This window comes from Cobetia sp. BMC6 (genome assembly GCF_029991385.1).
In the GTDB taxonomy this organism is placed as follows: Bacteria; Pseudomonadota; Gammaproteobacteria; order Pseudomonadales; family Halomonadaceae; genus Cobetia.
In genome coordinates this window covers 57,104-114,774 of the sequence record NZ_JAKUMF010000002.1, presented here as the reverse complement: position 1 = coordinate 114,774, position 57,671 = coordinate 57,104, and the positions used below count along the sequence as shown (strand labels likewise).

46 protein-coding genes and 6 tRNA genes (2 of these 52 running past the window's edge) are annotated in these 57,671 nt (G+C 63.4%); 31 read left to right on the top strand and 21 right to left on the bottom strand.

What is annotated here, in order from left to right; genetic code table 11:
• The 8 genes from lptA to mgtE form a co-directional block, all read left to right on the top strand.
• On the top strand, positions 1–190 hold the 3' portion of the coding sequence (lptA, locus tag MKZ40_RS04705; RefSeq protein ID WP_254626952.1) for a lipopolysaccharide transport periplasmic protein LptA. It extends 389 nt beyond the left edge of the window; 190 of the gene's 579 nt are visible here — the last part of the coding sequence; the start codon falls outside the window, past its left edge; its stop codon occupies positions 188–190.
• Between the two features lie 3 nt (positions 191–193).
• Positions 194–934, top strand: coding sequence for an LPS export ABC transporter ATP-binding protein (lptB, locus tag MKZ40_RS04700; protein ID WP_043332551.1), 741 nt, complete (start codon positions 194–196; stop codon positions 932–934).
• Between the two features lie 233 nt (positions 935–1,167).
• The gene (locus MKZ40_RS04695; protein ID WP_175088342.1) at positions 1,168–2,616 is read left to right on the top strand and encodes an RNA polymerase factor sigma-54; all 1,449 of its coding nucleotides are present in this window, start codon (positions 1,168–1,170) and stop codon (positions 2,614–2,616) included.
• A gap of 651 nt (positions 2,617–3,267) precedes the next feature.
• Positions 3,268–3,576: a ribosome-associated translation inhibitor RaiA gene (gene raiA, locus MKZ40_RS04690; protein ID WP_175088343.1), complete on the top strand. Its 309-nt coding sequence runs from the start codon at positions 3,268–3,270 to the stop codon at positions 3,574–3,576.
• A 9-nt stretch (positions 3,577–3,585) separates the two neighbouring features.
• A complete protein-coding gene (locus tag MKZ40_RS04685; protein ID WP_043332557.1) occupies positions 3,586–4,056 on the top strand; it encodes a PTS sugar transporter subunit IIA in 471 nt (156 codons plus the stop codon).
• A gap of 137 nt (positions 4,057–4,193) precedes the next feature.
• Complete coding sequence (gene rapZ / locus MKZ40_RS04680; RefSeq protein WP_175088344.1) at positions 4,194–5,117, top strand: RNase adapter RapZ; 924 nt, start codon at positions 4,194–4,196, stop codon at positions 5,115–5,117.
• Entirely contained in the window at positions 5,104–5,373 is a 270-nt protein-coding gene (locus tag MKZ40_RS04675; protein ID WP_175088345.1) for an HPr family phosphocarrier protein, read from the top strand. The genes rapZ and MKZ40_RS04675 overlap by 14 nt, the downstream gene beginning before the upstream one ends.
• Positions 5,374–5,786: 413 nt before the next feature.
• Positions 5,787–7,142: a magnesium transporter gene (gene mgtE, locus MKZ40_RS04670; RefSeq protein ID WP_175088346.1), complete on the top strand. Its 1,356-nt coding sequence runs from the start codon at positions 5,787–5,789 to the stop codon at positions 7,140–7,142.
• A gap of 101 nt (positions 7,143–7,243) precedes the next feature.
• Here mgtE and pmbA read toward each other — a convergent pair whose 3' ends face one another.
• Positions 7,244–8,614, bottom strand: coding sequence for a metalloprotease PmbA (gene pmbA, locus MKZ40_RS04665; protein ID WP_175088347.1), 1,371 nt, complete (start codon positions 8,612–8,614; stop codon positions 7,244–7,246).
• A gap of 76 nt (positions 8,615–8,690) precedes the next feature.
• Between pmbA and yjgA the strand changes: the two genes are divergently transcribed.
• A complete protein-coding gene (gene yjgA, locus MKZ40_RS04660) occupies positions 8,691–9,194 on the top strand; it encodes a ribosome biogenesis factor YjgA (RefSeq protein WP_175088348.1) in 504 nt (167 codons plus the stop codon).
• A gap of 88 nt (positions 9,195–9,282) precedes the next feature.
• Here yjgA and tldD read toward each other — a convergent pair whose 3' ends face one another.
• The 7 genes from tldD to MKZ40_RS04625 form a co-directional block, all read right to left on the bottom strand.
• Positions 9,283–10,743 carry a metalloprotease TldD gene (tldD, locus tag MKZ40_RS04655; protein ID WP_175088349.1) on the bottom strand — a complete coding sequence of 487 codons (1,461 nt, stop codon included), beginning with the start codon at positions 10,741–10,743 and terminating at the stop codon, positions 9,283–9,285.
• Positions 10,740–15,008 (bottom strand): AsmA-like C-terminal region-containing protein, encoded by a 4,269-nt coding sequence (locus MKZ40_RS04650; RefSeq protein ID WP_175088350.1) that lies wholly within the window; start codon positions 15,006–15,008, stop codon positions 10,740–10,742. The genes tldD and MKZ40_RS04650 overlap by 4 nt, the downstream gene beginning before the upstream one ends.
• Positions 15,009–15,088: 80 nt before the next feature.
• Entirely contained in the window at positions 15,089–16,552 is a 1,464-nt protein-coding gene (gene rng / locus MKZ40_RS04645; RefSeq protein WP_175088351.1) for a ribonuclease G, read from the bottom strand.
• 184 nt (positions 16,553–16,736) lie between these two features.
• A complete protein-coding gene (locus MKZ40_RS04640; protein WP_175088398.1) occupies positions 16,737–17,402 on the bottom strand; it encodes a Maf family protein in 666 nt (221 codons plus the stop codon).
• 216 nt (positions 17,403–17,618) lie between these two features.
• Positions 17,619–18,101 carry a rod shape-determining protein MreD gene (gene mreD / locus MKZ40_RS04635; protein WP_043332574.1) on the bottom strand — a complete coding sequence of 161 codons (483 nt, stop codon included), beginning with the start codon at positions 18,099–18,101 and terminating at the stop codon, positions 17,619–17,621.
• Positions 18,101–19,078 (bottom strand): rod shape-determining protein MreC, encoded by a 978-nt coding sequence (gene mreC / locus MKZ40_RS04630; RefSeq protein WP_282627822.1) that lies wholly within the window; start codon positions 19,076–19,078, stop codon positions 18,101–18,103. The genes mreD and mreC overlap by 1 nt, the downstream gene beginning before the upstream one ends.
• 64 nt (positions 19,079–19,142) lie before the next feature.
• A complete protein-coding gene (locus tag MKZ40_RS04625; protein WP_043332576.1) occupies positions 19,143–20,180 on the bottom strand; it encodes a rod shape-determining protein in 1,038 nt (345 codons plus the stop codon).
• 329 nt (positions 20,181–20,509) lie between these two features.
• On the opposite strand from MKZ40_RS04625, the gene gatC reads away from it, so the two are divergent.
• From gatC to gatB, 3 genes are all read left to right on the top strand, one after another.
• On the top strand, positions 20,510–20,797 hold the full coding sequence (gatC, locus tag MKZ40_RS04620; RefSeq protein ID WP_054555110.1) for an Asp-tRNA(Asn)/Glu-tRNA(Gln) amidotransferase subunit GatC: 288 nt from the start codon (positions 20,510–20,512) through the stop codon (positions 20,795–20,797).
• 130 nt (positions 20,798–20,927) lie between these two features.
• Positions 20,928–22,406 (top strand): Asp-tRNA(Asn)/Glu-tRNA(Gln) amidotransferase subunit GatA, encoded by a 1,479-nt coding sequence (gene gatA / locus MKZ40_RS04615; RefSeq protein WP_175088352.1) that lies wholly within the window; start codon positions 20,928–20,930, stop codon positions 22,404–22,406.
• Entirely contained in the window at positions 22,406–23,860 is a 1,455-nt protein-coding gene (gene gatB, locus MKZ40_RS04610; RefSeq protein WP_175088353.1) for an Asp-tRNA(Asn)/Glu-tRNA(Gln) amidotransferase subunit GatB, read from the top strand. Before gatA ends, gatB begins: the two co-directional genes overlap by 1 nt.
• A 93-nt stretch (positions 23,861–23,953) precedes the next feature.
• Here gatB and moeB read toward each other — a convergent pair whose 3' ends face one another.
• The 5 genes from moeB to hemA form a co-directional block, all read right to left on the bottom strand.
• Positions 23,954–24,712, bottom strand: coding sequence for a molybdopterin-synthase adenylyltransferase MoeB (moeB, locus tag MKZ40_RS04605; RefSeq protein ID WP_175088354.1), 759 nt, complete (start codon positions 24,710–24,712; stop codon positions 23,954–23,956).
• A gap of 72 nt (positions 24,713–24,784) precedes the next feature.
• Positions 24,785–25,285, bottom strand: coding sequence for an Lrp/AsnC ligand binding domain-containing protein (locus tag MKZ40_RS04600; protein WP_043335877.1), 501 nt, complete (start codon positions 25,283–25,285; stop codon positions 24,785–24,787).
• 280 nt (positions 25,286–25,565) lie between these two features.
• The gene (gene prmC, locus MKZ40_RS04595; protein ID WP_175088355.1) at positions 25,566–26,414 is read right to left on the bottom strand and encodes a peptide chain release factor N(5)-glutamine methyltransferase; all 849 of its coding nucleotides are present in this window, start codon (positions 26,412–26,414) and stop codon (positions 25,566–25,568) included.
• Between the two features lies 1 nt (position 26,415).
• A complete protein-coding gene (gene prfA / locus MKZ40_RS04590; RefSeq protein WP_175088356.1) occupies positions 26,416–27,501 on the bottom strand; it encodes a peptide chain release factor 1 in 1,086 nt (361 codons plus the stop codon).
• Positions 27,498–28,769 (bottom strand): glutamyl-tRNA reductase, encoded by a 1,272-nt coding sequence (hemA, locus tag MKZ40_RS04585; RefSeq protein ID WP_043335883.1) that lies wholly within the window; start codon positions 28,767–28,769, stop codon positions 27,498–27,500. The genes prfA and hemA overlap by 4 nt, the downstream gene beginning before the upstream one ends.
• A gap of 596 nt (positions 28,770–29,365) precedes the next feature.
• On the opposite strand from hemA, the gene MKZ40_RS04580 reads away from it, so the two are divergent.
• From MKZ40_RS04580 to ychF, 8 genes are all read left to right on the top strand, one after another.
• Positions 29,366–31,132 carry a tetratricopeptide repeat protein gene (locus MKZ40_RS04580; protein ID WP_175088357.1) on the top strand — a complete coding sequence of 589 codons (1,767 nt, stop codon included), beginning with the start codon at positions 29,366–29,368 and terminating at the stop codon, positions 31,130–31,132.
• A gap of 122 nt (positions 31,133–31,254) precedes the next feature.
• The gene (lolB, locus tag MKZ40_RS04575; RefSeq protein ID WP_175088358.1) at positions 31,255–31,899 is read left to right on the top strand and encodes a lipoprotein insertase outer membrane protein LolB; all 645 of its coding nucleotides are present in this window, start codon (positions 31,255–31,257) and stop codon (positions 31,897–31,899) included.
• Positions 31,900–31,949: 50 nt separating this feature from the next.
• Positions 31,950–32,822, top strand: a complete 873-nt coding sequence (gene ispE, locus MKZ40_RS04570; RefSeq protein WP_175088359.1) for a 4-(cytidine 5'-diphospho)-2-C-methyl-D-erythritol kinase — start codon at positions 31,950–31,952, stop codon at positions 32,820–32,822.
• Positions 32,823–32,851: 29 nt separating this feature from the next.
• Positions 32,852–32,926: transfer RNA gene (locus MKZ40_RS04565), tRNA-Gln, on the top strand.
• Positions 32,927–32,998: 72 nt separating this feature from the next.
• Complete coding sequence (locus tag MKZ40_RS04560; RefSeq protein WP_172978614.1) at positions 32,999–33,940, top strand: ribose-phosphate pyrophosphokinase; 942 nt, start codon at positions 32,999–33,001, stop codon at positions 33,938–33,940.
• 179 nt (positions 33,941–34,119) lie between these two features.
• Positions 34,120–34,752 (top strand): 50S ribosomal protein L25/general stress protein Ctc, encoded by a 633-nt coding sequence (locus MKZ40_RS04555; RefSeq protein WP_175088360.1) that lies wholly within the window; start codon positions 34,120–34,122, stop codon positions 34,750–34,752.
• A 32-nt stretch (positions 34,753–34,784) separates the two neighbouring features.
• Positions 34,785–35,369, top strand: a complete 585-nt coding sequence (gene pth, locus MKZ40_RS04550) for an aminoacyl-tRNA hydrolase (RefSeq protein WP_043335900.1) — start codon at positions 34,785–34,787, stop codon at positions 35,367–35,369.
• A 288-nt stretch (positions 35,370–35,657) separates the two neighbouring features.
• Positions 35,658–36,749 (top strand): redox-regulated ATPase YchF, encoded by a 1,092-nt coding sequence (gene ychF, locus MKZ40_RS04545; protein WP_175088361.1) that lies wholly within the window; start codon positions 35,658–35,660, stop codon positions 36,747–36,749.
• A gap of 148 nt (positions 36,750–36,897) precedes the next feature.
• On the opposite strand, the gene MKZ40_RS04540 is transcribed toward ychF, so the two are convergent.
• The gene (locus tag MKZ40_RS04540; protein WP_175088362.1) at positions 36,898–37,848 is read right to left on the bottom strand and encodes a LysR family transcriptional regulator; all 951 of its coding nucleotides are present in this window, start codon (positions 37,846–37,848) and stop codon (positions 36,898–36,900) included.
• Positions 37,849–38,044: 196 nt separating this feature from the next.
• Here MKZ40_RS04540 and MKZ40_RS04535 point away from each other — a divergent pair, with 196 nt between their 5' ends.
• Together MKZ40_RS04535 and MKZ40_RS04530 are read left to right on the top strand one after the other, a co-directional pair.
• Complete coding sequence (locus MKZ40_RS04535; protein WP_175088363.1) at positions 38,045–39,379, top strand: FAD-dependent oxidoreductase; 1,335 nt, start codon at positions 38,045–38,047, stop codon at positions 39,377–39,379.
• A gap of 81 nt (positions 39,380–39,460) precedes the next feature.
• Positions 39,461–39,537: transfer RNA gene (locus MKZ40_RS04530), tRNA-Met, on the top strand.
• Positions 39,538–39,742: 205 nt separating this feature from the next.
• Here MKZ40_RS04530 and MKZ40_RS04525 read toward each other — a convergent pair.
• Positions 39,743–41,071, bottom strand: coding sequence for a M18 family aminopeptidase (locus MKZ40_RS04525; RefSeq protein ID WP_175088364.1), 1,329 nt, complete (start codon positions 41,069–41,071; stop codon positions 39,743–39,745).
• Positions 41,072–41,362: 291 nt separating this feature from the next.
• On the opposite strand from MKZ40_RS04525, the gene MKZ40_RS04520 reads away from it, so the two are divergent.
• Entirely contained in the window at positions 41,363–43,471 is a 2,109-nt protein-coding gene (locus tag MKZ40_RS04520; RefSeq protein WP_175088365.1) for a carboxy terminal-processing peptidase, read from the top strand.
• A 451-nt stretch (positions 43,472–43,922) separates the two neighbouring features.
• Here MKZ40_RS04520 and MKZ40_RS04515 read toward each other — a convergent pair.
• From MKZ40_RS04515 to MKZ40_RS04495, 5 genes are all read right to left on the bottom strand, one after another.
• Positions 43,923–43,998: transfer RNA gene (locus MKZ40_RS04515), tRNA-Asn, on the bottom strand.
• A 96-nt stretch (positions 43,999–44,094) separates the two neighbouring features.
• Positions 44,095–44,170 (bottom strand) — tRNA-Asn (locus MKZ40_RS04510).
• A gap of 78 nt (positions 44,171–44,248) precedes the next feature.
• A tRNA-Asn gene (locus MKZ40_RS04505) sits at positions 44,249–44,324 on the bottom strand.
• 174 nt (positions 44,325–44,498) lie between these two features.
• A tRNA-Met gene (locus MKZ40_RS04500) sits at positions 44,499–44,575 on the bottom strand.
• An 86-nt stretch (positions 44,576–44,661) separates the two neighbouring features.
• Positions 44,662–45,558 carry a choline ABC transporter substrate-binding protein gene (locus MKZ40_RS04495; RefSeq protein ID WP_254627209.1) on the bottom strand — a complete coding sequence of 299 codons (897 nt, stop codon included), beginning with the start codon at positions 45,556–45,558 and terminating at the stop codon, positions 44,662–44,664.
• A 481-nt stretch (positions 45,559–46,039) separates the two neighbouring features.
• Between MKZ40_RS04495 and betI the strand changes: the two genes are divergently transcribed.
• The 4 genes from betI to MKZ40_RS04475 all read left to right on the top strand — a co-directional run bounded on the left by betI (position 46,040) and on the right by MKZ40_RS04475 (position 53,058).
• Complete coding sequence (betI, locus tag MKZ40_RS04490; RefSeq protein ID WP_175090571.1) at positions 46,040–46,696, top strand: transcriptional regulator BetI; 657 nt, start codon at positions 46,040–46,042, stop codon at positions 46,694–46,696.
• Positions 46,689–48,170 carry a betaine-aldehyde dehydrogenase gene (betB, locus tag MKZ40_RS04485; RefSeq protein WP_175090572.1) on the top strand — a complete coding sequence of 494 codons (1,482 nt, stop codon included), beginning with the start codon at positions 46,689–46,691 and terminating at the stop codon, positions 48,168–48,170. Before betI ends, betB begins: the two co-directional genes overlap by 8 nt.
• A gap of 347 nt (positions 48,171–48,517) precedes the next feature.
• Positions 48,518–50,233, top strand: coding sequence for a choline dehydrogenase (gene betA, locus MKZ40_RS04480; protein ID WP_175090573.1), 1,716 nt, complete (start codon positions 48,518–48,520; stop codon positions 50,231–50,233).
• A gap of 356 nt (positions 50,234–50,589) precedes the next feature.
• Entirely contained in the window at positions 50,590–53,058 is a 2,469-nt protein-coding gene (locus MKZ40_RS04475) for an acyl-CoA dehydrogenase (RefSeq protein ID WP_175090574.1), read from the top strand.
• Between the two features lie 132 nt (positions 53,059–53,190).
• Here the strand turns inward: MKZ40_RS04475 and MKZ40_RS04470 are convergent, their stop codons facing one another.
• Positions 53,191–53,778, bottom strand: a complete 588-nt coding sequence (locus MKZ40_RS04470) for a hypothetical protein (protein WP_175090575.1) — start codon at positions 53,776–53,778, stop codon at positions 53,191–53,193.
• A 390-nt stretch (positions 53,779–54,168) separates the two neighbouring features.
• Between MKZ40_RS04470 and ugpB the strand changes: the two genes are divergently transcribed.
• The 4 genes from ugpB to MKZ40_RS04450 all read left to right on the top strand — a co-directional run.
• A complete protein-coding gene (ugpB, locus tag MKZ40_RS04465; protein ID WP_175090576.1) occupies positions 54,169–55,539 on the top strand; it encodes a sn-glycerol-3-phosphate ABC transporter substrate-binding protein UgpB in 1,371 nt (456 codons plus the stop codon).
• A gap of 203 nt (positions 55,540–55,742) precedes the next feature.
• Positions 55,743–56,618, top strand: a complete 876-nt coding sequence (ugpA, locus tag MKZ40_RS04460) for a sn-glycerol-3-phosphate ABC transporter permease UgpA (RefSeq protein ID WP_175090577.1) — start codon at positions 55,743–55,745, stop codon at positions 56,616–56,618.
• Entirely contained in the window at positions 56,618–57,463 is an 846-nt protein-coding gene (gene ugpE, locus MKZ40_RS04455) for a sn-glycerol-3-phosphate ABC transporter permease UgpE (protein ID WP_175090578.1), read from the top strand. The genes ugpA and ugpE overlap by 1 nt, the downstream gene beginning before the upstream one ends.
• A 98-nt stretch (positions 57,464–57,561) precedes the next feature.
• A protein-coding gene (locus tag MKZ40_RS04450; protein ID WP_175090579.1) for a sn-glycerol-3-phosphate import ATP-binding protein UgpC crosses the window boundary here: on the top strand, positions 57,562–57,671 show its start. It continues 1,006 nt past the right edge of the window; the window shows 110 of its 1,116 coding nt (coding positions 1–110); it begins with the start codon at positions 57,562–57,564; the stop codon falls past the right edge of the window.

Here is a 57,671-nt window from a genome sequence, read left to right as displayed (position 1 = left end):
CCGCGTGGAGCTGGTCGGCAATGCGCGTCTCGAGAAAGGCGATGACACCTTCGAAGGCGGCTACGTGGAGTATTTCCTCGACAAGCGCCAGGTGAACGCCAACAACAGCAAGACGGCACAGCAGACCGAAGGCGGTCGCGTACACATGACTTTGACGCCGCGCGGCGCCAATGCCAGCAAGGAAAACTGAGTCATGACTGCTGCTACCCCGCGTACGCTGAGCGCTCGCCATCTGGCCAAGGCCTACAAGGGCCGCAAGGTGGTCAAGGACATCTCGCTTGAGATCCGCCAGGGTGACATCGTCGGCCTGCTGGGCCCCAACGGCGCCGGCAAGACGACCTCGTTCTACATGATCGTCGGGCTGGTGCGCGCCGATGCCGGCAACGTCTCCATCGACGACAAGGACCTTTCCGCTGCCGCCATGCATCAACGCGCACGCGCCGGCATCGGTTATCTGCCGCAGGAGGCGTCGATCTTCCGCAAGCTGTCGGTGGCCGACAACATCATGGCGATTCTGGAAACCCGCAAGGATCTGGATCGCAATGGCCGCAAGGCACGTCTTGAAGAGTTGCTCGAGGAATTCAGCATCACGCATATTCGTGCCAGTGCCGGCATGAGCCTGTCCGGCGGGGAGCGTCGTCGGGTCGAGATTGCCCGTGCACTGGCCACCGAGCCGGACTTCGTACTGCTCGATGAGCCCTTCGCCGGCGTCGACCCCATCTCGGTGGGCGAGATCAAGAGCATCGTGCGTCAACTGCGTGACCGTGGCATCGGCGTGCTGATCACCGACCACAACGTGCGCGAGACACTCGATATCTGTGACACCGCCTATATCGTCGGCGATGGTCAGATCATCGCTCACGGTGACGCGGACTCCATCCTGGCCAACCAGCAGGTACGCGACGTCTACCTGGGCCACGAGTTCACGCTCTAGGGCCAGCGGATGCGCTGAGCCCTCCCACGGCGAAAGCTTCATAAGCCGCTGCGTGATTTTATCGCGTAGCGGCTTTTTCATGTCTGACATCAGGCGCATGCATGACGTCCATACCACCTTGGTGTAAACATGGCATGCAAGTTGCTTGAATATTCACTGCAACCACTTGTCAGTGGCCCGAGTCACGGTATAGCGTAGTAAGCACGTTCCTTTGCCGTGAATTGACTGACTCCATGAAACCCACCCTGCAACTCCGCCTCGGCACCTCGCTGACCATGACGCCGCAGCTTCAGCAAGCGATCCAGCTGCTGCAGCTGTCGACGCTCGACCTGCGTCAGGAGATTCAGCAAGCCCTCGAGTCCAACCCCATGTTGGAGCTCGACGAGGACTACGAGTCGCTGGATGTCATAGAGACACAGGATACGAGCGAGATTTCCACTGCCGACTCCTCGAGCGAGATTCCCGAGGAATACCCCCTCGACAGTGACTGGTCGGACCTCTACCAGGACCACGCCGGTAGCCTGACCAGCTCCGGCAGTGGCAGCGGGAGCGAAGAAGGGCCGGACTTCGATCGCAATACCAGCGTCGAGAGCCTGCAGGACCACCTGCGCTGGCAGCTGGCGATGACCGACCTCGATGGCCGTGAACGCCAGATGGCGGAGAGCCTGATCGATGCCGTCGACGGTGCCGGTTACCTGAGCCTGTCACTCGATGAGCTGGTCGATGGTCTGCGCGGCCAGGGCCTGCCCGGCCTCAAGGCCTCCGAGCTCGAGCAGGTACTGCTGCGTCTGCAGCAGTTCGACCCGACCGGCGTCTTCGCCCGCGACCTGCGCGAGTGCCTGCTGCTGCAACTGGCGCTGCTGCCGGATGATCTGCCGCTGCTGGCGCAGGCGCGTCGCCTGGTACGTCAATTCCTCGAGGCACTGGGCAACGATGATCGCAAGCTGCTCAAGCGCCGACTGAGCCTTGACGATGACGAGCTGGATCACGTCATCCGCCTGGTGCGCGCGCTCGATCCGCGTCCGGCATCCGCCTGGGGCGAGCCCGCCAGCGATTACGTGATCCCTGATCTACTGGTGCGTCATACCCGCCACGGCTGGCAGGTCGAGCTCAACCCGGAAGCGCTGCCCAAGCTGCGCATCCAGCCGGAATACGCCGCACTGATCAAGCGTGCCGACAAGTCCGCCGACAACACCTTCCTCAAGGACAACCTGCAGGAAGCGCGCTGGCTGATGAAGAGCCTGTCATCACGCAATGACACCCTGCTCAAGGTCGGCCGCGAGATCATGGCGCGCCAGATCGACTTCCTCGAGCAAGGCGAGGAAGGCATGAAGCCACTGATTCTGGCCAACATCGCCGAAGTGGTCGAGATGCACGAATCGACCATCTCGCGGGTCACGACCCAGAAATACATCCACACCCCGCGCGGCGTCTTCGAGCTCAAGTTCTTCTTCTCGAGCCAGGTCGGTGGCAGCGGCAGTGGCGACGCCCACTCAAGCACCGCCATTCGTGCCCGCATCCGCAAGCTGATTGCGGAAGAGCCGGCTCGCAAGCCTCTCTCCGACTCACGCCTGGTCGACCTGCTCGCCAGCGATGGCATCGAGGTCGCACGCCGTACCGTGGCCAAGTATCGCGAAGCGATGGGCATCCCATCCTCCAGCGAGCGCAAGCGTCTGGCCTGATGTGTCATCTGCGGCTGCCATGCGCCTGGTCTCCCTCCTATCATGGCCGTTGCCGCCAACCTCAAACGCTGGTTTTCTCTCTCACCAGCCTCTGACATTACTGACACCGGCGCGCCTGTCGCGCGCCCTGTCATTCCGTCAACCGCTCGTCAATGGCCCATCATGGCGCGCAGGATGATGGCAAAAATCCATCATTCCGGCTGCATCATTTACCGTCAATCGCATGTTTTTAAAGTCACTTTTAGCCGTATTGCACCGGGATGTCACTCGGTGATCCTTCCGGCACGCTGCTTGCTCCACGCAACCCAAGCGCCTGAAAGGCGGCGTACATGCAGGGATTGGCGACGAAAACCCGTCTTCTTGCGCGCCTTTCATGCACCACCCTTCAAGCGTGACCTTGAAGTCCATTCCGTTACCCCTCACTGAGTTGAAGACAAGCACTGAGCCACGATGCAGCGCAGCGTTGATCTTTGCGCAAAGCTTGGGCATTGTCGGTACAGACGCTCACGACATCTGACGCCGCTGGCAAGGGCGCGAAAACATCGCCAGACGGTGGTCGTCAAGCCTGTTGCAGAGCGTCCGATCAGGGTTTGCTCGTAGTCAAAAAGGGTTACAATTGAATGGCAACCCGCTGGATAAAGGAGCGTGTCCATGCAAGTGAATATCACCGGGCATCATGTGGAACTTACCGATCCTCTCCGCGATTACGTCAACGAGAAGCTCGCTCGCCTCGAACGGCATTACGACAACATCACCAATGTTCAGGTGACACTGTCGATCGAGAAGGAGCGCCAGCAGGCTGCCTGCACCTTGCACGCAGCAGGCGCTGACCTCCACGCCCTGGCAGAAGACCCCAACATGTACGCTGCCATCGACGCGCTCGCCGACAAGCTGGATCGCCAGCTGGTCAAACACAAGGAAAAGTCCCAGGCTCGTGCTCAGGGCACCGGGACCCGTTGACCTTCAGCCATGACACTTGATCAGATCCTTCCCCCCGAGCGCACCCTTTACGGTGTCCCCGGGGGGAGCAAGAAGCGGGTGCTTGAATTCTTCAGCACCTTCATCGCACAGAACATTCCCAGCCTGGATAGCCAGGAAGTCTTCTCGCGCCTGATCGGGCGCGAGAGACTGGGGTCGACCGGCATCGGCCACGGTGTGGCCGTGCCCCATGCACGCAGCCCGCATTGCAAGACACCAATCGCTGCGTTTCTGAAGCTCGGTGAACCCATCGACTTCGATGCCATCGACGGAGAACCCATCGATCTGCTATTCGTGCTGCTGGTGCCTGAGGAAGCGGACGAGACCCATCTGACGCTGCTCGGGCAGGTCGCGGAATTGCTCAATTCCCCGACCAATCGCTCGGCCCTGCGCCAGGCAGACAGCCAGCGTGCACTCTTTGAGGCATTGACCCAAGCCATCGCCGAATTACCGGCGCGCTGAATCACAGGCCCGGACATCGTCCGGGCTTTCGTCTTGCTGGCCTCCCATCGGCCGACGTACAGCGCACTGATAGCGGGCAACCTTCTGCCCCACCCCTGCATTCTTTCGACGTTGACCTCGCCCTTGGAGAGCACTTCATGAAGATCGTGATCATCAGCGGCCGCTCCGGCTCCGGGAAATCCATCGCTCTCCAGGCGCTGGAAGACATTGGCTACTATGCCATCGACAATCTGCCCGGCATGCTGCTGGCGCCACTGGTCGATCAGCTCGAACAGGACAGCCCGGCACGCCGACGTATCGCGGTCTCCATCGATGCCCGCAACCTGCCGGAAGCCTTGACCCGCTTCCCCGAATTGCTCGACAACGTCCGCCAGAGTGGCATGGACGTGCAGGTCGTCTACCTGACCACCGATTCGCGAGTGCTGCTGGAACGCTACTCGGCGACCCGGCGTCGTCACCCTCTGACGCGCGACAACGACCACACCCTGGCCGAGGCCATCGAGATCGAGCAGAAGACGCTCGCCCCGATTCGCCAGAAGGCCGATCTGGTCATCGACTCGACCAACCTGAGCGTGCACGACCTGCGCTCGCGGATCACCGAGCAGGTCGCCCAGCACAGCTCTCGCCACCTGACGCTGACCTTTGAATCCTTCGGCTTCAAGCATGGCGTGCCGACCGACGCCGACATGGTGTTCGATGCCCGCTGCCTGCCCAACCCGTACTGGGACATCAATCTGCGCGGCGATACCGGTCGCGATGACAGCGTGGCCGAATTCCTGCAGCGCTACCCCACCGTCCAGGCGATGCATGACGATATCGCCGGCTGGCTGGAACGCTGGCTGCCCGCCTATCAGGACAGCAACCGCAGCTACCTGACGGTGTCCGTGGGCTGTACCGGCGGCCAGCATCGCAGCGTCTACCTGTGCGAGCAGCTGGCGAGCTACTTTGCCGAGCGCCTGCCTGAGGTGCGCCTGCGTCACCGCGAGCTGGGCATTCATACCGCGCTGAGCAACCCAGGTGAGACAAGTGATCAGCAGGAGCATCGCGATGCCCTCTCGTGAGCTGACGCTGACCAACCGCCGCGGGCTGCACGCCCGCGCAGCCACCAAGCTGGTCAATTGCTGTGCGCCCTATTGCGCAACGGTGATGGTCAGCCATGGCGAGCGACGCGCCAATGCAGCCAATGTCATGGCATTGCTGATGCTTGCCGCACCCTGCGGCACCACGCTGTTGATCGATGTCGAGGGCGAACAGGCCGATGAGGCGATGCTGGCCATCGAGGCGCTGTTCGAGGCGCGTTTCGAGGAAGACGAATAACCGCCACTGACAGCGCTGTACATTTGCGCCATGCATTAGCGCTGTACATCAGGGATGTGCATTGCGACACGTTCTTCTGGCGCTTGCCTCCCTGCCCCTTTCGCCCTTTGCGCACAGCCTTCCTTTCGGCCCGCTCCCTTTTCGGTCAGCCCCTCGCGCAGCTCCCCTGGGCAGCTCCATCACTGTTTACGCAGGGCGTCTCGCGCCTGTTCTTGCACCTGCCCTCACGCCTACCCTTATCCTTGGCCCTGCACCTATCCTTGCCTTGGCAGCCATGCAACGCTGCTTTTGCGCCAGTGACGGAACGTGGATTGTTCTTTTGATAAGAAACACTGTTTTCTTTTGTCGACGCGCCCCCCTACGCCAATGGTAGAATCAGCACTGTCCTTCATGTCGACAGGGGAAGCCGACAGATGAGCAAGACGTCTCGTAAACTCAAGCCAAGACTTGATCGCCTGTCACAGGCGCTGGAAAGCGGCGAGCTGGAACAGGCAAGACGCATGCTCAATCGCGGCCTCGCGCCGGTGGACGTGGCCCACCTGCTGGAATCCTCGCCCCCCAAGGAGCGTAATCTGCTCTGGGAGCTGGTCGATGCCGAGCTGCAGGGCGATGTCCTCCAATACCTTGGCGAAGACATCCAGACCGACTTCCTCAAGGATATGGACGCCGTCGACGTTCTCGCCGCCACCGAGAACCTGGAGCCGGATGATGTCGCCGACATCCTGCAGCGCCTGCCGAATACGGTGATTCTCGAAGTCCTCGACTCCATGGAGGCGCAGGAGCGCCTGCGCGTCGAAACGGTACTGTCCTTCCCGGAGGATACCGCCGGCGGCCTGATGAACACGGACACCATCACCATTCGTCCGGACATCACCCTGGACGTGGTGCTGCGCTACATTCGCCGCCACGAGCGCCTGCCCGACTCCACCGATACCCTGCTGGTCGTCTCACGACGCGATGAATTCATCGGTGCGCTGCCCATCAACCGCCTGCTGGTCTCGGACCCCGGCGTCACGGTGCGCGAAGTGATGGACACCGACAGCGTGGTGATCCCGGCCCTGATGCCGGAGAACGAAGTCGCTTCGCTGTTCGAGAAGCACGACCTGATCTCGGCGCCCGTGGTCGGCGGCGATGGCAACCTGCTGGGTCGCATCACCATCGATGACGTGGTCGACGTCATCCGTGGCGACGCCGAGCACCAGGTGATGTCGATGGCGGGGATGGATGAGGACGAAGACACCTTCTCTCCCGTGATACGGACCTCGTGGCGCCGCGCCGTCTGGCTCGGTATCAACCTGCTGACCGCCTTCATGGCCTCCGCCGTGATCGGCATGTTCGAAGGCACTATCGAGAAGATCACCGCGCTGGCCGTGCTGATGCCCATTGTCGCCAGCATGGGCGGCATCGCGGGCTCTCAGGCACTCACCGTCCTGATCCGTGGTATCGCGCTGGGGCACGTCAAGAGTGGCAATGTCAGCTGGCTACTCAAGCGCGAAGTCATCGTCGCGGGACTCAACGGCCTGTTATGGGCCGTGGTGGTGGCAGGCATCGCCATCGTATGGTTCGGGGATGTCCAGCTGGGGGCGATCATCGGCGCCGCGATCATGATCAACCTGTTGATCGCCGCCGTGACGGGCACACTGTTGCCGGTACTGCTCAAGAAGCTCAATATCGACCCTGCTCTTTCCGGCAGCGTGATATTGACCACCGTGACCGACGTGATCGGCTTCATGGCCTTCCTGGGGCTGGCGACCTGGCTCTATCTGTAACGCCCGACGCGGTTAGTGACTACACCAGAAACAACACGGCCGCCCCCTCGGGAGCGGCCGTGTTGTTTTTCGCCTGTCACACGAGACAGAAGCGTCAGTGATCAGCCTTCCAGCTCACCGTCTTCGCCTTCGGACATGCCCGCGACGGTCATGCCATCGATCAGCCAGCTACCGCTGTGGATGCTGCCACGCGTATCGACATCATCGCCTACCGCCAGCAGATTGGCCGCCATGTCGCGCAGATTGCCGGCAATGGTGAATTCCTCGACCGCATGCTGGATCTCCCCGTTCTCGACCCAGAAACCGGAGGCACCGCGTGAATAGTCACCCGTGACGCCGTTGACGCCCTGGCCCATCAACTCGGTCACCAGCACGCCGGTACCCATCTGCTTGAGCATCTCATCGAGCGAGGTCAGCGGCGCGGTGATGCGCACGTTGCGCGCGCCGCCGGCGTTGCCGGTGGTCTGCATGTTCAGGCGACGGGCACTGTAGGCGCTCAGCATGTAGCTCTGCACCTTGCCGTCGGCAAAGTAGACATTGTCACGCGTCGCGACGCCATCATTGTCGAAGGCGGCGCTGGACATGCCACCGACTTCCCGCGGCTTCTCGCCCAGCGTGAACCAGTCGGGGAACAGCGGCTGACCGAGGCTATCGCACAGGAAGCTGGACTCACGATACAGCGAGCCGCCGGCGATGGCAGACAGGTAGTGACCGATCAATCCAGCCGACATCTGCGGGTCGAACATCACCGGCATGCGACCCGTCGCCACCTTGCGCGCATTCAGACGCGCAAGCGTGCGGCGAGCGGCTTCACGCCCCACCGACTCGGGGGAACGCAGGTCTGCCGGATTGCGCACGCTGGTGTAGTCATAGTCACGCTGCATGCCCTGTGCATCCTTGGCGATCAGCATGCATGACATCGAGTGACGACTGCCGCACTGGCTGGCCAGGAACCCATGGCTGTTGCCATAGACCTGCACGCCTTCGCCACTGGAGAAGCTGGCGCCTTCGGACTGCGCGATGCCTTCCACTTCCAGCCCGGCACGCTCACAGGCCAGTGCCAGGTCGGTCGCTTCATCGACGCTGATCGCCCAGGGATGATGCGCCTTGAGATCAGGGAAGTCGGTGGCCATCAGCTCGGCCGGCGCCAGACCGGCAAAGCTGTCTTCGCCGGTATAGTGCGCGATGGAGACCGCCTTCTCGACCGCGGCACGAATCGAATCGCTGCCGGCATCGGAAGATGTCGCACTGCCCTTGCGGTTGCCGAGATAGACGGTCACGCCGATGCCCTGGTCACGCGACAGTTCGACCGTCTCGACTTCGCCGTCACGCACCGAGATGCTGACGCCCTGATCGACGCTGGCACCGACCTCACAGGCGTCGGCACCCAGGCTGCGGGCAAGCTCGAGAGCTTCGCTGACGCGACGCTCGAGCAGTTGTTGCTGAGCAACGGCATCAAAGGCCTGGCTCATGTTGTTCTCCTTCTGAGGAGACGGGGCGCTGGCAATGCTATACTGCCGCAAATTTCCCCGACTCGTTGGAATTGGCATGCGTAAAGAAAGACCTGAGGAGCTCGTCGAGCGTCCCAGCAAATCCCAGATGAAGCGTGAAATGATCGAACTTCAAGCGCTGGGCAAGAAGATCATCGACATGCCGGCCGGGCAGCGCGCCAAGTTCCCGCTCTCCGATGACATGCTGGCCGCCATCGATGAATGCGGCCGCATTCGCAGTCACGAGGGCCTGCGTCGTCACATGCAGTACGTCGGCAAGCTGATGCGCAAGGAAGACCTCGAGGCTATCAACGCCGTCTTCCAGAGCATGGAACAGCAGAGCATCCGTCGTGATGCCTCCTTCCAGCGCCTGGAGCGCTGGCGTGACCGCCTGATCGAGGATGACGAAGCCTTCGTGGTCTTCGTCGAGGACTACCCCGAGGTGGACCGCCAGGCACTGCGTCAGCTGATCCGCAACTCACGTGCCGAACGTGATGCCGGCAAGCAGCCCAACAGCGCCAAGAAGCTCTTCAAGCTGCTGCGTGCCGAACTCGATCTCTGATTCTGGCATTTCCCGCTTCATCGACGCCGCTGCGGCCCTGCCACGGCGGCGTCGTCATATCTGCTCCCTGTCGTTCAGCCTCATCGGCTCACGACTGGGTGCCTCCCACCGTCAATTCGTCGAGCTTCAGGGTCGGCTGGCCGACACCGACGGGCACGGACTGGCCGTCCTTGCCACACACGCCGACCCCGGTATCCAGCTCGAGATCGTTGCCGATCATCGAGACGCGCCCCATCGCTTCCGGGCCATTGCCGATCAGGGTCGCACCCTTGACCGGCGTGGTCACCTTGCCGTCCTCGATCAGGTAGGCCTCACTGGCCGAGAACACGAAGCGCCCGGAGGTGATATCCACCTGACCGCCGCCGAAGCTGACCGCGTAGAGGCCACGCTTGACGCTCTTGATGATCTCCTGCGGATCGCGATCGCCACCCAGCATGTAGGTATTGGTCATGCGCGGCATCGGCAGATGGGCGAAGGACTCGCGACGCGCGTTGCCCGTCGGCGCCATGCCCATCAGGCGAGCATTCAGCTTGTCCTGCATGTAGCCGGTGAGGATGCCGTCCTCGATCAGCGGCGTGTACTGCCCCGGGGTGCCTTCGTCATCGACGGACAGCGAGCCACGGCGATCGGCCAGGGTCGCGTCATCGACCACGGTGACGCCGCGTGCCGCGACCTGTTCGCCCATGCGGCCCGAAAAGGCAGAGCTGCCCTTGCGGTTGAAGTCACCCTCCAGACCATGACCGACCGCCTCGTGCAGCAGCACGCCCGGCCAGCCATTGCCCAGCACCACCGGCATCTGACCGGCCGGTGCATCGATGGCCTCGAGATTGACCAGCGCCTGACGCACGGCTTCACGCGCGTAACGCTCGGCGACATTTTCATCGCGCAGACGAGTCACCGGGAAACGGCCACCGCCACCGGCACTGCCACGCTCGCGACGGCCATTGCGCACCGCGATCACGCTGATGTTGAAACGCACCAGCGGACGCAGGTCCGCGGCGAGGGTGCCATCGCTGGCACGCACCATCACCACTTCGTAAAGCGCCGACAGCGAGGCCGACACCTGACTGATGGAGGGGTCGAGGCTGCGCGCGATGCGGTCCGCTTCCTTGAGCATCGCGACCTTGTCCTCGGCGCTCAGGCCATTCAACGGGTCGATGCCCGCATAGAAGGACGGAGCCTGGGTGATGATCGAGCTTGCGACCGTACCGCTGCTGCCGCTGCGCGAGATACCCGCCGCAGTACGGCCAGTGTCGGCAAGCGCGGCGGCATCGATCTGATTGGAGTATGCGAAGCCGGTCTTCTCCCCCGCCAGTGAGCGTACGCCCACACCACCATCGATGTTGTAGCTGGCGTCCTTGACGACGCCGTCTTCCAGCACCCAGCTCTCCTGCCAGATACGCTGGAAGTAGAGATCGGCATAGTCTGTGCCCGGGCCCATGGCATGTGCCAGGCCAGCATCCAGATCATCCAGGCTGAGCCCGCCCGGGGTCAGCAACAGGGCCGCGGCATCGTCGAGCACGCGACCGGAACTCGCATTTTGCGTCATTCGGCACTTTCCAGAGTAATGTTCGGGTCGCCCCAGGGGCCTGATACCCGATAGTGAATTTGCGTCACCTTGTCGATGAAGCGGCCGAAGATCTTGTCGGCCACGAACAGCGCCCCGCCCACGGCGGGTGCGCCTGCCAGCACGGCGGCCAGCGGAAGGTTCTGGCTGACCGGTACCGTGATGGCCATGCGTTGATCAAGGGTACCGCGAAGCAGATCGACCTGCCCGTTGAGTGTCACGGTGGTGGACGGCGCCTCGATACGCAAGGAGCCATCGCTTTCCAGCCGCCCATCGAAGAGCGTCGCTGCGCCGCGCACCTTGTCGAAGGCCGTCCCCTTGTCGGTGACGTCAGAGAAGTCCAGCGACAGGCGGCGCAGCAGGTTATCCACATTGACCAAGCCCAGCAGGCGGGCGGAGGTCGAGCCCAGATTCAGGAAGCGTCCGTCATCCAGCTTGATCTCGACGCGACCATTGGAGCGTGACAGGGCAAAGTCCTGCGGCGCACCGGGCCAGGCCAGCTTGACCTCGGCCCGGGCGCGGTCCGCCTCGATGCCGCGGGGCTGGGAGAGACGCTCGAGCAACCCGCCCAGGTCACTGCCATCGGCGGACAGGCGAGCGCGCGTCAGACTGTTGGCGCCGGCATCTTCCCAGGTGATGTTGCCCACTGCGGTGATCCTGCCCAGCGTGATGGAGAGCGGCAACACCACCAGCTGCTGGCTGTCGGCGGTCCAGTCGGCACTGATCGGCCCCAGCTGCTGATCGCGCCAGATGAGGTGTGCCAGACGCAGACTGCCCGCGGGCAGGTCGGCAAGCTCGGCGGGATACGGCGTCGGCTCGATGCCGACATCGATAGCCTCGGTAAAGTTGCCTGGCACACTGGCGGTCTGCGTCTCCTGCTCGGCATCCGCGGGCCACAGGGCGTCGAGATTCAGAGTGTCCAGGTCCAGAATCAGCGGTCGCGCGGCACCTGACTGCCACACCAGCTCACCACTGGCGAGCTGACCATCCAGCGTCGCGGCCAGCCCCAGCCCTTGCTGCTGCGAGCTCTGGCGCGGCGCGGCCTCCAGCGTCATCGGCCCCGTACACCGGGACTGGATCATCAGACAATCAGTGGCAACGCGCAGGCGTGACAAGGCACGCAGGGGATCGCTCTGCTCAGCGTCGCTGCCCTCTCCACTCGCGCTGCCCTCTCCACTCGCGCTACCTTCACCGGAGAGCGCTCCCGCCCACGGCTTCCAGAGCTCAGGGGCAAGGGTCGGTGTGCGCCAGGCGATGTCCCAGCCGGTCTGGGTGGGCCACTGCGGGTCGCTCGGCCAACGCTCCAGCCACAACTGCCCCGTCATCGGCACCGTGCTTCCATCATCACGCGTATTGCCGCCTTTCCAGCGTGCCCGGGTGCGATTGTCGAGTCGCACATCACCGCCACCCTCCGCGAGACCGATATCCACCGCCACTGGGGCTGCCTCCTCTCGCGTCTTGCCAAAGGGTGCCGGCAGATTGATGGCCACTCCCTTGAGGTCACTCGAGAGCGCCAGAGTGGCGCCGTCATCGGGCAGCATCAGGCGCGCCTGGTAGTTGAACTCGCCGCCCAGCGCACGCGGCGTCTCGCCGTCCTGCAAGGCGACCCGAGTGTTCTCGGCGGCATCGCCGATCAGGTGCTCGGGCGCGCCCAGCCAGCCCAGCACCGGTGCCAATGGCGCCTTGCCATCGAAGGTGATCGCGCCCTTGCTGTGTGAATCTGCCTGCCCGATGTTGAGCGCCGCCTTGACCGCACCGCCGAACAGCTTGCCGGAGAGGTTGCCGGTCAACTGCTCACGACGCCCCTCGGGGCGGGAAGGGTCATGCACGAACTCGAGCGGCCCGCGAATATCGTCAACCTCGATGCCCGGCCCCGGGAAGGCAAGCGTCGCCGCCTGGCGCTCGCCGACCTTGCCCGCCGCCGTGATGCGCGCCTGCTCGGCGTCCTCCAGGGGCACGCGAATATCCATGGACGCATCCACCGAGCCCTTGCCCTGCCATTCGGCGAGCAACGCAGCGGTATCCTCGAGCGGCGCATGCGAGAGCAGATCGAACAGCGCCTCGACGCTGCCGGTCACATCCCCCTGGATACTCAAGGTATTGTCCTGCATGTCGACATCGGCCTGACGCACCGACAGAGGTGCTGCACCGCCCAGCGCCGTGGCAGGCTGAGAGTGCGCCGCCGCGACCGTGGCACTCAGTGCATTGTCGTGCAGCGCGAGGTTGCCCTTCACGCCCTCCAGCGCAGGCCAGCCCTCGGCGTAACCGAGTCGCCCGTCCTCGATGGCCAGCTCAAGGTCCAGCGAATCGCCGGGACCATAGCCACCCTCGCCATTGTCGTCATCCCACACCTGGGTGAGATGCAGGCTACCCTCGGGGACCTGCCCCGCGACATCGCGCGTCAACCACTCGCTCAACGCCGGGTCCAGCACCTTCATCGGCAACCAGGAGGCCAGCGGAATGCTGCGGGCATTCACGTCGCGCATCTCGAGATCCAGCTGGAAGCGGTCATGATCCTGAGCGGGAATCTGCAGGCCGAAGCCGCCCGTCACATCGGCGCCGGCGCGCTGGATATGCAGGTCATGCCCCGTGACGCTGCTGCCACTGTCATCGACCTTGACCTCGACCACTCCGTCGGCGGCCTCGAGCTGCCAGCCGTCGCCGAAGACTTCGGGGAAGTGGAAGCGCATGCCCGGGTCGCCACGAAACGCGATCCGGCTCGCGATGCCGCCCTCCTCAAGACTCTGCGCGGTGACCCAGGCCGCCAGGGGGCCGAGTCCCGGGGCGCCCTGCCAGGGTTCCACCTCTGCTCCGGTCAGGCCCAGCGCCAGCGTCATGGTCAGCGGGGTATCGAGCCCGATCCCGGCCAGCGACAGGGAGAGACCGTTGGCCGTGCCACGCGGATCGAGAGACTCGAGCACATCCCCAAGCTCGCCGAGCGCCAGCACATTGCGCCAGCGCGCCACCTTTTCCAGATCGAAACTGCTGGTGACCAGCGACACGCTGCCATCGGCGAGATCCCCCGACAGCGATATACGCTCGGGCAGACTGGCAAGCGCCGTGGAGGCTTCTGGCGATGACGACGCTTGCAGCGTCTGGCCGTCACTGCCTGCCACCGGGGCGCCGGCCGCCGGGGCGTCATCGAGTGGCGTGGCGCCGACCGAGATCTGATTGAGCCAGGCCTGCCAGCGATCACTGCCCGCCAGATCACGCAACCACTGGCCACGTACATGAATGTCCTTGAGCGCCAGCTGGGCGCCATGGTGATCCAGCGTCAGACGATTGAGATCGAGACGCAGGCGAGCATCTTCCAGCCGTGCGTCACGCCAGCGCGCCCACAGCGTCGCGTTGCCATCGGCGTCGCGCAGCATCAGGCTGTCGCGTTCGCCCATCAGGCGACCGACACTCGCCAGCGCACCGGCGTCCAGCTCCACCTGCAGCTGGGCCGAGTAGTCGGCGAGGCCGTCGTCTCCCGGCAGCACTTCCAGTACGGCGCTGACTCCGGCCTGAGGCGATTCCCCAACCCGCAACTGGCCTTCCAGATGCGCGCGGTCTCCTTCTCCCGACAGCAACAGTTCGGCGGCATTCAGGTTGAGGGTATCGTTGCGACCATGCAGCACCAGACGCACATCCTCGAGCCGCACTCGTTGACGCGCCAGCAGCGCCAGCCCCTGCTCCGTCTGCGCAAGGCTCACCTGCCCTTCGGGTTCGAGCGCTTCGGGAGGACGCGGCGGCCCCGGCCAGCCCCAGCTGCCATCTTCACGCTGGTACAGGTGCACGATGACGCCGGTGGCGGTGGCGCGATCAAAGACAGGCGCCAGATGGCGCAGGGAGGAGAGCACATCGAGACGGGTTTCCAGATGGGACACGCTCAACAGTGGCGCCGCCTGCATCTCGTCGGGACGAAAGAGGTTCAGACCGGACAGCTTGATGGCCGGATCAAGGTGATCCATTCGGCCCTCAAGCGATGACATCCCAACATTGGAGTGGGTCTGGGTGGCAATGAAGTCACTGATGGACTCACTGCGCGAATCCAGCGTGGTCAACCACCAGCGCAGGCCCCCGATCAGGATGGCCAGCAACGCCAGCAGTACCGCGAGCGCCATCAGCAGCCCGCGCGCCCAGCGCCGCCCACGCGAGGGTGGCGCTGGCGCCGCAGCGGGCGAAGACGGGGTGTCGTCGACGCCCTCCTGCACCGCCTCTTGCGAGGTAGAACGTGCCGCCTCTGGTGAGGTAGAACGGGTCACTGATGGTTCTCCGAACAGGACAGACTCACGATGTGGATAACGCGACTCCCGGCTTCATCGCAGGCACGGTGGCTGACAGATCACATGAGCACAATATCGTACTGCTCCTGGGTGTAATGCGCCTCGACCTGGAAACGGATGGTCTTGCCGATGAAGCTCTCGAGGTCCGCCACGGCCGCGGATTCCTCGTCCAGCAGTCGATCGACCACATTCTGTGAGGCCAGCACCATGTAGGTATCCGGGCTGTAGGCTCGCTCTTCGCGCATGATCTCGCGGAAGATCTCGTAGCAGACCGTCTCCGGCGTCTTGAGGGTGCCGCGCCCCTGACAGGTCGGACAGGCCTCGCACAGTACCTGCTCCAGACTCTCTCGCGTGCGCTTGCGCGTCAGCTGCACCAGACCCAGCTCGGTCACACCGGTCATCTTGTTCTTGGCGTGATCACGCTCCAGCGACTTCTCGAGCACCCGCAGCACCTGGCGCTGGTGCTCGGTCTCTTCCATGTCGATGAAGTCGATGATGATGATGCCGCCGAGATTGCGCAGCCGCAGCTGGCGCGCGATGGCGGTCGCCGCCTCGAGATTGGTCTTGAAGATGGTCTCTTCGAGGTTGCGATGGCCAACGAAACCACCGGTGTTGACGTCGATGGTGGTCATCGCCTCGGTCTGGTCGATCACCAGATAGCCACCACTCTTGAGCTGCACCTTGCGACCCATCGCCTTGTGCAGCTCATCCTCGACACTGAACAGATCGAAGATCGGTCGCTCGCCGGGGTAATACTCGATGCGCCCTTCCATGTCCGGCATGAATTCGCTGGAGAATTCCTTGAGACGCAGATAGTTCTCGCGGGAATCGATGCGCACGCGCTCGATCTCGTCGCGCATCACATCGCGCAGCGTGCGCATGAACAGTGGCAGATCATCGTAGATGACGCTGGGCACGGCAGCCGTGAGGCGACGTTCACTGACCTTGCGCCACAGGCGCAGCAGGAAATGCATGTCCTGTTTGAGTTCCGCCTCGCTGATGCCCTCGGCGGCGGTGCGCAGGATGAAGCCGCCGGGCGCCTCCGGATCAAGCTCCGTGAGGCAGCGCTCGGTCATCTCCTTGAGGCGGTCACGCTCGACATCGCTCTCGATGCGCTGCGACACGCCGGTATGCGGCGAGTCCGGCATGTAGACCAGATAGCGTGACGGCACCGACAGATGCGTGGTCAGCCGGGCGCCCTTGGTGCCGATGGGGTCCTTGGTGACCTGCACCACCAGTGGCTGGCCTTCGCTGAGCAGCTCGCGGATCGAGAGCTGCTCATCATGCGGCGTATGCGCCGGCATGACTTCCTGGGCATGGATGAAGGCCGCCCGTTCGAGACCGATATCGATGAAGGCCGCCTGCATGCCGGGCAATACTCTCACCACCTTGCCACGGTAGATGTTGCCGACGATGCCGCGTCGCCCGCTGCGTTCGATGAAGGCTTCCTGCAGGACACCGTTCTCGACTACCGCCACGCGGGTCTCCATCGGTGTCAGGTTGATCAATACCTCGCCGCTCATAGCGCAAGTCCTTGTAAAGTCGTTGCTTGCGATTATGACATAGCTAGGGAGCCCCCGGCTGTGATCTATCGACTAAGGATTTCCTGCAACGGGTATTTTGTGCCACGCACGCAAGCCATCGTCTTCGTGATGACGCTGGTGCGCTGACTCGACGCCCGACTGATGCAGCGTGGGACATCGCCCGTCAGAGCGGTTGCCACGGCTGAACGCCCGCCTTGCTCAAGAGCTGTGCGGTCTCATGCAGCGGCAGCCCGACCACGGCGCTGTAACTGCCCTCGAGATGACTGACAAAGACGGCGCCGAGCCCCTGGATGGCGTAACCACCCGCCTTGTCAGCGGGCTCACCGGTCGCCCAGTAGCGCGCGGCCTCCTCCGGGGTGATGGTACGAAAGGTCACGCGGCTCTCGACCAGCTCGCTCTCGCAGCGCATGTCGCGCCCGGCGTCGCCATGACACAGCGCCACACCACTGAGCACCTGATGACTGCGCCCCGAGAGACTGAGCAGCATCTCGCGCGCGTCCAACTCGTCGCGCGGCTTGCCGAGAATGCGTCCATCCAGTGCCAGCGCGGTATCCGCGCCGAGCACTCGCCGCCCCACCGTCCGACCTGTCGTCCGCTGCGCCAGAGCCGCGAAACCGGCCTGCGACTTCTCTCGCGCCAGACGCAGCACGTAATGCTCCGGCGACTCATTGGCCTGCGGCGTCTCATCGATATCCACCGGCGCCACCTCACATTGGATGCCGATACTGGCCAGCAGGTCACGACGACGCGGCGACCCCGAGGCCAGAATCAATCCCGGATCAGCAGCGTCCTGTTGATCAGAGCCCTGTTGAGCAACGCCCTGAGACATCACGTTGCGTTGCGTCGTGGCGCCAGAGTTCGCAAAGAGTGAGGAAACGGGGCTGTCGGCATCGGAAGTGGATGGCCTGGAAGCGGATGACATGGAAGACCTCGTGAAGATAAACATGGCTGACAAGTACCAGAAAGCCGCCCGTAGGCGGCTTTTGGAAGCTCACAAGAAGTGCTATCGATGTGCGAGTAAGTGCTATCGATGTGCGAGTGGCACTCAGGCCGCGACCCGCCGACGCAGCATCTGCAGCAGAGTATAGAGCCACGGCCACAGCGCGCCGCCGATGACCGCCGAGAGCAGGAACGACAGGCTGACCGGGCCGGCACCGAACAGGCTGCGCAGCCATTGATCCAGCAACTGTGCGATGCCCAGCACCACGATCACCAGCAACGCCTGCTGCAGCAGGGAATAGGCGCGAATACGCTGATAGAGCAGCACGCCCATGAAGGCCGTCAGCGACAGCACCAGGGCGTTGTGCCCCAGCGGTGCGCCCTGCAGGACATCCAGCGCCAGCCCGAACAGGAAGCCGTGGAAGACTCCGACACTCTGCGGCGAGACGATGCACCAGTAGACCAGCATCAGACCCAGCCACTGGGGCCGCCAGATCAGCCACACATCCGGCAATGGCATGACCTGCAGACACAGCGCCAGCAGCAGCGAGAACCAGCACAGCAAGGTGGTTTGGGGACGAAAGGCCATCAGTTGTTCTCCCCGGCAGCGTCGGTGGGTGCCTGAGCGTCTGCCGCATCCTCGGCAGAGCCTTGCGCGGCATCGTCACCCTCGGGCCTGGGCGCCGCCAGGTTGTCACGCGGCAACTCATCGAGGCTGTCATCGACATACAGGTTGTCGGTATCCACCGGCGGCGGCATCTGGATCAGGAAGTTGCGCGATCGCTCCAGCTGCGCGATGGGCTCGGCACTCACGCGGGCGAACGGCTTGCCGGGATCATGATAGACCTCGGTGACACGTGCTACCGGCAGGCCGCGCGGAAAGCGAAGCGCCAGCCCGGAAGTCACCAGCAGATCCCCGACACGAATGTCGGCGGTATCCGGCACATGCAGCACATCGATCTGATCGATCTTGCCGCTGCCCTGGGCGATGAAGCGCAGGCCATTGCGATTGATCTCGACCGGCACGGCGTGGCTGGCATCACTGATCATCAGCACTCGACTGTTATAGGCCGACGTGGAGATGACCTGCCCGACGAGACCATAGGCATCGAGTACCGGCAAGCCGATGCGCACGCCATCCTGCTCGCCGCGGTCCACCACCATGCGGTGGGAGAACGGGTCGGCATCGAGGGTCAGCAACTGGGAGGTGATATAGGGGATGTCGCTACGTTGCCCGGCATTGAGCAATTCGCGCAGGCGCGTATTCTCGGAGGTCAGGCTCGCCATGCGTTGCACACGGCTGGACAGATTGAGCAGCTGTTCGCGCAGCGCGCGGTTCTCGTCGGCCAGCTCCTGCTGATCGGCAAACACCAGCGCGCCCCAGCTGAGGCCTTCCGTCGGCAAGCTGACGACCCATTGCACGGGCGATACCAGCGTCGCCATGCTGGCGCGCACATCGACCATCCAGCTGAAGCGATCTTCGGCAAACATCAGCGCGAGTGACAGCACCGCGCACAGCAGCATGCGGTAGCCGGGCACGGGGCCACGCGTGAACAGGGGTTTGATAGCACGTCCTCCGACAGGCCGGGACCAGCCGTACAGCACACAGCATGCCCGGCCCCGGACGAGGTCAATCGCTCGACAGCAGCTCGAAGGTGTGCTGATCGATCATTTCCAGCGCCTTGCCACCGCCGCGCGCCACGCAGGTCAGCGGGTCTTCGGCGATGATCACCGGCAGGCCCGTCTCTTCCGCGATCAGCTTGTCGATGTCACGCAGCAGCGCACCACCACCGGTCAGCACCAGGCCACGCTCGGCGATGTCGGAAGCCAGCTCCGGCGGAGACTGCTCGAGCGCGCTCTTGACCACCGAGACGATGGCCGCCAGCGGTTCCTGCAGCGCATCGAGAATCTCGTGGGAGTTGAGCGTGAAGGAACGCGGAATACCCTCGGCCAGATTGCGGCCGCGCACGTCGATCTCGCGCAGCTCGCCACCCGGGTAGGCACAACCGATCTCTTCCTTGATGCGCTCGGCCGTCGCCTCACCGATCAGGCTGCCGTAATGGCGACGCACATAGGAAGTGATGGCTTCGTCGAAGCGGTCACCGCCGATACGCACGGATTCGGAATAGACCACGCCGTTGAGCGAGATGATGGCGATCTCAGTGGTACCACCACCGATATCGACCACCATGGAGCCCATCGCCTCTTCCACCGGCAGGCCCGCACCGATCGCGGCAGCCATCGGCTCCTCGATCAGGTAGACCTCACGCGCGCCGGCCCCTTCGGCCGATTCCTTGATGGCGCGACGCTCGACCTGGGTCGACATGCACGGCACGCACACCAGCACACGAGGGCTGGGTGTCAGGAAGGTGCTCTGATGCACCTTGCGGATGAAATGCTGGAGCATCTGTTCGGTAACGGTGAAGTCGGCAATAACGCCGTCCTTCATCGGTCGGATGGCCGTGATATTGCCGGGGGTGCGCCCCAGCATGCGCTTGGCATCGGCACCGACGGCCGCCACACTGCGGGCATTCCCGGACTGGCGAATGGCCACGACTGAGGGCTCGTCGAGCACGATACCGCGACCGCGCACATAAATAAGCGTGTTGGCAGTACCCAGATCGATCGACAGATCGCTCGAGAACAGCCCACGTAAACGTTTAAACATGGAAGTTGATCACCTAGTCCAGACCGGAACCCTGTGCAGACGCGAACGGTACCATTGCCACCCCATGGCGGCAAGCTGACACGCCTGCCAGAGCGACGCAGATGTGGTACATTTCACGCCGAATCACACTGTAACGGCGCATTCGGCGACAGATTGCTCCATCGCTGCAAAGCGCGCTGTTTTACAGGGTAACGGGCATCGGGTTTGCCGGGACACCACAATTTTCGAATTCGGCTTTTCGCGCTCGTCGCGCCAGTCTGATTTCGCGTGGTCGTCTCTGACTCCTGCCGTCACCTCAAGCCTCTCGAAGCCAAGACAGGGAAACTTCAATGGCCCTTGAACATTCAGATGTGCTGCGTGCCGCTCACCTCGCACGCCTGGGTCTTGCCTCGCAGGATGCCGAAGCCTACGTCGAGGATCTCGACCGGATTCTCGCCATGGTCGACCAGCTGCAACAGGTCGATACCGACGGCGTCGCACCGCTGGCGCACCCGCTGGAAGCCACGCAACGCCTGCGCGCGGACGAAGTCACCGAATCGAATCAGCGCGAGCGTTTTCAGCAGGTGGCCCCGGCCACAGAGCAGGGTCTGTATCTGGTTCCGCGCGTCGTCGAGTGATCTCGCCTGGCAGATCGCTCACGCATCGTGACCGACTGCCATCGGATACCACGTCACGCGGCACGCCCCGTCCGCCCCGGAATTTCTGCGGATGATGCCCGGCGCATCGTCTGCACTGATGGAATCGAACATGTCATCGTCCATTGCACTACATGACAAGACGCTCAGTGAGCTGGCGCAAGGCCTGGAGGCCGGCGAATACACCAGTCGCGAGCTGACGGAAGCCTTCCTGGCCCGTATCGAACGCCTCGATGGCGAGCTCAACAGCTACATCACCCTGTGCCGCGAAGAAGCGCTGCGTGATGCGGATGCCGCCGATGCACGCCGTGCCGCCGGCAATGCCGCCGCGCTGACCGGCGCCCCGATGGCCATCAAGGACATCTTCTGCACCGAAGGTGTGCGCACCAGCTGCGGCTCGAAGATGCTCGACAACTTCGTCTCGCCCTACGACGCCACCGTGATCGAGAAGCTCAAGGCCGAGGGCGTGGTGATTCTCGGCAAGACCAACCTCGATGAGTTCGCGATGGGCTCCTCGAACGAGAACAGCCACTACGGTGCCGTCAGGAACCCGTGGGATCTGTCCGCCGTACCGGGTGGCAGCTCCGGCGGCAGTGCCGCCGCCGTCGCCGCAGGCCTCGCACCGGCCGCGCTGGGCACCGACACCGGCGGTTCCATCCGCCAGCCGGCCGCCTTCTGTGGCATCACCGGCCTCAAGCCGACCTACGGTCGCGTCTCGCGTTACGGCATGATCGCCTACGCCTCCAGCCTCGATCAGGGCGGCCCGATGGCTCGCTCCGCCGAAGACTGCGCGCGCCTGATGAACGTGATCGCCGGCGCAGACCCGCGCGACTCCACCAGCGTGGTGCGTGGCGTGCCGGATTACGTCGAAGGACTGGACTACAACCTCAAGGGCCTGAAGATCGGCCTGCCGAAGGAATACTTCGGCGAAGGCCTGTCCGAGGAAGTCGAAGCTTCCGTGCGTGCCGCGATCAAGGTCTTCGAGGATGCCGGTGCCAGCGTGCAGGAAATCTCGCTGCCGCATACCCACCTGGCCATCCCGACCTACTACGTGATCGCGCCGGCCGAGGCCTCCTCCAACCTGTCGCGTTATGACGGCGTGCGCTTCGGCCATCGCTGCAATGACCCGCAGGACCTGGAAGACCTCTACAAGCGCACTCGCGAGGAAGGCTTCGGCGACGAGGTGAAGCGTCGCATCATCATCGGCACGCACACCCTGTCCGAAGGCTTCTTCGATGCCTACTACATCAAGGCCCAGAAGGTGCGTCGCCTGATCCGCCAGGACTTCCTCGATGCCTTCGATCAGGTCGATGTGCTGATGGGCCCGGCGGCACCGACCCCGGCGTTCGATCTCGGCGCACACAAGGACCCGCTGTCCATGTACCTGCAGGATCTCTACACCATCGCCATCAACCTGGCAGGCATTCCGGGCATCAGCGTGCCGGCCGGCCTGGCAGGCAAGCGCCCGGTGGGGCTGCAGATCCTCGGCCCGCACTTCGGTGAGCAGACCCTGCTGGGCGTCGCGCACCAGTTCCAGCAAATCACCGACTGGCACCGCCAGCGCCCGGAATTCGGACAGGAGCAAGCCTGATGCAATGGGAAGTCGTAATCGGGCTTGAGGTTCACGCTCAGCTCGCCACCCAGTCAAAGATCTTCTCCGGCTCTTCCACCACCTACGGTGCCGAGCCCAACACCCAGGCCAGCGCCGTGGACCTCGGTCTGCCGGGCACCCTGCCGGTGCTCAACGAGCAGGCCGTGGCCATGGCCGTGCGCTTCGGCCTCGCCGTCAATGCCGCCGTTGCCGGCCGTTCGGTGTTCGAACGCAAGAACTACTTCTATCCGGATCTGCCCAAGGGCTACCAGACCAGCCAGATGGATCAGCCCATCGTCGGCCCGGGTGTGCTCGAGATCCTTCTGGAAGATGGCACGCGCAAGTCGATCCGCATCCATCACGCCCACCTCGAGGAAGATGCCGGCAAGTCGCTGCACGAAGACTTCCAGGGCATGACCGGCATCGACCTCAACCGTGCCGGCACACCACTGCTGGAAATCGTCTCCGAGCCGGACATGCGTTCCGCCAAGGAAGCGGTGGCCTACGTGAAAGCGATCCACGCCATCGTCACCTACCTGGGCATCTCGGACGGCAACATGGCCGAAGGCTCGCTGCGTTGCGACGTCAACGTCTCGGTGCGCCCCATGGGTCAGGAAGCCTTCGGCACCCGCGCGGAGATCAAGAACGTCAACTCCTTCCGCTTCATCGAACGCGCCATCCACTTCGAGGTGGAGCGTCAGATCGAGCTGATCGAGGACGGCGGCAAGGTCGTGCAGGAAACCCGCCTGTATGACCCGGACGCCGACGAGACGCGCAGCATGCGCACCAAGGAAGAAGCCAACGATTACCGCTACTTCCCGTGCCCGGATCTGCTGCCGGTAGAAGTGGATGAGGCCTACATCGAACACCTGCGCCAGACCCTGCCGGAACTGCCGGCCGAGAAGCGCGCACGTTTCGAAAGCGAACTGGGCCTGTCCGCCTATGACGCCGGCGTGCTGTCCGCCAGCCGCGAGATGGCCGACTTCTTCGAGGAAGTGAAGGATGTCTGCGGCGACGCCAAGCAGGCCGCCAACTGGGTGCAGGGCGAGCTGGCCGGTCGTCTCAACAAGGAAAACCTCGACATCACCGTCAGCCCGGTCTCCGCGGCCCAGCTGGGTGGCCTGATCAAGCGCATCGTCGATGAGACCATCAACGGCAAGGCCGCCAAGCAGGTGTTCGCCGCACTGTGGGATGGCGAAGGCGAGAGCGCCGACGAGATCATCGAGTCACGCGGCCTCAAGCAGGTCACCGACACCGGTGCCATCGAAGCCGTGGTCGATCAGGTGATCGCAGACAACCCGGCCCAGGTGACCCAGTATCAGGAAGCCGAGCCGGACAAGCGTGGCAAGATGATCGGCTTCTTCGTCGGTCAGGTGATGAAGGCCTCACGCGGCACCGCCAATCCGCAACAGGTCAACAAGGTGCTGAAAGACAAGCTGGATAGCCTCAGCTGAGCCTGTCCATCAGTCGCTGAATGAAAAAGCCCCCACCGTCATCACGACGCTGGGGGCTTTTTCATGCTCTATCGAACAGCAATTGACTGCCGCCTATGCGGGCTCACGACTGCCACACACCTGGCAGCCGGGGTCGCGCTTGAGGCCCATGCGCCGCCATTCACCACTGAGGCCATCGAAGGTGGCAAGGCCGCGATGCACGCTGCCGGCACCGCTGATCAGCTTGAGCGCTTCCAGCGCCTGAAAGGCGCCGATGATGCCGACCAGCGGCGCGATGACGCCACTCTCGGCACAGGTCAGTTCTTCATCGCCAAGCTCATCCGGCGGATACAGGCAGCCATAACACGGTGCCTGTGGCTCACGGCGATCAAACACTGCCAGCTGACCGGAGAAGCGTATCGCGGCGCCGGACACCAGCGGGGTGCCCGCTGCCACGCAGGCGGCGTTGATCGGGAAGCGCGAGCTGAAGCGATCGGTGCAATCGAGCACCACGTCTGCGGCAGTCACCTGCTCGGTCAACGCCTTACCCTGCAGCCGCTCGGACAACGCGATCACCTCGATGTCGGGATTGATCGCCAACAGTGAGGAGGCAAGTGATTGCGCCTTGGGCTGATCGATGTCGGCGTCACCATGGGCGATCTGACGCTGCAGATTGGACAGCTCGACGTGGTCATCATCGGCCACCACCAGGGTGCCGATGCCCGCGGCCGCCAGATAGAGCGCCGCCGGGCAGCCCAGCCCCCCCGCCCCGATCACCAGCACCCGCGCCGCCAACAGGCGCTGCTGGCCGGCGATGTCGACCTGAGGGAGCAGGATCTGGCGCGAGTAGCGCAGCAATTGCGAATCTTGCATGGGAGAAAAGCCACCTATCGGTAGATGAAGTGAAACGCCGCGACGCCTGGCTGACGCGCCCAGGGCCGGCCGCTACTTGGCGTCCAGTTCCTCGATATCGGGCACATGCAACGAGAACTGCTCCTTGACCTCCTCCATCACCACATAACTCTTGGATTCCTTGACGCCGGGCAGCGTCAGCACCACATCGCCGAGCAGCTGGCGATAGGCGGACATCTCCGGAATCCGGCACTTGAGGATGTAGTCGAACTGCCCGGAAACCAGATGACACTCCTGGATCTGCGGCAGTTTGGAGACGGCACGGCGGAACTCATCGAACACCGACGGCGACTGTGTCTCGAGACTGATCTCGACGAAGACCAGCAGATTGGCCTTGAGGGCCTTGGGGTCGAGCACCGCCTTGTAACCGCGGATGACGCCGGCGCGCTCGAGGCGTTTGACGCGCTCCAGACACGGCGTGGTGGAAAGGCCGACTTCCGAAGCGAGGTCGACATAGGAGATACGGGCATTCTCTTGCAGGCAACGCAGAATCTTGAGGTCGATGCGGTCCAGAGAGCGTGATTTTGCTTTCATTGTAATAGTTTTCCCAGCAGGGTGACTTGCAGCAGGATCATCCGTGTTCCTGGCTTCCGTGCAGTCAGGGCATCGGATAACAAGGGGGGTTATCAGATGACCATGCCAATCATGCAGGTTCATTACTACCATACCCGGCCAACAGGGGATACGCCTTCACCGGCGGCGTTGTGACGAGGATTCCACGCAGACTTCTCTCAAAACGGGGGAATGCACTACGCGAGTGGCAAGCGCGAGGGTGTCGGGGCAGCCGCCACCGGTGCCCGCGGCCGGGTCATCATCAGCGCAGCCTGCCCAGCGTGATGCGCTCGCGCCCGCCCAGGTCTTCCAGCGTCTCGACGTCGGCGAAGCCGCCGGCACGCAGTGCCTCGCGCACTTCATTGCCCTGGGTGAGGCCATGTTCCAGCATCAGGTGGCCGCCTGGCGCCAGATGCTGCGGCGCCGTGGCGATCAGGTGCAGGAAGTCCGCAAGCCCCGCCTTGTCCGCGACCAACGCCGAGCGCGGCTCGAAGCGCACATCGCCCAGCGCCAGATGCGGATCATCACCGGCCAGATAAGGAGGATTGGCGGTGATCAGTGCAAAGCCGCTCTCGGTGACGGCACTGAACCAGTCACTCTGACGGAACTCGGCATTGGCAATCCCCAGACGCTCGGCATTGCCGCGCGCCAGCTGCACGGCCTCCTCGATGAGGTCGACGCCCAGCACCTGCCACTGCGGACGGTGACAGGCAAAGGCCAGCGCGATGGCACCGGTGCCGGTGCCGAGATCCAGCAGTCTGCCTTCGGGCGCCTCGGCCAATTCCAGCGCACACTCGACCATGACCTCGGTGTCCGGGCGCGGAATCAGCGTGGCCGGCGAACAGGCGAGCGTCAGGCCATAGAACTCACGTCGCCCGAGCAGATGCGCCACGGGATGGCCCTCGGCTCGACGCGCCAGCAGTGCCTCGAAACGTGCCACGCCCTCGGCGCCGGCCTCGCGCTCGAGATCCCGATCGCCCCAGGTGTAGAACCAGGTGCGCTCGCGCCCCATCACCTCGCCCAGCAGCAACTCGGCATCCAGACGCGGAGAATCGCTGCCCGCCTCGCTCAGACGGGCAGTCGCGGCTGCCAGGGTGACATCGATTCTCACCTTATTGCTCCTGCAATGCGGTCAGCTGATCGGCCTGGTATTCCACCACCAGCGGCTCGATCACTTCGTCCAGCTGGCCGGCGATCACTTCATTGAGCTTGTAGAGCGTCAGGTTGATGCGGTGATCGGTCAGACGACCCTGCGGGAAGTTGTAGGTACGGATACGCTCGGAGCGATCCCCCGAGCCGACCAGCTTGCGACGCGCATCGGAGGTGGCCTGGGCCTGGCTGTCCACCGCGGCCTGCTTGAGGCGTGCCGCCAGCAGTGACATGGCGCGCGCACGATTCTTGTGCTGGCTGCGCTCGTCCTGGCACTCCACCACCACGCCGGTGGGCAGGTGGGTGATGCGAATCGCGGAATCGGTGGTGTTGACGTGCTGACCACCGGCGCCGGAGCTGCGATAGGTATCCACACGCAGATCGGCCGGATTGATGTCGACGTCGCCGACTTCATCGGCCTCGGGCATCACCGCCACGGTACAGGCGGACGTATGGATACGCCCCTGGGACTCGGTGGCAGGCACGCGCTGCACGCGGTGCGCGCCGGACTCGAACTTGAGACGCGAGTAGACGCCCTCGCCCTTGACGCGGGCGATGACTTCCTTGAAGCCGCCGTGCTCGCCGTGGCTGGCGCTGACGGTCTCGACCTTCCAGCCCTTGAGCTCGGCGTAGCGCGAGTACATCTTGAACAGGTCGCCGGCGAACAGCGCCGCCTCGTCACCGCCCGTGCCGGCGCGCACTTCGAGGAAGACGTTGGCACCATCATCCGGGTCGCGCGGAATCAGCAGCTGGGTGATCTCGGCTTCCAGCGTCTCGAGTGCCGCCTCGGTCTCGCGGACTTCCTCACGCGCCATGTCGCGCATCTCGGGATCACTGTCCTCGGCCATCACCAGTGCGGCCTCGCGATCATCCTTCAGGCCGCGATGGCGGCGCCATGCCTCGATCAATGGCTCAAGCTCGGCGTACTCCCGCGACAGGTCGCGGAACCTGGCCTGGTTCCCGATCACTTCGGGCTCCGACAACAGTGCGGAGATCTCCTCGAAGCGGTCATGGAAGGTGTCGAGCTTGGTGATGAGGCTGTCTTTCATGAAGGGTCCTGTGATGAATCAGCCGGCGCGAGCAGAAGCGTCTGGGCCGTCTGAAGAATATCCTGGCGATCGTCCCCCGAGGCCTGGCGCAGTGCCAGCGTCGGGTGATGCATGAAGCGATTGGCCAGCTGGCGTGCCAGCTGCGCGACCACTTCCTGGGGGTCGCGTCCCTGATCGAGCTCCGCCAGCGCCTGCGCCTCGCATTCGGCGCGCAGTTGCTCGCCATGGCTGCGGTAGCGCTTGATGACTTCGCCGCCACTGCGCACCCGCTTGAGGTGCAACCAGGCGTTGACGCCCTGGCGAATCAGCTCTTCTGCCTGGGCAGCGGCCAGCTCGCGGTGGCGACGATTCTCGTCGATCACTTCCTGCAGGTCATCGACCGTATAGAGGAAGACGTCGTCGAGGTCGCCGACCTGCGGCTCGATATCGCGCGGCACGGCGATGTCGACCATGAACACCGGCTTGTAACGGCGCTTCTTGAGTGCACGCTCCACCATGCCCTTGCCGAGAATCGGCAGCTGGGAGGCGGTGGAGGCTATCACGATATCGGCATTCTCGAGGGCATGCGGAATGCCTTCCAGGCCGATGGCGGTCCCGCCCAGCTCGTCGGCCAGACGCTCGGCCCGCGACACGGTGCGGTTGGCGATGCACAGATTGGCGATGCCCGCTTCCTTGAGGTGGCGCGCGACGAGCTCGATGGTCTCGCCGGCACCGATCAACAGGGCATTGGCGCGCGAGAAGTCATCGAAGATGTGACTGGCCATACTGACGGCGGCGTAGGCCACCGAGACGGGATTCTCGCCGATACCGGTCTCGGTACGCACCTGCTTGGCGACCTGGAAGATGTGCTGGAAGAGCTGCTCGAGTTCACCGCCCAGCCCCACCGAATTGCGCGCGAACTGATAGGCGTCCTTGAGCTGCCCCAGAATCTGCGGCTCGCCCAGCACCATCGAGTCAAGTCCCACCGCGACACGGATCAGATGGCGTACTGCCTCCTCTCCCAGATGCTGATAGCTGCACCGTGACAGCTCCTCCACCGGCAGACGATGGAAACGTCCCAGCCACTCGAGCACCGACTTGGCGCCATCGCTGGTCACGCAGTAGAGCTCGGTACGATTGCAGGTCGACAGCACCGCCGCTTCGGAGACCGCCGGCAGGCGCTTCAATTCGCCCAGCGCGGCATCGAGCTGCGCAGGCGTGAAAGCAACGCGTTCGCGCACGTCAACGGCGGCGGTGCGGTGATTGATGCCAAGGGCAAGAAGGGTCATGGAGTCAGTCGTCAGGGTCTGGCCGGCAGGGATCGGCGTCAATGTCAGGCGGCTCTCGGTTCTGGACTGCCACGAGGCAGCATCAGAGACAGCAGGCAATCCGCATAGGCTTCGTGCTTTCACGCCTGTCGACTCAATGGGGACAAGGGCGACTGACATAAAGGCACACTGGGCTGCCGAAGCGGCTGAAATCGTAATGTTGGCGCGCTCATTCTACCACAGCGTCCGAACCACGCGACCCCGCAACATGCCGCAGCCGATGAGGATTTTCCATGATGCCGGCAGGCTCTCGCTATCAGCCCACGCGGCGGATCTTTCGCCAAACGAGGTATCTGCTGGGGCATGCCACACCCACACGTCGGCAACGCTATCCCCGCTCGCCGCCAGCCGTTATGCTGCAAGAGACGACGCCTTGGTCAGCGCCATGCGCGCGCATGACCCGGCCTGCGGCTCGATCGCCCCGCTCCCCATTCTGCCCACACTGACAAACGCGAGGTTGCATGCACGCTTCGACTGCCGCTGAACATAGCCCCCCGCACGCTCACGCCTGCCTCGATACTCCCCGCCGCCCACGCGGCGGGTGGAAGTCCTGTGTCGTGAGCGGATTGCTGCTGGGCATGACCGGCTGTCAGTCGATGAGCGACTCCGCGCCCCTGACGGCACAGCCTGACCCGCTGGCCACGGCGCCGCCCGTCCAGCAGGGCCTGGATGCCGACAGCCTCAATCAGCTGCTGAGCGCCGAGCTTGCCGGACAGCGCGGTGACTATCCCCGCGCCGCCAATGGCTATCTGGCCGCCAGCCGTCACTTCGATGACCCGGAACTGGCGCGCCGCGCCGTGCTCGCGGCGCGCTTCGCCGACAACCCGGCGCTGCTGGAGCGCGCCGCCGAACGCTGGCAGCAACTCGATGAGTCGGCCAGCGAGCCCGGCATCATCCGCGCGCGCCTGGCGGTCGAGCGAGGCGACTGGCAGGCCGCACTCGAGCAGCGTCTGATGCTTACCGCCAGTGGCGGCAATGGCAATCTGGCGACCCTGGCCGAGCAGGCCATCGACGCAGGCGCCGAACTCGAGCCTCTGCTGGCGATGCTGGAAACGCATATCGCCCGGTACCCCGAACAACCGATGCCCGAGATTGCCGCGGCACTCTTCGAGGCAGCATTGGGCAGTGAGGCGGCGGCGCGTGCGCGCCTGGTGCGCCTGGAAAGCGCTCACGCCACGCTGGCGGAGCTCTGGCTGGCGCGCAGCGAGATCGAGCGCGGCGCGGGCCGTCTCGAGGCGTCGCGGCGCGCGGTAGCCCGTGGCCTGGAGCTCGCCCCCGACGACAGCCGTCTGATCCTGAGCGCCGCGCAGACCGAACTGGCCGGCGGCGATCTGGACGCGGCACGCGAGCGCATCGATAGCCTCATTGCCCGCCATCCCAACGCGCCACGTCTGCGTCTGGCGCTGGCCAGCCTCTATCTTGATGCCGATTCGCCCGAGGACGCCCATCGCCTGCTGCTGCCGCTGCTCGATGAAGACCCGGTGCCGGACGCCGCCTACGCCCTGCTGGGGCTGGCCGCCGAGTCCAGCGGCGATGTCGACAACGCCATTCTTTACTACCGGCAGGTGCCGGACGGCGAGCGCTACATCTCCAGTCGCGCCCGTGCCGCCCAGTTGCTGGTCGAACACGAGCGCACGGACGAGGCACGTCAGTTACTGGCCGTGGAGCGCCTGCGCCATCCGCGCCATGCCATGACGCTGCTGAGCTTCGAGATCGACCTGCTCGACTCCCAGGAGGCGTATGCCGAGGCCGAGGCCCTGCTGAACAGCAGCATCGCCACGCGCCGCAAGGCGCTCAAGCAAGCCATCGCCGGCCAGGAGACCGACACGCGCAACACGCTGGAAAGCGAGCTGGGCAGCCTGTTGTTCCTGCGCGGCATCCGCCGTCTGGAAGATGATGAGCTGGGCGGCATGGAAGAAGACCTGCGGGAAGTCATCGCGCTGGAACCCGACAACGCCAGCGCCTACAACGCGCTCGGCTACACCCTGCTGGTGGAGACGGGTCGCCTTGAAGAAGCACTGGCCTTGATCGAGCGCGCCCATGCGCTGTCGCCCGACGACGCGGCCATTCTGGATAGCCTTGGCTGGGGCCGATATCTGACCGACGACCTCGACAATGCACTGGCACCGCTGGAAGCCGCCTGGGCCCAGCAGCAGGATGCCGAGATCGGCGCTCATCTCATCGAGGTGCTATGGGCGCTGGGCCGCGAGGATGAAGCCCGTAGCCTGGCGATAGAGCTGAGCGAGCGCTTTGAAGAAGCCAGCGAGCTCGAAGCCCTGTTCCAGCACATCCCCGAGCTACGCCCGGTGGTAGATGCGCCCTGAAGTACGCAGCCACGCTACCCGGCACTTTCTGCCCACTGGCGAGTCCATTATCCTGACCCGCCAGTGAGTGGAGCCTCACTCACCGTCACTCATCTTCTCGCCATCCGGAAGGCTTTCGCGTCATGATCACTTCTCCCCTGTCACTCTCCCTGCTGAGCCAGACACGCCGCCTGCTCGGGCCAGCCCTGCTGGCCATGACACTGGTGCTCAGCGGCTGTGCCAGCCAGATGGCCAGCGACAATGCCGGTGATCTGACGCGCAGCGACGGCGACTGGCAGCAACAGGACGCGCAACTTGCCGCCCTGACCCACTGGCAGCTGGCAGGCAAGGTCGGCATTCGCACTCCCGAGGAAGGCCACAGCGCCAACCTCGACTGGCAGCAGGACGGCGATGATTACCACATGCTGATCACCGGCCCGCTGGGCGCGGGACGCACGACTCTGGTCCGCGATGCCGATGGCGTGCGCCTCTCCTCCTCCGAGGGCGACTTCGAAGCCCCGGATGCCGAGAGCCTGATGCTGGCGCAACTGGGCTGGTCATTGCCGCTGGGCGCCCTCGACAACTGGGTGCGCGGTGTACCGGCCGCTGGCGAGCATGATCTCGAGACGGATGCACTGGGCTTCCCGACCACCCTCTACCAGGACGGCTGGGAGGTGGACTATCAGGATTGGACCCGCGCCGAAGGGCTGTGGCTACCGCGCAAGATGAAGCTTTACTACGGCGACCTCACTGCCACTCTCATCATCAACCAGTGGCAGGCGCTGTAATCGTGACACCTTCTCCTTCTTCCATGACGACTCCGACATCCGCATCGACCATGACACTCACGCTGCCCGCCCCGGCCAAGCTCAACCGCATGCTGCATATCACGGGTCAGCGTGCCGATGGCTATCACGAACTGCAGACGCTGTTCCAGTTTCTCGAGCACGGCGACAGCCTCAGCTTCACGCTGCGCGACGATGAGGCCATCCGCCTCTCACCGCCTATCGAAGGTGTGCCCGAAGAGGCCAACCTGATCGTGCGCGCCGCGCGCCTGCTGCGAGAAGCAGCGCACGCGCAGGGCAAGGTCGCGTCACCCACCGTATTGCCCGGTGTCGATATCACGCTGGAGAAAGTGCTGCCGATGGGGGGCGGTCTGGGTGGCGGCAGCAGCGACGCCGCTACCACCCTGCTGGCACTGGACAGACTCTGGGGGCTCGAGCTTGGCGAAGACGCCCTTGCCGAGCTCGGTCTGTCGCTTGGCGCGGATGTGCCGGTGTTCGTGCGCGGCTTCGCCGCCTGGGCCGAGGGCATCGGTGAACGCCTTGAGCCAGCCCCGCTGGACACCCCATGGTTCGTGGTGATTCACCCCGGTGTCGAGGTCGCCACACCCGCCGTGTTCGGCCACCCGCAATTGACACGTTCCAGCCTCGCGATTAGTATGGCGCGCGCACTGCAGGGGGGCCGCAACGACTGTGAAGTCGTGGTGCGCACTTTGTACCCGGCAGTCGCCGACGCCCTGGACTGGCTGGACCAGTTCGGCACCGCCAGACTGACGGGCACCGGCGCCTGTGTGTTCTGTGCGTTTGACGACGCACGACAGGCCAGCGAGGTGCTGGGTCGACTCGAACTCGAGCGCCCGATGTGGCACGCCTTCTCGGCACGCGGTTGCAATATCTCCCCTCTACATGCCGCTCTGGCTTCGGCCTGAGCACAGCAACTGGTTGAAGTGAACGTTGCTGGGGTATCGCCAAGTGGTAAGGCACCGGTTTCTGGTACCGACATTCCCAGGTTCGAATCCTGGTACCCCAGCCAATCCTGGCCGTTCCCGGTCAACCCGGAATTCTCCACTCCCGAGATCCCACAAGACTCCAAAGGTGGCTGCGCGTGTCAAAACTGATGGTATTCGCGGGGAATGCCAATCCCGCTCTCGCCCGCAAGGTAGCTGAAGCCCTCGATACCCGCCTGGGCCATGCAACCGTCGGTCAGTTCAGCGATGGCGAGATTGCGGTAGAAATCAACGAAAACGTTCGCGGCAAGGACGTCTTCATCATGCAGTCCACCTGCGCACCGACCAACGACAACCTGATGGAGCTGATCCTGATGGTGGACGCGTTGCGTCGTGCGTCTGCGGCGCGTATCACTGCGGTCGTTCCCTACTTCGGTTACGCCCGTCAGGACCGCCGCGTGCGCTCTGCTCGCGTGCCGATCTCGGCGAAGGTGGTCGCGGACATGATGGTCAAGGCTGGCGTCAATCGCGTCATGACCATGGACCTGCATGCCGATCAGATCCAAGGCTTCTTCGATGTGCCGGTGGACAACGTCTACGGCTCACCGATCCTGCTCGACGACATCGAACGTCAGAACTATGACAACCTGATCGTCGTCTCCCCGGATGTGGGCGGCGTGGTACGTGCCCGTGCCATCGCCAAGCAGCTCAACTGCGAGCTGGCCATCATCGACAAGCGTCGCCCCCAGGCCAACCAGGCCCAGGTGATGAACATCATCGGTGATATCAAGGACCGCACCTGCGTGCTGGTCGATGACATGATCGATACCGCCGGCACCCTGTGCAAGGCGGGCGAGGCACTCAAGGATCATGGCGCCAACCGCGTCGTGGCCTATGCGTCCCACGCGATCCTGTCCGGCCCGGCGGTCGACAACATCACCAACTCCGTCCTCGACGAAGTGGTGGTGGCCGACACCATCCCGCTGTCCGACGCCGCGCGTCGTTCCGGCAAGATCCGCCAGCTGACAGTCGCTGGCCTGATCGCCGAGGCGATCCGTCGCGTCAGCAACGAAGAATCCGTCAGCGCCATGTTCCACTGAGTCCTGGCGGCGGGCCCTGCTCGCCACTGCTCGGGGAAGAGGCACTGACACCGGCAGATGATCCATCATCTGCCAACAAGCGGCCGGCCCGGAAATCTCCGGGCCGGCCTCATGGATCCGGCAGCGCTCTGGTCGCGGGGGCTGCCGGATTCTCATTAGACCCTTGAGGTATCTGCAAAATGAAACTGTTCAAACTGAATGCTGAAGTTCGTGAAGACCTGGGGAAAGGTGCGAGCCGCCGCCTGCGTCGTACGAACGACTTCGTGCCGGGAATCGTCTACGGCGCCGACAAGGCCCCGACTCCGATCATGGTCGACAAGCCGAGCCTGTACAAGGCGGTTGACGATGAGGCGTTCTACTCCTCCATCATCACCCTGAATGTTGCTGGCAAGGCCGAGAAAGTCGTCATCCGTGACCTGCAGCGTCACCCGTTCAAGCCGCTGCTGACTCACATCGACTTCCTGCGCATCGACCCGACCCACAAACTGACCATGAACGTGCCGCTGCACATCACTGGTCAGGAAGCCTGTGTCGGCGTCAAGGATCAGGACGGCGTCCTGCACATTCTGGCAACCGACGTCGAAATCAGCTGCCTGCCGGAAGCCCTGCCGGAATACCTGGAGCTGGACGTGTCCAAGCTGGAAGTTGGCCACACCCTGCACCTGTCCGACATCGCTCTGCCGGAAGGCGCCGAGTCCGTTGCACTGTCTCACGGTGCCGATCACGACACCGCTGTGGTCAACGTCACTCGTCCGAACATCTCTGCTGACGCAGAAGATGCCGCTGAAGGCGAAGAAGCCGCTGCAGAATAACGCAGCCTTCTGATCAAGGAGCCAGACGACGCATGTCACGAGTGAAAGCGATCATCGGCCTCGGTAACCCGGGGAACGAATACGAAGACACCCGTCACAATGCCGGCGTCTGGCTCCTTGACGCTCTTGCGCGCCACGGTCACACCACGTTGCGTCCGGAACGCAAGTTCCATGGCCAGTACGCGAAGGTCCACTTCGCAGGTCAGGATCTGCATCTGCTGTTCCCATCGACGTTCATGAATCGCAGCGGTCAGGCCGTGGCCGCATTGTGCAACTTCTACAAGCTCGCACCGGATGAACTGCTCGTCGCTCACGATGAGCTGGACATCGACCCCGGCACCGCCCGCTACAAGCAGGGTGGCGGCCATGGTGGTCATAACGGATTGCGCGACATCATCAGTGCACTGGGCAACGACAAGTCGTTCCATCGTGCCCGCATCGGCATCGGCCACCCCGGCAATGCCAAGCTGGTGACCAACTTCGTGCTCGGGCGTCCCGGCAAGGCTGAACGCCAGGCCATCGACGACGCCATCGACGAAGTGGTGATGACCCTCCCCGACGCCATCAGTGGCGAATGGGCGCGGGCCATGAATCGCCTGCACTCCTTCAAGAGCTGAACCCCTGCATCACCCCTCTCCGAATTTCGGTGATTCGCTCAACGCATCACCTCGCTTGCGTATGAGTGTCTCGCCACGCGATCAGCAGCAAAAGGCATCATTTGTCGCGCGACATGCGCCCAATGGATGACCTCGGCGGCATGAGGCCTTACACTTCCCGCCTGTCTTCATTCCGTGCCTGCCCACTCGTTTCCCCGCATGCCCAGTGTCTGTGCACTCAGAGCCTGCTGGTCGAGACGACTGCCAGTGCCACGCCCCATTCGATACGTCACACCAGGATCTAGCGCCATGGGTTTCAATTGCGGCATCGTCGGCCTGCCGAACGTCGGCAAGTCCACTCTCTTCAATGCACTGACCAAGTCTGGCATTGACGCCGAGAACTTCCCCTTCTGCACCATCGAGCCGAACACCGGTATCGTGCCGATGCCTGACCCTCGCCTGAACGCGCTGGCCGAGATCGTCAAGCCGGAGAAGGTGATTCCGACCACCATGGAATTCGTCGACATCGCGGGTCTGGTCGCGGGCGCTTCCAAGGGCGAAGGTCTGGGCAACAAGTTCCTGGCCAACATCCGTGAGACCGACGCCATCGCGCACGTGGTGCGCTGCTTCGAGGATGACAACGTCATCCACGTCGCCAACCACGTCGACCCGGCCGCCGACATCGAGACCATCAACATCGAGCTGGCCCTGGCCGACCTCGACAGCGTCGAGCGCAGCATCCAGCGTCTGACCCGTGTCGCCAAGGGCGGCGACAAGGAAGCCATCGCCACCAAGGCCGTGCTGGAACGTATCCAGCCGCACCTGGCCGAAGGCCAGCCGCTGCGCAGCTTCGGCCTCAGCGATGACGACCTGAAGATCGTGCGCGGCTTCGGCTTCCTGACCCTCAAGCCGACCATGTACATCGCCAACGTCAGCGAGGAAGGCTTCGAGAACAATCCCTACCTCGATATCGTGCGCGGCATTGCCGCCAACGAAGGCGCCAGCGTCGTGCCGGTGTGCAACAAGATCGAAGCCGAGATCGCCGAGCTGGACGAGGAAGAGCGCGAGATGTTCCTCGATGAGCTGGGCATGGAAGAGCCGGGCCTGGACCGCGTCATCCGCGCCGGTTATGAGCTGCTGGGTCTGCAGACCTACTTCACCGCTGGCGTGAAGGAAGTGCGTGCCTGGACCGTCAAGATCGGCGCTACCGCACCGGAAGGCGCTGGTGTCATCCACACCGACTTCCAGAAAGGCTTCATCCGTGCCGAAGTCATTTCCTATGACGACTTCATCGCCTACAAGGGCGAGCAAGGCGCCAAGGATGCCGGCAAGTGGCGCCTGGAAGGCAAGGACTACATCCTCAAGGATGGCGACGTGGTGCACTACCGCTTCAATGTCTGATGGCTCACAGGTGCCCGGCGACGCCCGGGCCCAGCTGATGCCCTGACAGCCTGTCCTGACGGAACGTCCCTGATCTCTCACGAGGCCAGGGGCGTTCTGCGTTGTGGCGCGGAAACCTCATCCAGCGGAAGCTCAGCCAGCAGTAGGCTCAGTTCACCGAGGGCTCTACCAGCGGCACCTGCAGCCACTGCGCGGCCTGTCTGGCGAGCTGATCTGCCAGCGTCTGCGCCAGCCGCGAACGACCCGCCTCGCGTCGCCACATGGCACTCAGCACCAGCTCACCCGCCTGGGGCAGCTGACGCGCGCTCAAGCCGCGCTCCGTAGTGGCGGCATGCGCCGTGAGTGCATCGACCACCGCCAGCCCCTCCCCCGCCTGAACCAGCGCCGCCGCCAGGGGATAGGTCTGCACTCGCGTCATGATGCGCGGTGAAGATGGCAAAGCGCTTGAAGCTTCCTGCGCCACGCTCGCCAGCAGACCATCGAGTCGCCGCGCCAGCGGATCGTACGCCCCCAGGGCGATCAGGCGCTGACCGGCCAGCTCCGCCACCGTCATCGGCGTCTGCTGACAGTCCTGTGCCCAATACCCTTCGGGCGCGAGCACCAGTAGCGGCATGCGCACCAGCGGACGCGTCATCAGTGCAGGATGCGTCGGCGCACTCAGCGTGAAGGCGATATCGACCTCATGCAGCAACAGGGCATCGACGATCTCGCGGGTATGCTGGGTCGCCAGCTCACAGCTGACCCGTGGCTGACGCCTGCGCCACTGACCCAGTGCCTGTGGCAGCAATTGCTGGGCGATGGCAGGCGTCGCCACCACCTTGAGCGTGCGTGCCTCGCCCTCGCGCAAGCCATCGACCAGCCGCCTCACATCGTCCAGCTGACCGAGCATTCCCTGGCTGGCCGCTTCCAGCTTGCGCGCCTCCTCGGTGGGATGAAGCTGCCCTGCACTGCGCGTGAACAACGTAATGCCCCACTGGCGCTCGACCTGCTGCAGCGCCTTGCTCGCCGCCGGCTGGGAGATATGCAGCAACCTCGCCGCGCCGGTCACGCTGCCGGCCTGCAGGACGGCGTGAAAGATTTCCAGGTCCCTGAGCCGCATGCACTATCTTCCTGTCCGGTTGTCTTATCTAGAGGGCTCACTTGAGGGCGCACTTGAGCGCCTGTGCATCAGGTTACCCCATAACCTCGGGTTATGACGCGACACATCCTTTTCATTCGCCACTCACGCAAGCGACCGGCAAGCTCGAGCACAACGCAACACGACCTTCACGACCTTCACGACCCGGGAGCCCAGCATGCAACGCCACGTGACTGTCATCGGAGGCGGCGTGATCGGCCTCGCCAGTGCCCACGCCCTGGTGCGCGCCGGCCACTGCGTGACCCTGATCGACGCCCATGCCGAGGTTGCCAGCGAGACCAGCCGCGCCAATGGCGGTCAGCTGAGCTATCGCTATGTGGCACCACTGGCCGATAGCGGCGTGCCCCGCCAGGCCATCAAGTGGCTGCTGGCAGGCAACGAGGCACCGCTGAAACTGCGCCCCAATCTTGACCCCGCACAATGGCGCTGGATGGCCCGATTTGTGGCCGCCTGCAATCACCCTACCCATCAGGCCAGCGCAACTCAGATGCTCTCGCTGGCGCTGCACAGCCAGGCGATCATGAGCGAGTGGCGCGCACGAGATGCGCTCGGCGACTTCGCCTGGCAGCAGCGCGGCAAGCTAGTGATCCATCGTGATCCCGAGGTGCTCGACAAGGCGGCCGCCGCGCGCGTCGCCCCGCAGGACCAACAGGTACTCGATGCACGCCAATGCATCGCGCTGGAGCCCTCACTGACCCACCAGCAAGCCCATCTGTCGGGCGGCATCTTCAGCGCTTCGGACGAGACGGCGGATTGCCATGCTTTCTGTCAGGCACTGGAGCGCAAGCTGCAGGCCTCCGAGCGCTATACACGCATCGCCAATACCCGCGTCGCCCCGCTGAGCGCACGCAACGGGCGCATCGCGCAGCTCGATCTCAGACATCTTGATGGCCGCCGAGAATGCCTCCCCGTCGATGAGGTCGTCATCGCGGCCGGCAATCATGCCGCCGAGCTGGTACGCCCCCTGGGTATCCGCCTGCCCTTGCAGCCGCTCAAGGGCTATAGCCTCACCTTGGCGCTGACGGCTGACACCCCCGAGACGGCCGCGCCGCGCATCAGCGTCACCGACTCGGCACGCAAGGTGGTCTACGCCGACCTGGAGTCGTCGGCATCGCGCCAGCTGCGCGTCGCGGCGATGGTGGATATCGGCCAGCGGGAACGCGACAGCTTCCACCCCGAACTGGATGAGCAGCGCATTGCCGCCCTGCGCAAGCTGGCCAGCGATACCTTCCCCGAAGCCGGCGATTTCGCGCAGGCCACTCCCTGGGCCGGACTGCGCCCCAGTACGCCCAAGGGGCCGCCGATCCTCGGCCCTCCCCGGCAAGCGAACAGCCCGGGCAATCTGTGGCTGAACGTCGGCCATGGCAGCCTGGGCTTCACGCTGGCCTGCGCCAGTGGCAACCTCATCGCACGCGCCATCTCGCGAGAGGCTCTCCCCGGCACACTCTCCGATAGCCTACCTGATGCCCTCGCTGCGCGGCCTGGACGCTAGCCCGATGAATTCCCTGCCACTTTTTCGCGCTGATGCATTGACAACATCACGGGCAATCCGTAATATTCGCCTCCGTTGGACGGCTACATAGCTCAGCTGGTTAGAGCACATCACTCATAATGATGGGGTCCCCTGTTCAAATCAGGGTGTAGCCACCAACCAAGATTCGAAAGGCCTGACTGCTTGCAGTCAGGCCTTTTTCGTTGTGCGCGATCTATACACATGACTCGCGCATCCGGCGCCCTGCGCCGTAGCCCTCGAGCCAGGTCACAGGCAACAAAAAGGGCGACCCACAGGCCGCCCTTTTTCCGGGCTCGTCTTCTTACACTACGCGCCCGCTCTCCCAGCACACTCCGGCTCGACTCAGTCCAGCTGCTCGCGATTGCAGAAGGCTACCAGCACCTTGATCAGCATGGCGACATCGGCACTGCCGGATGTCTCACGAATCGAGTGCATGCCCCACTGCGGCAGCCCCACATCCAGGGTCGGCACCCCCACCTCACTGGCGGTGATCGGCCCGATGGTGCTGCCACAGCCCATGTCGGCACGACTGACGAAGGTCTGCACCGGCACATCCTGCTCGCGACACATCTCGCGGAACAGCCCGGCCGTGGTGCTGTTGGTGGCGTAACGCTGATTGGCATTGACCTTGATGACCGGCCCGGCATTCAACTTCGGCCCATGCCTCGCATCATGCTTGTCTGCGAAATTGGGGTGCACGGCGTGAGCATTATCGCAAGAAATCATCAAGGAGCGCTGCACAAGGCACTGATAGCCTTCTTCGCTGTCCAAGCCGACGTAGTGATTGATGCGCTTGAGCACATCGGCAAGGAAGGGCCCTTGGGCACCACAGGCGCTGGCACTGCCGACTTCTTCATGATCGGTGGTGACGAACAGCGCCCCCTGACTGCCGTCGGCCTCCAGCAGCGCCTCGAGACCGACGAAACAGGACAGCAGATTGTCGAGGCGGGCACTGGTGATCAACTCGCCCTTCAGCCCCGACTGCGCCGCCGGCTGCAGATCATGCAGGCCCAGCTCGAAGTCGACGACATCCGCGACCCGCACGCCGTGCTGCTCCTCGATCAGATCGATCAACAGCGCGTTGAAGGCCTCCGCGGGCGTCCCGGCCTCGTCATCCAGCTGCATGACCACGGCTGACATCTGGGTCTGGGCATTGATGGCACGCCCACTGTTGACGTCACGATCCAGATGGATCGCCAGGCTCGGCACGCAGGCAAACGGACGCATGACCGCCAGCAGCAGCGTCTCGCGACGACCGTCCGCATGCCGCACCTGGGCACGCCCCGCAAGCCCCAGATCGCGATCGAACCAGGTGCTCAGCAACACGCCGCCATAGGTCTCGACACCCAGCGTCAACCAGCCCTGACTGACCTGTGCCGGATTGGGCTTCAAACGCAGACAAGGCGAATCGGTGTGCGCACCGATCATCCGAAGTGAGCTCAGCGGCGTATCACCCTTCGGGAGCTGAAAGGCGATCAACGAGGAATCATTGCGCGTGACATAGGCGCGATCACCGGGCGCCAGCTGCCAGGAAGATGTCTCGCTGAGGCGACGGTAGCCCGCCTGCTCAAGACGCTGCGCCATGGAAGCCGTCGCGTGCCACGGCGTGGGAGAAGAAGACAGGAAGTCGAGCAGTGCGGGAACGCGGGAATCCGCAATCGCATGAGTCATGATGGCGTCTGGTCCTCGAAGATATATGCAAGGCACTGTATAAGAAGAAACATGATGGGAAAACCTGTGATGACCCTTCGATGACACGACTGCCATCCAGTCACCACACAGGGGGCGTCCAAAGGCGCGACATGCCAGCCAAAGGCCTGCGCTGACAGAGTTTTCACAACCCCAACGCATCAACGCCAGACAACTGTGTATGGTGCATGAGACTGCTACAATGCCCGCTCGACCCCCTGCGGGGAGGTCGTTCAGGGAGCAGAGTGTACATGAATCGGGAGTGCTTCATTGATGAGCCTGTTCGCAAACGTCCGGCGCACGGCATTCGTTGCCCTGTGTCTTGCCATGGCCGGCCCTGCCAGTGCCGCGGTCACCCCTACTGACGCCGATGCACAGGCTGCTCGCGAAGTTGCCGAGTCTTTGCGCTATGGGCATTACGAAGATGTGACCCTGGATGACCACTGGGCCAACCGCGCCTTCACGCAATACCTCAAGACTCTCGACCCCCAGAAAGCCTACTTGCTGGATGCGGACATCAGCGAATTCAGCGACCTGCGTCATGATTTCGACGACGCCATGGTCGATGGTGACCTCGAGCGCCTCTATGGACTCTACGATCGCTATCAACAACGCCTCACCGCACGCCTCACCTGGCTGGTGAAGACGCTGGATGCCAAGCCGAGCTTCGATTTCGACAAGGACGATCGCCTGGCGCTGGACCGCAAGGACAGCCCGTGGGCCGATAGCGAGCAGGAGCTCGACGAGCTGTGGCGCAAGCGCCTCAAGAATGCCTGGCTGTCGATGTCGCTGTCCGACAAGAGCGATGACGAGATCGCCAGGACGCTCAGCGAGCGCTATTCCAATCAGCTCAAGCGCATCAAGCAGACCAACGATGAAGATATCCTGACGCTGGTGATGCATGCCGTGACCGGCAGCATCGACCCGCACAGTGAATACTTCTCGCCGCGTCAGGGTGAATCCTTCGACATCCAGATGAAGCTGTCACTGGACGGCATCGGCGCCCTGCTGCAATCCGAAGGCGAATACGTCAAGGTCTCGAGCCTCGTGCCCGGCGGCCCTGCCGAGAAGGATGGCGAACTCAAGCCGGCTGACCGCATCGTGGCCGTCGGCCAGGGCCAGGGCGACAGCGAGTGGACCAACGTGGTCGGCATGCGCCTGGATGATGTCGTGGATCTGATCCGTGGCCCGAAGGGCTCCGTCGTGCGCCTGGAAGTGATCCCGGCCCAGTCACTGGATGTCACCAAGACGCGTGAGCTGGATATCACCCGCGACACCGTCAAGCTCGAGGACCAGGCCGCCAATGCCAAGGTCATCGACGTCAAGCGCGATGATGGCGTCCACAGGATCGGCGTCATTCATGTGCCCGCCTTCTATGTCGATTTCGATGCCTGGCAGGCCGGTGAAGACGACTACCGCAGCACCACCCGCGACGTGGCGCGCCTGATCGATGAACTGAAGGCCAAGCAGGTGGAAGGCATCATTCTCGATCTGCGCAACAACGGCGGCGGTGCCCTGCAGGAAGCCAATTCGATGATCGGCCTGTTCATCGATCGCGGCCCCACCGTGCAGGTGCGTGATGCACGCGGCCGTATCAGCCTCTACGGCGATACCGACGCCGGCACCCACTATGACGGCCCGCTGACCGTACTGGTCAACCGCCTCTCGGCCTCGGCATCCGAAATCTTCGCCGGCGCGATCCAGGACTACGGCCGCGGCCCGATACTCGGCAGCCAGACCTTCGGCAAGGGCACGGTGCAGACCATCTCCTCGCTGAGCGAAGGCGAGATCAAGCTGACCCGCGCCAAGTTCTATCGCATCTCCGGCGACTCGACCCAGAACAAGGGTGTGAAGCCGGACATCGCCTTCCCCAGCGTCATCGACCCGCAGGAGATCGGCGAATCCAGCCTCGACTACGCGCTGCCCTGGGACCAGGTACGCCCGGTGAAGTATCGCCGCTACGGTGAACCAGCACGCTATCTGGCCGCCTTGCGCGCCCGCCACCAGAGCCGCGTCGAACAGGACCCCAACTTCAGCTACCTGAAGAGCGAAGTCGCGCTGTCAAAGGCACTGCGCGCGCAGCAGACCAGCATCAGCCTCAATCGCGAGCAGCGCAAACGCGAGATGGATGCCCAGGAAGCCGAGCAGCTGGCACTGGAAAACAAACGCCGTCGTGCCCTCAACCTCGAGCCACTGACAAGCTTTGCCGAACTCGATGCCGCCAGCGACCACATCTCTTCCCCCGAGAGCGTTCCCGAGCAGGAAGCCGGTATCGAAGAAGGCAGCAGCGACAAGGAAGCCAAGGACCCGATCGATCAGGCCCAGCTTCAGGAAAGTGCCGAGATCCTGCTCGACTACGCCCACCTCACCGGTGATCGCTAGGCCCTCAGGACTCGCGCCATGACCCGCGTTTGACGAAGCTGGTCGACCGCCAAGGCCCCTGCTCTCATGCAACACCGAGCGCAGGGGCTTTTTCTTGCCACAAAGAAAGTCTGTGGCACGCAGCATCACGGCCGCGCGAGGCAGCAACGCGCGCACAACAACGCACAGACAGCAGCAACTAGACAGAAAGCGCAGCAGCAGAAACACAATGGCCAGCATCACAACGTCAGGCAGAGCCGCGTAGAGAACGACAGTAGAAGGCTGGCGACGCGAGAGCACGCTCGAGGCAGAAAGCACGAGACATCTGACAGGTGGAGGAGCAGGAACGGATTGATGAGCAGGGCTGACAAGCCAGGATTACGAACAGAGCTCAAGCGCAAAGCAACAAGCAAAGCTCAGGCAGCGATGATGCCACCAGCAGAGAACACGAGGGGAAGCAGGGAAATGATATTGGCTCCTCGAACAGGACTCGAACCTGTGACCCAATGATTAACAGTCATTTGCTCTACCAACTGAGCTATCGAGGAACAACAAATATCGATCGATATCAGGGCGATATCGAAGCTGACGACGAGGAACTCATCTATCAGCGTCATTTCCGGCATTGGCAGGAAGCCTTGGATTGGCTCCTCGAACAGGACTCGAACCTGTGACCCAATGATTAACAGTCATTTGCTCTACCAACTGAGCTATCGAGGAACGACCGGAAATCCATATGTCAGTGACATCATCATGGATGCTATCAGGCTGACATTTCAAGCATGCTGCATGTGCTATTGGCTCCTCGAACAGGACTCGAACCTGTGACCCAATGATTAACAGTCATTTGCTCTACCAACTGAGCTATCGAGGAACAACCTTGAACACGCGACGAATTATACGGAAATACTCAATGGCGTCAACCACCTTCGGCCATTCAGACCACCGCAGAACTCGCTGGATTCCTCCTGCCGGATCCACCTCCGAAAGCGCACGAAGCGACATCCAGATGTGACAAGGCCCGCACGGATGCAGGCCTTGGAATCACTGGTGGCTACACCCTGATTTGAACAGGGGACCCCATCATTATGAGTGATGTGCTCTAACCAGCTGAGCTATGTAGCCACACGACGAGGCGTATATTGCAGGTCAGGCTGCTGAATTGCAAGCACTTTTTATCAAAAGCTCAACAGACGAGCCCGACGGGCCGATCAGATCCCCAGCGATGTCTTCACCGCGGCAAGGCCAGGCTGGCCCTCCACGGTCTCGACCCCCTTGAGCCAGGCCTCCAGCACCTGCGGGTTCTGCTTGAGCCAACTGGCCGCCGCGTCATCCGGGTCTTCGCCGCCATCCATGATGTCACCCATCAACTGGTTTTCCATCTCCAGGGTGAACTCGAGATTGGAAAGCAGGGCCCCGACGTTGGTGCATGCTTCGCTGTAGCCCGCGCGGGTGTTGGTATACACCGTCGCACCGCCCAGATTCGGCCCGAAGTAATCATCGGCCCCTTCCAGATAGCCCATCTCGAAGCGGGTGTTCATCGGGTGCGGTTCCCAGCCAAGGAACACCACCCACTCCTTGGCGGCAATCTTCGATTTCACTTCCGCCAGCATGCCGGCTTCCGAGGAGTCAATCATCTCGAACTCGCCCATGCCGAAGGCGTCGTCGTCGATCATGTCGGCAATGATCATGTTGCCGTCGTTGCCCGCCTCTATCCCGTAGATGCGACCGTCGAACTTCTCGAGATTGTCGGCAAGGTCCGCCACCGAGGTCACGCCGGCATCCAGTACATACTGCGGCACCGCCAGGGTGTATTTCGCGCCCTGGAGATTGGCGCGCGGGCGATCGACCTGCCCCTTGTCGATGTAGGGGTCACTGATGGAGGCCATCGACGGCATCCAGTTGCCCAGGAAGACATCGAAGTCATCATTCTTCATGCCGGCATAGGCGATCGGCACCGAGATGGTGTCAGAGGTCGTCTCATAGCCCAGCCCTTCCAGCACGGCACGCGTCAGGGCGGTGGTTGCCGTGATGTCCGTCCAGCCGACTTCGGCGAAACGCACAGTGCGACATTCTTCCGTCACGGCGGCCAGGGCCTGATTCGCCATGACCGGCACGGCGATGACGCCCAGTGCCAACAGCACCTTACCAGGTGATCGTTTCATGCTAACCCCTTGTTTTATTGTTCATTGTCAGTCAACTCTCAAGCGCCGGTGCAACGTTCAACCTACGTTGAGATCGACATGCTGCCCTTCCATGTTCTACCGCACTGTAGCGCTTTTACCAACCGACCTCGCCAACCCACAGTCTTTCACGCCCGCCTGTCGCTGGCCGTCACCTGACCTCGATTCCTCGCCCGCCTCCCCTCTGATACCCTCCCGGACTGCCTGTTGACAGCCCCCTGGCTGCCCCGCCCTGCCTCAACTTGACGCATCGAGAACCAGCCTCTACACTTTTTGTTAATTGAACGTTCAATAAAAACTTTGCACACGACAGCATGGTGCAGCGCTCGCGGCAAACCGGTGATGATCCAGTACCATGGCCACACCCGGTGTCACACCGACCCGATATACGAAAAGGACTCCGTTGATGCCCAAAGTGGGAATGGAACCTATCCGCCGCCGCCAGTTGATCCAGGCCACCATGCAAGCCATCGATGAGGCTGGACTCGCCGACGCGACCGTGGCCCGTATCGCCCGTCACGCAGGTGTATCCACCGGTATCATCAGCCACTATTTCGGCGGCAAGGATGGCTTGATGGAAGCCACCATGCGCCAGATTCTCACTGACCTGCGCAGCGCCGTCAGTGAGCGTCGCGCCGCACTGGCAGATGATGACGTCCGCAGCCATCTGCGCGCGGTGATCGACGGCAACTTTGACCGCAGCCAGGTCAGTCAGAGTGTCTCCAAGACCTGGCTGGCCTTCTGGGCCTCCAGCATGCACCGCATTCCGCTGGAACGCCTGCAGCGGGTCAACGACAGGCGGCTGATCTCCAATCTGTGTGCCCTGTTCCGCCGCTGCATGCCGCTGAACGAGGCACGTGATGCCGCGGCCGGACTGGCCGCCCTGATCGACGGCTTGTGGTTGCGCGGTACGCTGGACCCGACCGGCCTCGATGTCGAGCGCGCACGCCGCCTCGCCTACGAATATGCCGACTACCAGCTGACACGTCACATGACAGTATCCCTGAACGCGACAGACTCCCCCACTTCCCCTGAACCCAGTAAGGAGCGCACGCATGGCTAACGGCAACGCAAGCTTCCCGACCCAGACCCTCTACATCGGTGGCCGTCGGGTCGAGGCTACCTCCGGCGAGACCTTCGAGACCGTCAACCCGGCCACCGGCGAAGTCATCGCCGAGATCCAGCAGGCCAGCGGTGCCGACGTCGATACCGCCGTCGAAAGCGCCCTGCAGGGTCAGAAGGTGTGGGCCGCGATGACCGGCATGGAGCGTTCACGCATCCTGCGCCGCGCCGTCGATCTGCTGCGCGAGCGCAACGACGAACTGGCGCTGCTCGAGACACTCGACACCGGTAAGCCGCTGTCCGAGACCGAAGCGGTCGACATCGTCACCGGTGCCGATGCACTCGAGTACTACGCGGGCCTCGCGCCGGCCATCGAAGGCAGCCAGATGCCGCTGCGTCAGGAAGCCTTCGTCTATACCCGCAAGGAGCCGCTGGGCGTCATCGGCGCCATCGGTGCCTGGAACTACCCGATCCAGATTGCCTGCTGGAAGTCCGCCCCGGCCCTCGCCGCCGGCAACGCCATGGTCTTCAAGCCCAGCGAAGTCACGCCGCTGAGCGCACTGAAGCTGGCCGAGATCTTCACCGAAGCCGGCCTGCCGGACGGCGTGTTCAATGTCGTGCAGGGCGATGCCCGCGTCGGCGTGATGCTCACCGAGCACCCGGATATCGCCAAGATCTCCTTCACCGGGGAAGCCGGTACCGGCAAGAAGGTCATGTCCGCTTCCGCCTCTTCCAGCCTCAAGGAAGTCACCATGGAGCTGGGCGGCAAGTCCCCGCTGCTGGTATTCGCCGACTCCGATCTCGACCGCGCCGCCGACGGCGCCATGATGGCCAACTTCTACAGCTCCGGTCAGGTGTGCACCAACGGCACCCGCGTCTTCATCGAAGCCAGCGTCAAGGAGGCCTTCGAGGCCAAGATCGTCGAGCGCGTCGCGCGCATCAAGGCCGGCGACCCGCAGGATCGCGCCACCACCTTCGGTCCGCTGGTCAGCTTCGAGCACCTGGACAAGGTCGTCTCCTATCTGGAGATCGCCAAGCAGGACGGCGCACGTCTGCTGGTCGGCGGTGAGCGCATGAGCGAAGGCGACTTCGCCAAGGGCGCCTGGGTCGCACCGACCGTCTACACCGACTGCAGCGATGACATGCGCATCGTGCAGGAAGAGATCTTCGGTCCGGTGATGTCCATCCTGTCCTTCGACAGTGAAGAGGAAGTCATCCGTCGCGCCAACGACACCACCTATGGACTGGCGGCTGGCCTGTTCACCGAGAGCCTGAACCGCGCGCATCGCGTGATTCACCAGCTCGAAGCCGGTATCTGCTGGGTCAACACCTGGGGCGAGTCGCCGTCCGAGATGCCGGTCGGCGGCTACAAGCAGTCCGGTATCGGTCGCGAGAACGGTGTCGAGACGCTGTCTCATTACACCCAGACCAAGTCCGTGCTGGTCGAGATGGGCCCGTTCGAGTCCGCCTTCTGAGCCATCACTGGCCGAAAGGCCTGACGACAGCAGCATCCTCTGGCGCCAGAGGCTGAAGTACCGGGCCTCAATACCGGGACTAAGCAAGACGAAGCGCCAGATGCCCCACCTGCCGGCATGTCGAACACTCGCCATGCCGGCTGCACGCCGTGTCGCTCGCCAGCGCCGCGCGCGGTGCCCGAATTCCGATGAGTCGTCGAGTCCCCTGTGGCAGCTTGCTGTCATGCGGTGCCCCGACGACTCTTCACAGACACATCACCGTATCCATCCGCCCGGCAGTGGCCACCCCTCGTCGTCGACGGGGCGTCCTGCGCCCGCATGTGGCATCTGATACGAAAGGAGATTTCATGGGCCAATTCGAGCGTGAATACGACTACGTCATCATCGGTGCCGGCAGTGCCGGCAACGTGCTGGCCACCCGCCTGAGCGAAGATTCCGACGTCAGCGTGCTGTTGCTTGAAGCCGGTGGCCGCGACCACCGCTTCGACTTCCGTACCCAGATGCCCGCCGCCCTGGCCTACCCGCTGCAGGGTCAGCGCTACAACTGGGACTTCAAGACTGACCCTGAGCCGCACATGAACAACCGTCGCATGGAATGTGGTCGCGGCAAGGGCCTGGGCGGCTCCTCGTTGATCAATGGCATGTGCTACATCCGCGGCAACGCGCTGGATTACGACAACTGGGCCAAGGACCCCATCCTGGCCGACTGGAACTATCGTGAGTGCCTGCCCTACTTCCGCAAGTGCGAGACACGCGATATCGGCCCGAATGACTACCATGGCGGCGACGGCCCGGTGTCTGTCACCACGCCCAAGCAGGGCAACAACGAGCTCTATCATGCCTTCATCGCGGCAGGCATCGAGGCGGGCTACCCGGCCACCGAAGACGTCAACGGCTACCAGCAGGAAGGCTTCGGCCCGATGGACCGCTTCGTGACCAGGGAAGGCCGTCGTGCCTCCACCGCGCGCGGCTATCTGGATACCGCCAAGAAGCGCCCCAACGTGACCATCGAGACGCGTGCCACCACCGACGTCATCCTGTTTGAAGGCAAGACGGCGGTCGGTGTGAAGTACGAGCGCAAGGGCCAGGACCACCGCGTGCGTGCGCGCAAGGAAGTGCTGCTGTGCGCCGGCGCCATCGCCTCGCCGCAGATCCTGCAGCGCTCAGGCGTCGGCAACCGTGAACATCTCGAGCCGCTGGGCGTGAAGATGGTGCACCACCTGCCGGGCGTGGGCGAGAACCTGCAGGATCACCTCGAGCTCTACATCCAGTACGAGTGCACCAAGCCGATCTCGCTCTACCCGTCCCTCAAGTGGTACAACCAGCCGCCCATCGGCCTGGAGTGGATGCTCAAGGGGACTGGTGTGGGTGCCAGCAACCAGTTCGAGGCCGCCGGCTTCATTCGCAGCGATGACAACGAAGCCTGGCCGAACCTGCAGTATCACTTCCTGCCGATCGCGATCAGCTACAACGGCAAGAGCGCGGTGCAGGGCCACGGCTTCCAGGCACACGTCGGTTCCATGCGCTCCCAGAGCAAGGGTCGTGTCCGACTGACCTCTCTCGACCCCAAGGCCGCGCCCTCGATCTTCTTCAACTACATGGCCGAGGAGCGGGACTGGGAAGAGTTCCGCGCCGCCATTCGCCTGACTCGCGAGATCATCGCTCAGCCGGCACTGGATGATTACCGTGGCCGCGAACTGGCGCCGGGTGCTGATGTCCAGACAGACGAGCAGCTCGACGAGTACGTACGCAATCATGCCGAGACGGCCTACCACCCGTGCGGCAGCTGCCGCATGGGCAGTGACGAGACCTCCGTGGTCGATGGTGCCGGTCGCGTACATGGCCTCGACAACCTGCGCGTCGTCGATGCCTCGCTGTTCCCGGTCATCCCCACCGGCAACCTGAACGCGCCGACGATCATGCTGGCCGAGAAGATGGCCGACAAGATTCGGGGCCGTGCTCCGCTGCCGCCGTCCGACGCTGACTACTTCGTGGTCGAGCCGGGCACACCGGCCAAACAGCCCGCAAAGCGCCAGATCGATTCCGCGCCGATCAATGGCTGAGCACTGATCAATGACTGAGCTCGGGTCGATGACCAAGCACTGATCAACGCCTGCGACAGGTAGTCTGGCCTCACGCACGCAAGCGCTATCGATCGTCCAAGGCCCCGCATTGCGGGGCCTTTTTCATGCCTGTCAGAAACAGCCACTCACCCCGGTCTTGCGCTCTCCGACTGCCTGGCCCGGGCGGCTGTCCTTTTCGAGAACGAATCCGCACACCTTAGACCTTGGGCGTACTGCAGGGTCGAGCAACATGGGATACGCTGAAGACAATTCAAACAACCGTTCTAAACGCATGGCTGCTACGCTGTAGTAACACCATGCAAAGACACCATCCCTCGCCACCCGGAGATCCTGCCATGACGCAGCTCATCCTCATCCTTGTCGCCATTGCCGGTCTGTTGGCCGTCATGGCACGCGAAGCCGGGGCCCTCGCGGCCATCGGCGTTCTCGCCATCATCGGCATCGTCGGCCTGGCGGTCGACGCGCCGGTGCTGGGTTGCCTACTGCTGATCGGCGCGGCACTGGTCGCGGTATGTGGCCTGCCGGCCCTGCGCAGCAAGTGGCTCAGCCCGCGTCTGTTCGCGATGTTCAAGAAGGTCTCCCCCAAGGTCTCGGACACCGAGAAGGTGGCGTTGGAAGCCGGCACCGTGTTCTGGGACGCCGAGCTCTTTTCCGGCAAGCCGCAGTGGGACACCCTGACCGCACAGCGCAACGAGGGCATCTCCAGCGAAGAGCAGGCCTTCATCGACCAGCAGTGCTCTATCGCCTGCGGCATGACCAACAGTTGGGAGATCGCACGCGAGCGTGCCGATCTGCCCGAAGCGCTGTGGGAATACCTCAAGCGCGAGAAGTTCTTCGGCATGATCATTCCCAAGGAATATGGTGGCCTGGGCTTCTCGGCCAAGGCGCAGTCGCTGGTGCTGCAGAAGCTGGCAGTCAACGAGACGCTGATGGTCACCGTCGGCGTGCCCAACTCCCTCGGCCCGGGCGAGCTGCTGCTCAAGTACGGCAGCGAAGAACAGAAGAACTATTACCTGCCGCGTCTAGCCGATGGCCGCGAGATCCCGTGTTTCGGCCTGACCGGCCCGCGTGCCGGCAGTGATGCGACTTCCATCCCGGACACCGGCATCGTGTGTCGCGGCATGCATGATGGCGAGGAAGTCGTCGGTATTCGCCTGAACTTCGAGAAGCGCTGGATCACCCTGGCGCCGGTCGCCACCGTGGTCGGCCTGGCCTTCCGCATGTTCGACCCCGAGCACCTGCTGGGTGACGTGGAAGACATCGGCATCACCTGTGCCCTGATTCCGCGTGACACCGACGGCATGGACATCGGCCGTCGTCACCACCCGATCGGTGCGCCGTTCATGAATGGTCCGATCTTCGGCAAGGACGTCTTCATTCCGCTCAGCTACCTGATCGGTGGCGAGCAGATGGCCGGCCAGGGCTGGAAGATGCTGGTCGAGTGTCTGTCGGTGGGTCGCTGCATCACCCTGCCATCCGGCTCTGCGGGCATCTCGCGCTACGCACTGGGCTGGAGCGCCGGCTTTGCGCGCATCCGCCGTCAGTTCAATCTGCCGGTGGCCGAGATGGAAGGCGTTCAGGAGCCCCTGGCGCGCATGGCCGCGATGAACTACATCAGCCAGGCGTCGGTGCTGCACACCGCCAACATGATCGACAACGGCCACAAGCCGGCGGTGCCTTCCGCCATCCTCAAGAGCCAGTTGACCGAGATGGCTCGCTCGCTGCTGGCCGATGGCATGGACATCCACGGCGGACGCGGCGTGACGCTTGGCCCGCGCAACTACATTGGCGTGGCCTACGCCGGCACTCCGGTCTCGATCACGGTGGAAGGCGCCAACATCATGACCCGCAACCTGATGATCTTCGGTCAGGGCGCGATCCGCTGCCATCCTTACGTGCTGGAAGAGCTGGCCGCCAAGGACGCCGATGACCTGAACGCCTTCGACAAGGCCTTCTTCCGCCATGCCGGCCTGATCTTCGGCAACGCGGCACGCGCCTTCACCCAGAGCTTCGGTATCGGTGGCAAGGCCAGTGGCTTCGACACCGTTGCCACACCCTACGCCAGCCACATCAATCGCTTCAGCGCCGCCTTCTCGCTGTCCGCCGATGCAGCCATGGCAAGCCTCGGCTCCAGCCTCAAGGCGCGCGAAATGCTGTCGGCGCGCCTGGGTGACGTGCTGTCCAACCTCTATCTGGCATCACTGACGCTCAAGCAGTGGCACGAAACCGAGGCCTGCGAACACGAAGAGGCGCTGTTCCACTACAGCATGCAATGGCTGCTGCACCGCGCGGAGAAGGCACTGGATGAGTTGTTCGCCAACCTGCCCAACCGTGCGCTGGGCACTGCCCTGCGCGTGATCGCCCTGCCGCGTGGCCGTCAGTTCGCCATGCCCAGGGATAGCCTGACCCGCGAGGTCGCCCGTGCCGTTTCCACCGACACTGCACTGCGTGCCAAGCTGACCGACAACACCTGGGACGCCCAGGACGAAGGCCAGCAGGACAACGCCCTCGCCCGCTACAACGCGCTGCTCAAGGACTATCCGCGCGCCGAGCCGATCTACAAGGCGCTGGCCAAGGCCTACCACAAGGGCGAGATTCCGGCCGATGCCCTGTCACCGGAAGCACGTATCGAAGCGGCGGTCGAGGCAGGCATCCTGTCAGCAGAGGATGGCGACTTCATGCGCGTCTTCGAAGCCGAGGTGCTCGACATGCTGACCGTCGACCACTTCGAATTCGACGCCTTCGTGCGCAAGCCGATGGCGAGTGACGGCACCGCCTCCAACCCGCAGCAGGACGCCGCCTGATCACTGGCGACGCCCACGTGATCGACGCACGAACTGATCACTGATCACTGATCGCAGAACCACAAAGGCCCCGCTCAATGAGCGGGGCCTTTGTCTTGGCAGAGCATGCCATTCGCTTGCGTCATCTCATCCTCAGATATGACGCGCGAAGTGCTCCAGGTCACGCACGAAGGCGTTCTTGTAGGTCTCGAAGTCCTTCGGGCGCGCCTTGAAGGAGCGCTTGATGCGCTCGCGGTCCAGGCGCAGCGGCGCGTCGAGGGCCGCCAGGTTGCCGACACGCGCCGCCGGATTCATGCCGACCAGCTCACGCGGTTGATCCCCTTCGGCCTCAGCCTCCAGCCAGTCGTTGATGCCGGCGCGACGCAGCACGCTGACCAGTGAACTGTCGGTGATGCGTACCTGCAGGCGACCGTGATCGGCCAGCTGGGAGACCAGCGCGATGCCGTGGTCATGACCGCGATGCACCGTCGGCGTCGCCCACAGCGCCAGATTCAGGCCACGTGCGTTCTCGTCGAGTACCAGCAGCGCGGCAGAGTGGATGCGCTCGGCATCGTCGACCAGCGCGAACAGGCGCGCCATCTCATTCTCGAACCACACCCCACGCACGCCGGCGTAACTCACCAGCGCATCCAGCCCCCCTTCGCGGCCATGGACTTCGGCGCACAGCATCGCCAGACAGGCATCACGTCGGGCACCGGCACTCACTTCAACCACTTTCATCGCGTTCTCCGCCACAGGCATTTTCAGCGCGCAAGACTAGCACACTCGCTCGCCGGCCGCTTATTCCGGCCTTGAGTTGCGACCAACGCCTCGCTTGCCAGCCTTGGCCGAGCTACCAGCGCCACACGCCGGCTGTTTAGACAAAGCATATCCAGCAGCCGCCGAGCCATAAACTCAGTCTCGAGTTCAGCCATAAGTTCAGCCTCGCTCGAATGAACATCTTCCTGTCACAAAGTTGTAAGGCGGGCGCTATAGAGTCGTCTACGCTTTTCGGACGATCATCAAAAGAACAAGAAAATGTTCACTTGATCGTCGCCATCGATCGTCAGCGGCCAGCGTCCTTCTTCTTTGTGCGGAAGCTGGCCAGGGGAACCTCTCAGGAGTTTGACCATGCGCCGCCCGACTCATCATGCAAGCACCCGCACGACTGCCACCGCGACTCGTCGCCTCGCCAGCCTCGCGCTGGCCATCGGTTTCGCCTCCGCCTCCGCCAGCGCCCTCGCCGCCACCGAGGTGGAATGGTGGCACGCCATGGGGGGCGGGCTCGGCAAGAAGGTCGACGAGATCGCGGCCGACTTCAATGCAAGCCAGGACGACTACGTCGTCAAGCCGGTCTTCAAGGGCAACTACTCCGAGACCATGACCTCCGCCATCGCCGCCTTCCGCGCCGGCAAGGGCCCGGACATAGTGCAGATCTTCGAGGTCGGCACCGCCACCATGATGAGCGCCAAGGGCGCGATCGTCCCGGTGCATCAGCTGATGGCAGACTTCGCGCCGCAGGAAGGCACCGCCTTCGACCCTAACGCCTACCTGTCTGCCGTCACCGGCTATTACACCGACACCGACGGCAAGATGCTGTCGATGCCGTTCAACTCCTCGACGCCGGTGACCTACTACAACAAGGACGTGCTGGCCGAGGCGGGCGTCGAGTCCCTCCCGCAGACCTGGCAGGAAATGGGCGCTGCGCTCAAGAAGGTCGTCGATTCCGGCGCCGCCAGCTGTGGTCTGACCACCACCTGGCCGTCCTGGGTGATGCTCGAGAACTTCTCGGCGCGCAACGACGTGCCCTTCGCCAGCCAGGCCAATGGCTTCGCCGGCACTGATACCCGCCTTGAATTCAACACGACCGCCGTGGTCGATCACATCCAGCGTCTCGACGACTGGCAGGCCGACAAGCGCTTCGTATTCGGCGGTCGCTTCGATGATGCGGCGCCCAAGTTCTACTCCGGCGAGTGCGCAATGATGATGGGCTCTTCCGCCAGCTATGCCGGCGTCAAGGAAAGCGCCAAGGGCTTCGAGTTCGGCGTCGCACCGCTGCCCTATGACAGCGACGTGATCGAGACACCGCAGAACTCCATCATCGGTGGCGCGTCGCTGTGGGTACTGTCCGGTCACAGCGATGAGGAGTACCAGGGTGTCGCCAAGTTCTTCCAGTACCTCTCAAAGCCCGAAGTGCAGGCCGACTGGCACCAGTTCACCGGCTATCTGCCGATCACCACTGCCGCGGCAGAGCTGACGCGCGAACAGGGCTTCTACGCCGAGAACCCGGGTACCGACGTCGCCATCACCCAGATGACCTCCGCGACGCCGACCGAGAACTCCAAGGGGCTGCGCCTGGGCAACATGGTGCAGATTCGTGACGTGATCAATGAAGAGCTGGAGAAGATCTTCTCCGGCAAGGAAAGCGTGCAGGACGGCCTGGACAACGCCGTCAAGCGTGGTGATTCGCTGCTCGAGAAGTTCGAACGCGCCAACGGCTGATCATCGCCACACCGGGGAGGGCGGGCCCATGCCAGGCCCGCCCTCCCGCCATTCTCAATCGCCAGAGAGCGGAAAGCACATCCGACATCCGGTGTCCTTTCCCTTCTCTCACGGCGTGATGGTGCAGGAGCGGCCGAGGCTTGCCGGCTCCGTGTTACCGATGGAACCACCCAGCCCCTCCTTGCTTGCGAGACCCCTGCTGCATGGCCCATTTCAATCGACACCCCATAACGCCCTGGATACTGCTGGCACCCCAGCTGCTGATCGTTGGCGTGTTCTTCTTCTGGCCGGCCTACCAGGCCATCGAACAGGCCTTCTATGTCGAGGATGCCTTCGGTCTCTCGCGGGAATTCACCGGGCTGAGCAACTTCGTCAGCGTGCTGAGCGAGCCGGAATACCTCACGACACTATGGACGACCACCTATTTCTCCTTTGCGGTGGCCTTCGGTGCCATGGCACTGGCGCTGGGACTGGCCGTGCTGGCGGACCGCGTACTGCGCGGCGCACATGCCTACAAGACCCTGCTGATCTGGCCCTACGCCGTGGCACCCGCCGTTGCCGGGGTGTTGTGGCTGTTCCTGTTCGATCCGACGCTGGGCATCCTGCCGGAGCTGCTGTCCGCCATCGGCATCGACTGGAACCACAAGCTCAATGGCGATCAGGCCATGTTGCTGGTGGTGCTGGCCTCGATCTGGAAGCAGATGAGCTACAACTTCGTGTTCTTCCTCGCCGGCCTCCAGGCGATTCCCAAGAGTCTGCTGGAAGCCGCCGCGATGGATCGCGCCGGCCCCTGGCGGCGTTTCTGGACCATCACCTTCCCGCTGCTCTCACCGACCAGCTTCTTCCTGCTGGTGATGAACGTGGTCTACGCCTTCTTCGAGACCTTCGGCACCATCGATGCCACCACCCAGGGCGGCCCGGCCGGCTCGACGCGCACCCTGGTCTACAAGGTCTATGAAGATGGTTTCGTCGGGCAGGACCTGGGTTCGAGTGCTGCCCAATCCGTGCTGTTGATGGTCATCGTCGGCGTGCTGACGCTGATCCAGTTCAGATATGTCGAGAAGAAGGTGCAGTACTGATGCGCTATAACCGCCCCGGGCTTGATATCGCAAGCCATGCCCTGCTGATCGTCGGCTGCGCAGTGTTCTTCCTGCCGGTCTGGATCGCCTTCAGCGCCAGCACCCACGAGATGGGTGACCTCTATTCCAATGTCGCCCCCGTCTGGATCGGCGAGGCTGGCCTGGACAACTACCGTCATCTGCTGGCAGACCCGGTCAGCAGTCTTGGCGCCGACGTGATGACTCTGCTGTTCAACTCGATGCTGATGGCACTCGGCATCGCCATCGGCAAGATCATCATCTCGGTGCTGGCCGCCTACGCGATCGTCTTCTTCGAGTTCCGCTTCCGCAAGCTGTGCTTCTGGCTGATCTTCATCACCCTGATGCTGCCGGTGGAGGTGCGTATCCTGCCGACCTTCAAGGTGGTAGCCGACCTCAACATGCTGGACAGCTACGCCGGCCTGATCCTGCCGCTGATCGCCAGCGCCACCGCGACCTTCCTGCTGCGTCAGTTCTACCTGACCATTCCGGCGGAACTGGTCGAGGCCGCGCGCATCGATGGCGCCGGGCCGTGGCGCTTTCTCAAGGACATCCTGCTGCCGCTGTCGAAGACCAACATCGCGGCGCTGTTCGTGATCATGTTCATCTACGGCTGGAATCAGTATCTGTGGCCGCTGTTGATCACGACCGATGCCGATTACCTGACCATCGTCGTCAGCCTCAAGCGCATGCTGACCACCGGTGATGGTCTGGTGCCGTGGCAGGACGTCACCGCCACCACGCTGCTGGCCATGGGCCCACCGGTGCTGGTGATCCTGTTCATGCAGCGCTACTTCATCAAGGGCCTGGTGGACAGCGAGAAGTGATCTCGCGCTCCGACCTGCGACACCTCGTCCGCCCCTGATCCCGTTACACCGTGATGGGCAGACTTGCCCGTCACGCCACCGCTCTGGATACATGACTCATGGCAACACTGGCGCTCAAGCAGCTCAAGAAGCAGTACCCCAATGGCTACAAGGCCCTGCATGGCATCGACCTGGCTTTCGGCGAAGGCGAGTTGATCGTCATCGTCGG

What these genes read in the sequence shown, in the direction of transcription:
- MKZ40_RS04685 (WP_043332557.1), top strand. Translation starts at nt 3,586, where the DNA reads ATGACACTTGATCAGATCCTTCCCCCCGAGCGCACCCTTTACGGTGTC.
- MKZ40_RS04470 (WP_175090575.1), bottom strand. Translation starts at nt 53,778, where the DNA reads ATGAAAGTGGTTGAAGTGAGTGCCGGTGCCCGACGTGATGCCTGTCTG.
- ugpB (WP_175090576.1), top strand. Translation starts at nt 54,169, where the DNA reads ATGCGCCGCCCGACTCATCATGCAAGCACCCGCACGACTGCCACCGCG.
- betB (WP_175090572.1), top strand. Translation starts at nt 46,689, where the DNA reads ATGGCTAACGGCAACGCAAGCTTCCCGACCCAGACCCTCTACATCGGT.
- prfA (WP_175088356.1), bottom strand. Translation starts at nt 27,501, where the DNA reads ATGAAAGACAGCCTCATCACCAAGCTCGACACCTTCCATGACCGCTTC.
- MKZ40_RS04640 (WP_175088398.1), bottom strand. Translation starts at nt 17,402, where the DNA reads ATGTCTCAGGGCGTTGCTCAACAGGGCTCTGATCAACAGGACGCTGCT.
- moeB (WP_175088354.1), bottom strand. Translation starts at nt 24,712, where the DNA reads ATGCAAGATTCGCAATTGCTGCGCTACTCGCGCCAGATCCTGCTCCCT.
- MKZ40_RS04520 (WP_175088365.1), top strand. Translation starts at nt 41,363, where the DNA reads ATGAGCCTGTTCGCAAACGTCCGGCGCACGGCATTCGTTGCCCTGTGT.
- lptB (WP_043332551.1), top strand. Translation starts at nt 194, where the DNA reads ATGACTGCTGCTACCCCGCGTACGCTGAGCGCTCGCCATCTGGCCAAG.
- ychF (WP_175088361.1), top strand. Translation starts at nt 35,658, where the DNA reads ATGGGTTTCAATTGCGGCATCGTCGGCCTGCCGAACGTCGGCAAGTCC.
- rapZ (WP_175088344.1), top strand. Translation starts at nt 4,194, where the DNA reads ATGAAGATCGTGATCATCAGCGGCCGCTCCGGCTCCGGGAAATCCATC.
- MKZ40_RS04695 (WP_175088342.1), top strand. Translation starts at nt 1,168, where the DNA reads ATGAAACCCACCCTGCAACTCCGCCTCGGCACCTCGCTGACCATGACG.
- gatA (WP_175088352.1), top strand. Translation starts at nt 20,928, where the DNA reads ATGTCATCGTCCATTGCACTACATGACAAGACGCTCAGTGAGCTGGCG.
- MKZ40_RS04600 (WP_043335877.1), bottom strand. Translation starts at nt 25,285, where the DNA reads ATGAAAGCAAAATCACGCTCTCTGGACCGCATCGACCTCAAGATTCTG.
- ugpE (WP_175090578.1), top strand. Translation starts at nt 56,618, where the DNA reads ATGCGCTATAACCGCCCCGGGCTTGATATCGCAAGCCATGCCCTGCTG.
- MKZ40_RS04535 (WP_175088363.1), top strand. Translation starts at nt 38,045, where the DNA reads ATGCAACGCCACGTGACTGTCATCGGAGGCGGCGTGATCGGCCTCGCC.
- mgtE (WP_175088346.1), top strand. Translation starts at nt 5,787, where the DNA reads ATGAGCAAGACGTCTCGTAAACTCAAGCCAAGACTTGATCGCCTGTCA.
- MKZ40_RS04475 (WP_175090574.1), top strand. Translation starts at nt 50,590, where the DNA reads ATGACGCAGCTCATCCTCATCCTTGTCGCCATTGCCGGTCTGTTGGCC.
- lolB (WP_175088358.1), top strand. Translation starts at nt 31,255, where the DNA reads ATGATCACTTCTCCCCTGTCACTCTCCCTGCTGAGCCAGACACGCCGC.
- MKZ40_RS04525 (WP_175088364.1), bottom strand. Translation starts at nt 41,071, where the DNA reads ATGACTCATGCGATTGCGGATTCCCGCGTTCCCGCACTGCTCGACTTC.
- MKZ40_RS04675 (WP_175088345.1), top strand. Translation starts at nt 5,104, where the DNA reads ATGCCCTCTCGTGAGCTGACGCTGACCAACCGCCGCGGGCTGCACGCC.
- yjgA (WP_175088348.1), top strand. Translation starts at nt 8,691, where the DNA reads ATGCGTAAAGAAAGACCTGAGGAGCTCGTCGAGCGTCCCAGCAAATCC.
- MKZ40_RS04495 (WP_254627209.1), bottom strand. Translation starts at nt 45,558, where the DNA reads ATGGCGAATCAGGCCCTGGCCGCCGTGACGGAAGAATGTCGCACTGTG.
- hemA (WP_043335883.1), bottom strand. Translation starts at nt 28,769, where the DNA reads ATGACCCTTCTTGCCCTTGGCATCAATCACCGCACCGCCGCCGTTGAC.
- MKZ40_RS04555 (WP_175088360.1), top strand. Translation starts at nt 34,120, where the DNA reads ATGAAACTGTTCAAACTGAATGCTGAAGTTCGTGAAGACCTGGGGAAA.
- betI (WP_175090571.1), top strand. Translation starts at nt 46,040, where the DNA reads ATGCCCAAAGTGGGAATGGAACCTATCCGCCGCCGCCAGTTGATCCAG.
- betA (WP_175090573.1), top strand. Translation starts at nt 48,518, where the DNA reads ATGGGCCAATTCGAGCGTGAATACGACTACGTCATCATCGGTGCCGGC.
- MKZ40_RS04625 (WP_043332576.1), bottom strand. Translation starts at nt 20,180, where the DNA reads ATGTTTAAACGTTTACGTGGGCTGTTCTCGAGCGATCTGTCGATCGAT.
- MKZ40_RS04540 (WP_175088362.1), bottom strand. Translation starts at nt 37,848, where the DNA reads ATGCGGCTCAGGGACCTGGAAATCTTTCACGCCGTCCTGCAGGCCGGC.
- gatB (WP_175088353.1), top strand. Translation starts at nt 22,406, where the DNA reads ATGCAATGGGAAGTCGTAATCGGGCTTGAGGTTCACGCTCAGCTCGCC.
- ispE (WP_175088359.1), top strand. Translation starts at nt 31,950, where the DNA reads ATGACACTCACGCTGCCCGCCCCGGCCAAGCTCAACCGCATGCTGCAT.
- pmbA (WP_175088347.1), bottom strand. Translation starts at nt 8,614, where the DNA reads ATGAGCCAGGCCTTTGATGCCGTTGCTCAGCAACAACTGCTCGAGCGT.
- mreD (WP_043332574.1), bottom strand. Translation starts at nt 18,101, where the DNA reads ATGGCCTTTCGTCCCCAAACCACCTTGCTGTGCTGGTTCTCGCTGCTG.
- ugpA (WP_175090577.1), top strand. Translation starts at nt 55,743, where the DNA reads ATGGCCCATTTCAATCGACACCCCATAACGCCCTGGATACTGCTGGCA.
- raiA (WP_175088343.1), top strand. Translation starts at nt 3,268, where the DNA reads ATGCAAGTGAATATCACCGGGCATCATGTGGAACTTACCGATCCTCTC.
- gatC (WP_054555110.1), top strand. Translation starts at nt 20,510, where the DNA reads ATGGCCCTTGAACATTCAGATGTGCTGCGTGCCGCTCACCTCGCACGC.
- pth (WP_043335900.1), top strand. Translation starts at nt 34,785, where the DNA reads ATGTCACGAGTGAAAGCGATCATCGGCCTCGGTAACCCGGGGAACGAA.
- tldD (WP_175088349.1), bottom strand. Translation starts at nt 10,743, where the DNA reads ATGACGCAAAATGCGAGTTCCGGTCGCGTGCTCGACGATGCCGCGGCC.
- rng (WP_175088351.1), bottom strand. Translation starts at nt 16,552, where the DNA reads ATGAGCGGCGAGGTATTGATCAACCTGACACCGATGGAGACCCGCGTG.